This window comes from Blastococcus sp. CT_GayMR16, assembly GCF_004570875.1.
In the GTDB taxonomy this organism is placed as follows: domain Bacteria; phylum Actinomycetota; class Actinomycetes; order Mycobacteriales; family Geodermatophilaceae; genus Blastococcus_B.
In genome coordinates this window covers 167480-224650 of sequence record NZ_SPQK01000001.1, presented here as the reverse complement: position 1 = coordinate 224650, position 57171 = coordinate 167480, and the positions used below count along the sequence as shown (strand labels likewise).

Sequence of the window (57171 nt, the reverse complement as noted above, 5' to 3'; positions counted from 1 at the left end):
GTGGCGCACCGTCGTCCAGAGCCGGGACGACATCGTCGGCCTGGACTCCTCGGTGATCCTCCCGCGCCAGGTGTGGGTCGCCTCCGGCCACGTCGGCGTCTTCACCGACCCGCTGACGGAGTGCCAGAGCTGCCACAAGCGGTTCCGGGCCGACCACCTCGAGGAGGAGTTCGAGGCGCGCAAGGGCCGGGCTCCGGAGAACGGCCTCGCCGACATCAGCTGCCCGAACTGCGGCACGAAGGGCGCCTGGACCGAGCCGCGCGACTTCAACATGATGCTGAAGACCTATCTCGGCCCGGTCGAGGACGAGTCGGGGCTGCACTACCTGCGCCCTGAGACCGCCCAGGGCATCTTCGTGAACTTCGCGAACGTCATGGGTGCGGCCCGCAAGAAGCCGCCGTTCGGCATCGGGCAGATCGGCAAGTCGTTCCGCAACGAGATCACCCCGGGCAACTTCATCTTCCGCACCCGCGAGTTCGAGCAGATGGAGATGGAGTTCTTCGTCGAGCCGGGCACCGACGAGGAATGGCACCAGTACTGGATCGACCAGCGCACCGCCTGGTACACCGGCCTGGGCATCGATCCGGAGAACCTGCGGCACTTCGAGCACCCGAAGGAGAAGCTGTCGCACTACTCCAAGCGCACCGTCGACATCGAGTACCGCTTCGGCTTCCAGGGCTCGGAGTGGGGCGAGCTCGAGGGCATCGCCAACCGCACCGACTTCGACCTGAAGACGCACACCGAGCACTCGGGCACGGACCTGTCCTACTTCGACCAGGCGACGAACACCCGCTGGACGCCGTACGTCATCGAGCCCGCGGCCGGCCTCACCCGCTCGCTGATGGCGTTCCTGATCGAGGCCTACACCGAGGACGAGGCGCCCAACGCCAAGGGCGGGGTCGACACCCGCACGGTGCTCACGCTCGACCCGCGGCTGGCGCCGGTGAAGGCCGCCGTCCTGCCGCTGTCGCGCAACGCCGACCTCTCGCCGAAGGCAAAGGACCTCGCCGCGGTGCTGCGGAAGAACTGGAACGTCGACTTCGACGACGCCGGCGCCATCGGCCGCCGGTACCGCCGGCAGGACGAGATCGGGACGCCGTTCTGCATCACGGTCGACTTCGACACCCTCGAGGACCAGGCCGTGACGATCCGCGAGCGGGACTCGATGAGCCAAGAGCGCGTCGGCCTCGACGCGGTCGAGGCCTACCTCGCCGCCCGCCTCCCCGGCTGCTGATCGGCTTTTGGTACCAAAAGCCGATCAGGCCGGCTTCCGCCAGGTGAGCTGGTAGCGCCAGGACGGGGGACCTGCGTCGCCGCCTACTCTGGGTGGCATGACCAGCACGCTCGAGCCGACGACGGCGCTTCCGCCGTTGAAGCTTGGTCCGCTGGCGGTCGACCCCGCGGTGGTGCTCGCGCCGATGGCCGGCATCACCAACCCGGCCTTCCGCACCCTGTGCCGGGAGTTCGGCGCCGGTCTGTACGTCTGCGAGATGATCACCACCCGCGCCCTCGTCGAGGGCAGCGTGAAGACCCTCGGCATGGTCCGCGCGACCGCTGACGAGAAGGACGCCTTCTCCGTGCAGCTCTACGGCGTCCACCCGGCGACCGTCGGGCGGGCCGTGGAGATGCTGGTCGACGAGGGCGTCGCCGGCACCCGGCCCGCGCACATCGACCTGAACTTCGGCTGCCCGGTGCCCAAGGTGACCCGCAGGGGCGGGGGGTCGGCGCTGCCCTGGCGGCGGGTCCTGTTCCGGGACATCGTGCGCGCCGCGGTCCGCGCGGCCGGGGACGTGCCGGTCACCGTCAAGACCCGCATCGGCATCGACCGCGACCACGTCACCTACCTCGACGCCGGCCGGACGGCGCAGGACGAGGGTGCCGCCGCGATCACCCTGCACGGGCGCACGGCCGACCAGCTCTACAGCGGCACCGCCGACTGGTCGCCCATCGCCCGGCTGGTCGAGGCCGTCGACATCCCGGTCCTTGGCAACGGGGACATCTGGGAGGCCGACGACGCGCTGCGCATGGTCGCCGAGACCGGTTGCGCGGGCGTCGTCATCGGCCGCGGCTGCCTGGGCCGCCCGTGGCTGTTCGGCGACCTCGCCGCCGCCTTCGCCGGGAAGCCGACGCGGGCGCTGCCGACGCTGCGGGAGGTCGCCGCCATCATGTACCGGCACGCCGAGCTGCTGGGCGAGCAGCACGGCGAGCGCCACGGCTGCACCGACTTCCGCAAGCACGTGGCCTGGTACCTCAAGGGCTTCTCGGTGGGCTCCGACGTCCGCCGGGCACTGGCGATTGTGAGCGGCCTCGACGAGCTGGCCGGTCTGCTCGCGGGCATCCCCGACCAGCCTTACCCGGTCGCCGTCCTCGGTGCCCCCCGCGGCCGCACCAGCACCCCGCGCCCCGTGGCGCTGCCGGAGGGCTGGCTGGCCGACCGCGACGACCCGCGGCCACCCGTGGGAGCCGAGCTGGAGGTCAGCGGCGGATGACGCAGGGTCCCTTCCTCTACGACGACGACCCGGCACCGCTGCACACCGGTACGCCCCGGCGCAGCGGCAGGCTGCTGGTGATGATCTTCGGTGCCACCGCGCTGGTCGCCGTCCTCATGGTCGTGCTGCTGCCGCTCATCAAGGGGTCCGGTGAGGAGCAGTCGCGGGAGGTCGTCCAGGTGTTCCTCGCCGCGCTCGACCAGGACGACACCGAGACCGCGTACCAACTGCTGTGCGAGGACGAGCGCGCGCAGGTGGCCCCGGACGAGATCGCCGGTCGCTACGTCGCGGCAGCGGGCGGTGGCGAGGTCGGCGCCGTCGCGGAGGCGGAGGTCGACGGCGAGCCGGTACGCCAGGTGACCGTCGAGTGGGCCGACGGCACGAGCACCGGGTTCGTCGTCGTCAACTCCGACGGCCCGCACGTCTGCGGCCTGGCGGACTGACCCGCAGCTCGAATCGCGTCGAGCCGACCGCTGGGCCAAGATCATTCCCAGTCGCCGGCACCGTGGCCGACCGGTGGGTGCCGCACCCGGGCACGCCCCGGTACGGCACCATCTCGGCCATACGGGGTCCGGCTTGTCGAGCGCGGAGGTGTCAACGGTGACCAGCGGTCAGCCCACGAAGTGGATCTACGACTTCAGCGAGGGCAACAAGAACCAGAAGGACTTGCTCGGCGGCAAGGGCGCCAACCTGGCCGAGATGACCAACCTGGGCCTGCCCGTACCGCCCGGCTTCACGATCACCACCGACGCCTGCCGCTACTACCTGGAGCACGGCGGCACCCCGGAGGCGCTCGACGCCCAGGTCACCGAGCACCTGTCCGCGCTGGAGAAGGCGATGGGCAAGACCCTCGGCGACCCGGCCGACCCGCTGCTGGTCTCGGTGCGATCGGGTGCTGCGGCGTCCATGCCCGGGATGATGGAGACCGTCCTCAACGTCGGGCTCAACGACGAGTCGGTGCAGGGCCTGGCTCAGCAGTCGGGCAGCGAACGCTTCGCCTGGGACTCCTACCGCCGGCTGATCCAGATGTTCGGCAAGACGGTGCTCGACATCGACGGCGACCTGTTCGAGCACGCCCTCGACGAGGTGAAGGCCGAGCAGGGCACCGACCTCGACCTCGATCTGGACGCCGAGCACCTGAAGGACGTCGTCGGCCGCTTCAAGGCGATCGTCAAGGAGCAGACCGGCAGCGACTTCCCGCAGGATCCCCGCGAGCAGATGGACATGGCGATCAACGCCGTCTTCGACTCGTGGAACTCCGACCGCGCGATCATCTACCGCCGCCGCGAGCGCATCCCGAGCGACGCCGGCACCGCCGTCAACGTCTGCTCGATGGTGTTCGGCAACCTCGGGTTGGACTCCGGCACCGGCGTCGCCTTCACCCGGGACCCGGGCAGCGGCGCCCAGGGCGTCTACGGCGACTACCTGCAGAACGCCCAGGGCGAGGACGTCGTCGCCGGCATCCGCAACACCGTGCCGCTGGCCGATCTCGAGACCATCGACAAGGACGCCTACGACGAGCTCATGACGACGATGTCGACGCTGGAGTCGCACTACCGCGACCTGTGCGACATCGAGTTCACCGTCGAGCGCAACAAGCTGTGGATGCTGCAGACCCGCGTCGGGAAGCGCGGGGCGGCCGCCGCCTTCATCATCGCCACCCAGCTCGTCGACGAGGGCCTCATCGACATGGACGAGGCGGTCCGCCGGGTGACCGGGGACCAGCTGGCGCAGCTGATGTTCCCGCGGTTCGTCTCGGGCGGGGACGCCACGCAGCTGACCCAGGGCATGAACGCCTCACCGGGCGCTGCGGTCGGCAAGGCGGTGTTCTCCTCGGAGACCGCCGTCCAGTGGGCCGATCGCGGGGAGAAGGTCGTCCTGGTCCGCCGGGAGACCAACCCCGACGACCTCTCCGGGATGATCGCCGCCGAGGGCGTGCTCACCAGCCGCGGCGGGAAGACCTCGCACGCCGCCGTCGTCGCCCGGGGCATGGGCAAGACGTGTGTCTGCGGTGCCGAGGAGCTGCAGGTCGACACCAAGGGGAAGAAGTTCACCGCGCCCGGCGGCACCGTGGTGAACGAGGGCGACGTCATCTCCATCGACGGCTCGACCGGCCGGGTGTGGGTCGGCGAGGTGCCGGTGGAGCCGTCGTCCGTCGTCCGCTACTTCGAGGGCGAGATCGACCCCGAGGCCGACGACACCGACGACATCGTGCGCAGTGTGCACCGGATCCTGGCCCACGCCGACGAGAAGCGGCGCCTGGCGGTCCGGACCAATGCCGACACCCCGGAGGACTCCGCCCGCGCTCGGCGGTTCGGCGCCCAGGGCATCGGACTCTGCCGGACCGAGCACATGTTCCTCGGTGACCGGCGGAAGCTGGTCGAGAAGCTGATCCTGGCCGACGGCGCCGACGAGCGGCAGGCCGCGCTCGACGCCCTCGAGCCGCTGCAGAAGCAGGACTTCCTCGAGATCTTCGAGCAGATGGACGGGCTCCCGGTCACGGTGCGTCTGCTCGACCCGCCGCTGCACGAGTTCCTGCCCGACCTCACCGAGCTCTCGGTCCGCGTCGCCGTCGCGGAGGAGCGCGGCGAGCCCGACGAAGGCAGCCTGCGGCTGCTGGCCGCCGTCCAGGGCATGCACGAGTCGAACCCGATGCTGGGACTGCGCGGCGTGCGGCTCGGGCTCGTCGTCCCCGGGCTGTTCGCGATGCAGGTGCGGGCGATCGGTGAGGCCGCGTGCGAACGGCGCAAGGCCGGAGGAGATCCGCACCCGGAGATCATGATCCCGCTCGTCGGCGCGGTGCAGGAGCTCGAGGCCATCCGCGAGGAGTCCGAGCGCGTCCTGGCCGAGGTCTGCGAGGCCGAGGGCGTCGAGGTCGAGGCACTGATCGGCACGATGATCGAGGTGCCACGCGCCGCGCTGACGGCCGGGGAGATCGCCGCATACGCCGAGTTCTTCTCCTTCGGCACCAACGACCTCACGCAGATGACCTGGGGCTTCTCCCGGGACGACGTCGAGGCGGCGTTCTTCCACCAGTACCTCGACAAGGGCATCTTCGGTATCTCGCCGTTCGAGTCGCTGGACCGCGAGGGCGTCGGCCGGCTCGTGCAGATCGGCGCCGAGGCCGGCCGCTCGGCACGTGCCGACCTGAAGCTCGGTGTCTGCGGCGAGCACGGCGGTGACCCCGACTCGGTGCACTTCTTCCACGAGGTGGGCCTCGACTACGTGTCCTGCTCGCCGTTCCGCGTGCCGGTGGCCCGCCTCGAGGCCGGTCGCGCCGCGCTCGGTGGGGAGCGGGCCGGCTCCTGACGCGGCGGTGCCGGACGGGAGGTCCCGTCCGGCACTGGTCCGGCGTCAGCGGCGCGTACCGACCATCGCCCGGTCCGGCCGGGACGAACCGGCCGCTGCGGCACTGAGACCGAGCAGGGCGATGCCGATGTAGAGAGCGGTCTCGGCGTAGCCGGGGTGCCCCCAGCCCGGTGCCATCGCCTCGAGGACGAGGCTCAGGGCGATCACCGGGACGACGCCCACCATGAGGACGGCCGGCACCCGCACGTCCGGCCGGCGCAGGAGGAGTCCGCCCAGCACGGCGCCCAGGATGAACATCGCGAGGAACGTGACGCCGGCCGTGGCTCCGAGGATGTCGGAGTCGACCACGTTGACCAGCAGGTAGCCGGTCGCGAGGATCGCCAGGTCGACGGCCAGCAACCGGCGGATCCAGCGGACCGCACCGCTGCCCTCGTCGATCCGCTCAGCGTTGCAGACCAGCACGGCCGCCAGCAGCGCGAACGTTGCCACCATCACGAGGTTGATGGCGACGATCACCCAGGTCGTGCCGGCCTCGTCGTCCCACGGCGGGACCGCGTCACTGGTGGCACGGGCAACCGCGTCGCCGATGGACACGACCGACAGCACGACCGCGGCGCCCAGTGCCGTTCGCTCCAGCTGCATCATGAGTTGCTCCTCGGACCGGGCGCCGTCCTCGTGGCGGCGCGGTACCGCGAACGCTAGGAACGCTCCACCGGCCGGTGATCCGTCCGAACGGTCGTTCTCTTCCCGACCTGCGGAGGAGTTGTCTCCGACCTTTGGACGACGCCACGAATCCCCTCGGGTGGCTACGGTCGAACCGTGTCCCGCCCGGGCGTCCTGAGCATCCTTTTCACGGCGGTCGCCGTGAGCGCCGTCGGGGTGTGGGTGGCAGTGGACGAGTTGGCCGGCCCGCCTGAGTTCCTGTTCCTCACCGTGATCCTCCTGACCCTGGGGGCGGTGTGGCGGCTCGCCCTGCGGTCCGGCCGTCAGGCCGCTGGTGAGGCGGCCCGGGCCAGCCGCCTCGCGTCCATCCCGGAGGCGGAGGTGACCCGCACCGCCGTTGCCGTGGAGCGCGCCCGCCTGGCGGGAGACATCCAGGCCGTCGTCCGTTCGGCGGCCACCACCATGGGTGCAGCTGCCGAGGATGCCGTCCGGCACTGGGACGACGACCCGGCACCAGCCCTGCGCACGGTCCAGGACCTCGGGGCGCGCGCCGGACTGGAACTCCGCCGGCTGCTGGGCCTGCTGCGCGAGGCCGACGACGACGCCGCGGCACAGGCGATGGCGCCGGTCATTCCCGTAACGCGCATCTCCCGCAGGGACGTCGTCCTCGCCTGCGTGGCGACCGTGCTCGCCGTGGTCGAGACGGTCGCATCCCGGGGCGAGTTCGCGTCGGGCGAGTCGGGCGCCTTCTCCGTGCTCCTGTCCGCCTGCGCAGCCGCGACGGTGGTCCTCCGACGGGTCGCCCCGGACGTCGGTGCGGTCGCCTGCGGCCTGGTGTTCGCAGTGGGCATCTGGACGCAGCCCCTGAGCAGTGGATTCTGGTTGCTCTTCACCCCTGGGACCCTCACGTGGGCTGCCGTCGGCCGGGGGCCCCGCGGTCTGCTGGCGGTCGGCGTCCTCGCCGCGGGCATCGCCGTCGAGCTGGCCGTGCGGGATCCGGACAACCTCTTCCTCGCCATGCTGACCCTGGCGGCCGCGGCCGTAGGGAGCACGGTCGTGCGGATCGCCGAATTCTGGGGCCGGTCGGCGCGGACCAGGGCGGACCAGCGAGCGGCGGAACTCGACGCCGCCGCCGGCACGGCCATCCGGAGCGAGCGACTGGCAGTGGCGCGCGAGCTGCACGACCTGGTGTCGCACGCGGTGGGTGTCATGGTCATGCAGGCGGGGGCGGCGTTGACGACACGGAACAGCGATCCGGGCAATGCCCGGCGCGCGGTCGACGTCGTCCGGCGGACGGCCGCGGAAACCCTGGAGGAACTTGAGCGCCTGCTGGGCGTGCTGGACCACGGCGTTCTCGGCGCCCCTGCGGTCGGTCCCGACGGCCACGATGTCCCTGCCCTGATCGACCGGCTGCGCAGCGCCGGACTGGTCGTCCGGCTCGACCTCCAGGGCGATCTCACCGGGGAGGTGGGCGCGGTGGTCTACCGGGTGGTCCAGGAGGCGCTGACCAACGTGATCCGTCACGCGCCTGGGGCCGGGGCGACGGTCCGCGTCCACATGTCGCCCACCGGGGTCGGCGTGGAGGTCGTCGACGACGGTCCCGGGCCGGGGGCACATCCCCGCCGGGGTTACGGCCTGGTCGGCATCGACGAGCGGGTCCGCCGCCTCGGCGGCGAGTTCACCTCCGGGCCCGGCCCCGGCGGACGCGGCTTCCTGGTGCGCGCCTGGGTGCCGGTGCTGGTGGTGCGGCCGGCATGAGTCCGCTGGTGCGGATCGTGATCGCCGACGACCACGATCTGCTGCGCGACGGCGTGGGCGCGATCCTCGGGGCTGACCCCGGGATCGAGGTTGTCGGTGAGGCCTCGAGCGGGCCGTCCGCCGTCGCGGCGGTCCGCGCGCTGGCACCGGACCTCGTCCTCATGGACGTCGAGATGCCCGGCGGGAACGGCCTGACCGCCACCCGAGAGATCCTCGAGCGCTGCCCGGGCACCCGGGTACTCGTCCTCACGACGTTCGATCTCGACGAGTACGTCCTCGAGGCGCTGCGCCTGGGCGCCTCTGGGTTCCTGCTCAAGACGACCCCCGCCCGGGCACTGGTCGAATCGGTCCATGCCTGCGCGGCCGGCGAGATGCTGCTCGCTCCCACCGTCACCCGCCGGCTCGTCGAGAGCTACGTCCGGCAGCCGACCCCGCCCTCTGACGGGGGGCTCCCGCCGAGGCTGAGGGAACTCACCGAACGGGAACTGGAGGTCCTGCGGGCGCTGACGCGCGGGCTGTCCAACGCCGAGATCGCGCGCGAGCTGTACATGGCCGAGACCACGGTGAAGACGCACGTCACCCACATCCTGGCCAAGCTGGAGCTCCGCGACCGGGTGCAGGCGGTGATCGTCGCCTACGAGACCGGCCTCGTCCGGCTGGGCGAGCGCTGAGCGGGAGGGGTCAGGTGCCCTCGACCGCGGTGCACCCGATGGAGATCAGCAGGCCCAGGGGGAGCGGCACCTACATGGTCATCCGCGCGGGTGGCGCGGTGGGGAAGAACTCCTCGAACAGGGCGTTCATCTCCGGGAAGTCGGCCTGGTGGCGACCAGCACTGTCGTGCTGACGACGAGGTCGGGGCGGCTACCGGCGGCGTGGAGCACGGTCGCCAGATTGGTGAACTGCTGACGCGCCTGCGCGCCAAAGGAGTCGCCGGGCACGTCGCCGGTGACCGGATCGACCCCGGGCTGGCCGGATACGAAGACGAACCCACCGGCGCGGACGGCGTGCGAGTAGGGGCCGATGGGCGGCGGCAGACCCGGACCCGTGACGACCTGATGATCCATGTTCGGTCCTTCCAGGGAGCTGCTCGGGATTGTCGGCTGCACCTTCCTCCCCGGTCCTCCTCCGCTGGTGTGGGGGCCCACGGCCTCAGTTTCCCCAGGCGCCGCACGGCGTCAGGTCGACGTGGTACCCATGACGCGTGGGAGTGCGGCGGGAAAGCCTGATGGCGCGGGCGTTCGCGGCCGCAGTCCTCGCGTTCGTGCTCCTCGTCAGCTCGACGGCCCTGGCGATCTGGTGGACCGCGCGGCACGACTCACGCCCGGCGTCCGATGCGATCGTGGTGCTGGGCTCGGCGCAGTACAACGGCGTCCCGTCGTCGATCTTCGAGGCCCGGCTCGAGCACGCCATCTCCCTGTACGAGGACGGCGTCGCCCCCGTGATCGTGACCGTCGGCGGCAAGGCGACCGGCGACGAGTTCACCGAGGCCGAGGCCGGCCGCGACTACCTGTCGAACTCGGGCATCCCGGACGACGCCCTGCTCGCCGTTCCCGAGGGCGTGGACACCCTGCAGAGCATGCGCGTCGTGTCGGCCGCCTTCACCGAGCGCGGCTGGACCAGCGCTGTCCTGGTCACCGACCCGTGGCACGCGATGCGGGCGGAGCGCATGGCCGAGGATGCCGGTATGGAGGCGGAGAGCTCGCCGACTCGGCAAGGCCCCGCCGTCCAGACCCGCGGCACCCAGTTCCGTTACATCCTGCGGGAGACTGCTGCCTACCTGCTGTACCGCGCGACGGGCGAGAGCGTCGCCGGCGCACCGGGGATCGGCTGAGGGGAGGGGACCGGATGCTCGAACTGGGCAAGGCCGGCGGGGCCGGGTACCGCAAGGGCGAGCTGCCCGTCCTCCGCGACGGGTCGCCGGTCGCCGTCCTCCGCGCCGCCAACTGGAAGGAGGAGGCCACGGCGGTCGTCGGCGACCGCGAGTGGGTCTTCGCCAAGCGCAAGGGCGAGCTCACCGGGCGGTGGGCCGCCGAGCCCGAGGACGTCGCGCGGCTGCGCGCCCGGCAGGCGTCGTTCTGGAAGGGCACGTGGACCGTCGACCTCGAGGGTCGGCCCGTGGAGGTGCAGAACGCCTCGATGTGGAAGGGCACGCACCGCTACCTGACCGGCGGGCAACGGATCGCCGAGAGCGGCTCGACCGGCGGCTGGTCGCCGCGCCCGACCCTGGACGCCGACGGCTCGCTGCCGCTGCACCAGCAGGTGTTCCTGCTCTGGCTGGAACTCGTCCTCAGCCGCCGGAACACCGCAGCCGTCGGCGCGGCGACCGGCGCCGCGGTCATCGGGGGCAGCAGCTGATGCCCCCGCGGGGCCGGATCCGGGCGGCGGACATCGCGTTGGTGAGAGAGCACTCGAAGATCGACGAGATCGTCGGGGAGCACCTGCAGCTCAAGCGCGCGGGTGGGGGCAGCCTGAAAGGGCTCTGCCCATTCCATGACGAGAAGTCGCCGTCCTTCCAGGTGACGCCGTCGCGCGGGCTGTGGCATTGCTTCGGCTGCGGCATGGGCGGCGATGTCATTTCTTTCATCCAGCAGATCGACCACCTGTCGTTCTCGGAGTCGATCGAACTCCTCGCCGGCCGGGCCAACGTCGAACTGCACTACGAGGACGACAGCGGTCGGGCGACCGGCGCCCCCGACCGGGCCAACGTCGGCCAGCGGGCCCGCCTGGTCGCGGCCAACACCGCGGCCGCGGCGTTCTTCGCCGAGCAGCTGGGCACGCCCGAGGCGGCACCCGCCCGGCAGTTCCTCGCCGAGCGCGGCTTCGACCGCCAGGTCGCCATCGACTTCGGCTGCGGCTTCGCACCCAGCGGCTGGGACGCGCTGACCCGGCACCTCCGCGGGAAGGGCTTCACCCAGGCCGAGCTCGTCACCGGCGGCCTGGCGAAGGAGTCCTCGCGCGGCACGCTCATCGACCGCTTCCACCGGCGGCTGGTCTGGCCGATCCGCGACATCACCGGCGACGTCATCGGTTTCGGCGCCCGCAAGCTCATGGACGACGACCCGGGCCCGAAGTACCTCAACACCCCCGAGACGCCGCTCTACAAGAAGTCCACCGTGCTCTACGGGATCGAGCGGGCCAAGCGCGACATCGCCCGCAAGCACCAGGCCGTCGTCGTCGAGGGCTACACCGACGTCATGGCCTGCCACCTGGCCGGCGTCACCACCGCGGTCGCGTCGTGCGGCACGGCCTTCGGCGGCGAGCACATCAGCGTGCTGCGGCGGCTGCTCATGGACCAGGACGAGTTCCGCGGCGAGGTGGTCTACACGTTCGACGGCGACGCGGCGGGCCAGGCCGCGGCGATGAAGACCTTCGCCGAGGACCAGCGCTTCGTCGGCCAGACGTTCGTCGCGGTCGAGCCGAACGGGCACGATCCGTGCGAGCTCCGCCAGGAGCACGGGGACGCCGCCGTCCGCGATCTGGTCGCCCGACGGACGCCGCTGATCGAGTTCGTCCTGAAGACGACCCTGGCCGGCTACGACCTCGACACCGTCGAGGGCCGGGTGCATGCGCTGGAGAAGACCGCGCCGCTGCTGGCGCAGGTCAAGGACCACGCGCTGCGGCCCGCCTACGCGCGCCGGCTGGCCGGGCTGCTGGGCCTGCCCGACGAGAACGAGGTCATGGAGCGGCTCCGCCGGCTCACCGGTGACGGCGGGGAGCGATCCCGGCCGCGGCCCCGGGGCCCCCAGCGCACGCCGGACGACGCCGCGGTCGAGGTCGAGCGGGAGGCGGTGAAGGCGGCGCTGCAGGTGCCCGAGGTGGCCGGGCCCTCGTTCGACGCCGTCCCACCGGCCGCCTACACCGACCCCGAGTACGCGGCGGTGGCGGAGGCGGTGGCCGCTGCCGGGGGCGCAGCCGCGGCAACGGTCACCGGGCCGGCCTGGCTGGACGAGGTCGCGGCGCACTGCTCGCGGGAGTCGGCGCGGGCGATGCTGACCGCCCTGGCTGTCGAGCCCATGCGCTCGGTCGGTGAGGGGGACTCCACCTACGTCAACGCGGTGATGGCGCGGCTCCAGGAAATGGCGACCGTGCGCCGGGTCACTGCGCTCAAGGGCAAGCTGCAGCGGATGAACCCGGTCGAGGCCCCGGACGAGTACACGAAGGTGTTCGGCCAGCTCGTGGCGCTCGAGGCGCAGGCCCGGTCGCTGCGCGAGCGGGCGATGGGCGGGCTGACCCCGTGAGCCTCCTCGACAACGTGAAGCGGCGGTTCGCGCGGCCACCGGAGCCGGTGCGGGTCGCCGTCCTCGCCTCGACCGATCCCGACGAGCGGGTGCTGGCCTGGGGCAGCCTCGTCCGCGGCGAGGGCTGGCTGGTCGCCACCTCCCGCGGCCTGCGGATCGTGCCGCCCGAGGTGACGTCGGTCGTCGACGCAGAGGTACTGCCGTGGCACCAGATCGGCTCGGCCACCTGGCTGGCCACGGCCGACGGCGGAGGCCGGTTCGACGTGGTTCCGCTGGTCGAGGTCGAGCCCGGGGTGCAGGCGCGGCAGCCGAAGGTCCGGCACGCGCTGAGCGACGCCGGTGACCTGCCGGCGGTGGTCCGCCGTCGGGTGGACCAGACGGTGGTGGCCAGTCAGCGCTCGCCGCTGCCCGGCGGGGGAGGGGTCCTGCTCGTCGCCCGGCGGATCCCCGGCGAGCCCGTCCGGGAGTGGACCGTCGTGTTCGACGACGATGCGCAGCGCAGCGACCCCGGCGCACGGGAAGCCGCCCGGCAGAAGCTCGCCGACCTGGTCGCGGCCGACCAGCCGGACTGACCGGTCAGGTCAGCGGGGAGTTTCGCTGCCCATGCGGGTGCGCACGGAGGCCAGGACGTCGTCCGCGCGGGCCTGCGCCATGCCGGCGAGGCTCTGCAGCCGGGGGTCGTCCTTCGCCTGCGCGTAGGCGCGGCGGATCTGCTCGTAGCGCTCGCGGCCGGCCTTGGAGCCCAGCACGTAGCCGGCGCCGAAGCCGGCGAGGAAAGACAGCTTCGCCACGGGGAAACCTCCAGGACGGGGACCGGATCGGCGTTCACGCTACCGGTGGCGGTGACCGCGCGAGAGCCGGGCGAGCCGCTCCGGGAGGGCTCCCAGGCCTGATGTACCCTCGTCAGGCCAGCGGGTCGCGCACCCGCTCATCCCCCGTAGCTCAATTGGCAGAGCATGCGACTGTTAATCGCAGGGTTAGTGGTTCGAGTCCACTCGGGGGAGCAGAGTAAGGCCCCTGACCAGTGAAGACGCCGGTCAGGGGCCTTGCTGTTGTACCTGTCAGAGGTTCGAGGCACTCTTTAGGCACTCATTACTCGGTGCCGGAGGTGCCCCGTGGGCCGTCCCCCGCTGCCGCTGGGCACCAGCGGCAAGGTCCTGTTCGCCACGCTGCCAAACGGTCGGGTCAAGGCCCGGGTCAAGTTCCGTGACTACGACGGGCGAGTCCGGCTGGTTTCCAAGGTGGGCCTGTCGCGGGCAGCGGCCGAGCGGGCGCTGAAGGCCGAGCTGACCAGCCGCCAGGCGCCGGGCGGCGTAGGCACGATCACCTCCTCGACGCGGATGGTCATCTTGGCCGATGCCTGGATGGACGCCGACCACGGCTGGTCGACCGGCACGCAGCGCACCTACCGATCGGTCATCAACAAGCAGGTCAAGCCGGCCTTCGGTCGGCTGTGCATCCGCGAGGTGACCCCCGGCGTGGTCAGCCGCGCACTGGCCGCCATCGCCAAGAGCAGTGGACCGGGCGCGGCCAAGACGACGCGGGCGTGCCTCTCTGGAATGTTCGCGCTGGCGATCCAGGACGGCGCCGCTGCGGTCAACCCGGTTCGTGACTCCGCCGCCAAGATCAGCACCGTCAAGCGGGCGCCACGCGCTCTGACCGTGGACGAGACCTCGCGGCTCCTCGAGTTGTTCCGGAGCAGCGACCGCGCGGCTGAACTCGACCTGCCCGACCTGGTCGACTGGATGCTCGCCACTGGCTGCCGGATCGGTGAGGCGTTGGCCCTGCGGTACGGGACCAACGGTGACGGCAGACCGATCCTCGACCTCGGCGCCCGGACCTGGGAGGTGAACGCCACCGTGGTCCGCGTTCCCGGCACCGGGCTGGCGATTCAACCGCGGCCGAAGACCACGGCAGGATGGCGGGTGGTCGCCCTCCCTCACTTCGCCGTCCGGATGCTGGAGAACCGGCGGGGGAGGTTCAGACGGCAGTCGGACGCGGAGGTCGTCTTTCCCCCGCCGCTGAGTGGCGTCCTGCGAGATCCGTCGAACGTCTCGGGAGATCTTCGCCAGTTGCTCGACTCGTTTGAGTGCGAGACCTGCGCCGGCACCGGCTACCAGCTCAATAGGGACGGCGCCTTCAAGACGGAAGTGGCCGGGCGACGGATCCGTTGCGAGGAGGGACCCTGGTCGTGGGTCACCTCGCACACCTTCCGCAAGACCGTCGCCACACGTCTCGACGAGGCCGGGCTCAGCCCGCGGCAGGTGGCCGACCAGCTAGGCCATGCCAACCCGTCGATGACGCTCGACGTCTACTTCGGTCGCCAGGTGGTCAGCGCCGAAGCGGCGCGGGTGCTGGACCGCTGACCTGCGCGGCGTCGGCGCGAAATCCTGGCACGGCACCAGAGCACGGCATCCCGCTCGCCGTTCAGCCCGCTCGTTCGGCCCGTCCCGCTTCCGACTGTTCGAGCAGCCACGCGGTCACATCGGCGCGCCTGTAGACCACGCGACGCCCTAGCCGGAAGCTGTGCGGGCCGGTGCCGAGGTGCCGCCAGTACCTCAGCGTGGACACGGGCGAGCGCATGATCTGGGCAACCTCGGCTGTGGTGAGCAGGTCATCAGGGCTGTCCATGGCGAACCTCTCGGTCATTCGTGACGCGGCCTGAGCAGGCCCGGCACCGCAACGTAGGGCCAGGTATCGACAGCTAGGCTGCGCCTGCAGCACACGACCCAGCCCCTGTAGTTGGCCCGTATTGCCATCGTCGTCGCAGGAGGCGCTTCCCTGTGCGCCGGCGGGGTGCGCAGCGGCGAGTGCTGCCGGATCCTGCCCATCGTGCAGCCGCACCCGGGGCGACCCTCCAAGACAAATTGCCTCCCTGGCCGGGCGCCGGGCACCCGGCTACGGTGCGCCGGTGATCATGACCTTGCCGACTGGTCTGTCCGCTGCGCTCGGCTCCGGCGTCCGAATCACCGCTGACGAGGTCAGCGAGACCTTCGCCCCCGCCTCCAGCGCGCTGGCGGCCGAGCTGGAGACCGCGCTCGGCCGTGCCGGCTTCTACAGCGGCCAGGCAGACGGGTACCCGCCGCCAACCACCCGGCTCGACGCGCCACCCCCGCAGCAGCCGCCCGCGATCACACCGATCCGTGACCTGTGGCTGGCATCGTTCACGCCGGGCTGGCGCGGGTACCGGAGCGACGTCCACGCCGACGTGCACTTCCCCTGGGCGAACCCGGAGTTGGCCGCCGCGGAAGGCAACGACTGGCTGTCCACCGAGGATACCGCGGTCAATCGCGCCGCCATCGAGGAAATCCGCCCGGGCGACCTCGTCATCGTCCAGCGCAGCGACCCCCGCGGCGACAAGGGCCTGCGGCTGCCCGACTGGGGCGCCACCAGCCTGCTCGTCGGCGCCGCGATCGCCGGCCCGGCGGAGGCATGGACCGACGCGAAGGGGCGCCGCCAGCGACGGGTGCACCTCATTCCGGCCACCCGGTTCACCGATCTCGTGCCGCGCACCACCGCCAAGAGCTTCGGCCGCGTCACCGGCGGGGTGTTCGAGAAGCGCCCGCAGCGACAAAACGGCACCGGCGGTCGAGGCCGCACCCTCTCCGCCGTCCCCGGCGCCGGTGCGGTCGACCTGCTCGCCGTCTGCGGCATCCACCCCGACGCCCTCACCGAATCCGACCTGCCCACCCTGATCGCCCGGCTGCGCGCAACCAAGACCGGCAGCAAGGAACTGCTGGAGTACCGCTACGACCACGTGCTGCAGAACAACCGCCGCCGCGCCAACGAGCAGCGCGCCGTCGCCGCCTGTCGCGCCGAGCTCGCCGCGCGGCAGCTGATCGAACGGGACGACTTGCAACTGTGCGGCGGCGAAGGCTGCGACCTGCTGGCGGTCGACGTTGCCGGCGCTGAGGTGCGCATCGAGATCAAGGGCTACACCAGCAAGCGGCTCGCTGATGTGCACCTGCAGCCGTCCCAGGCCCAGGCGGCGCGTGACGTCGCGGCGCGCCGAACAAACGACTGGTGGCTGTACGCGCTGCTGGACGCCGAGAGCGCCCGACCGAAGAGCGCCTGGCATTCCGCCGCCGACGTCGCCACGCTGCTGGCTACCGGCGGCATCCAGGAGCGCGGTGCCCACAGCCGGCTGCGAGCCGCCGGGCAACTCTGAGGTTCGCGCGCCTGAAGTCCCAAAGACGGCGCCGTCCGTCCGGGGAAGGTCGGACGGTGCGTGAGCACGTTCAAGCGCGCAATTCGTAGGCGACTCCCAGCGCGGGACTTGTGCAGCAGCGCGCTCGCGGACCCCATGGCCACCATGCCGCACGGCAGGCCCCCCTGCGAGTCACACCGCACGCGTGAACTGGCGAAGGCCGCCGGACAGCGCGTGGTGGATGTGGACGCGGACTCACTGTCCACAGGACTGCTCGAGAAGCGTTCCGGCGTCATTACGTCGGTGCAGCTTTACGTTATGAGCGAGCCCACGGAAACGGAACGTCGGATCTGTCGATTTCCCGGCTGCCAACGGCCGGCTGCGGCATCGCAGGCAGGGGCCGGCCGGCCGCCGGAGTACTGCGACAACAGCGGACACAACCGGACCGCCGCCTGGCACGCCCGCCGCCGGCTGCGCACAGAGCAGTCCGGGCACGCGGCCGGGGTCGAGCAGCGGCCGGTGGACGCCGCGCGGCAGCGGGCCAGCGAGTTGCACGGTCAGGTCGCCGGCATGGTCGAGCACCTGGGTCAGCAACTGCAGGGGTTGCTCGAGGAGCTGCGGACCGTGGCCGATCCGGAAGCCGCCGAGCTACAGATCGAAGCCGTGACGAGTCAGGCGGCCGAGCAGGTGGCGACGGCCGAGGCTCGCGCCAGTCGGGCTGAGCAAGCGCAACGCCGTGCCGAGGCCGAGCGCGCCGAGGCCGACGCCGCTGCTGAGGAGGCATCTTCGCTGAGCGAGCAGCTTCGTGCCGGGCTGGACGAGTCTGGCCAGCGGCTGGCGGAGGCAAACGCAGAGCGGGACAGGGTGATCGCCGAACTGGCTGGCGCGCGCGCGATCGTCGAGGCGGAGCGGGAGCAGTCCTCAGCGAGGCTGGTCGATCTCGCCGAGAAACTGACCGTCACCGAAGCGCGGCTGGTCGAGGCACACGCCGACCGGGATGCCGCGACGCAACGAGCCGAAGCCGCCCTCGTCGCGCAGTCCGAGGCCGAGGAACGATCCCGCAATGCTGTCGAGCGGATCGACGCCGAGTCGCAGCGCGCCGCCCGGGCGGAGGACGCGGTCGAGCCGCTACGCCGGGACCTGGTTCAAGCCGAACGGCGAGCGACGGACCTCCGTGAGGAGGTCGGCGATCTGCGCGGGAAGCTGGCGACGATGACCGCCCAGCGCGACGCCTCCGTTCACGACGCCGAGCGCGAGAAGGCCCACGGCCAGCAGCGGGTCGACGATCTGCGTGCCCGTCACGAGGAGGAGAACCGCCGACTCCGGGCGGAGTCCGTCGAGCTGCGCGGTGATCTCAGCGCCGCGCGCGAGGATGCCAGCGTGCAGCGCAGCAGGGCCGATCGAGCCGAAGCCAGACTCGACAGCGCCGCCATCGCACACAAGACCCGGCGTCCCCAGTCGCCCCCAGGGCGTGGACGGCGCCAAGGCGAGAGCACGAACCCGGGACCCGACGAGACCGGCGCCTGATGTCGAGGAGGCGGGGCGGGGGGCACCGAACCGGCTTATGGGACCGTCGCCCTGCCGGCGTGCCGCAGATCTTGCTTCGGGAAATCGAGCGCCAGGCTTCCGGATGGTGTCAGAGAGCGGCCGCGAGCAAGAAGCCCACCGCGAGGGCAGGGCCGTAGGGGATCGCGCTCCGACGGTCCCCACCACGCATCAAGGTCACTACGGCCTGCGTCACGGTGATCAACGTGAACGCGGCGAGGGCCAACAGGAGGCCGCGAGCCGTGGCGTGCCCCAGGCCCAGTCCGCCGAGCGTCGCTAGGCGGACGTCACCGAAGCCTGCGCCCGCGAAGCGCCAGCACAGGAGCATCACCAGCCCGGACGCCACCGCAGCGACCCCGCTGAGCGCCAGTCCCGGCCAGTCGCCGTGCACGGCCAGTGCGACCGTCAGCAGAGCGCAGGTCAGGACGCCGGCCTGCCGGACGAGTGCGGTCGGGACGCGCTGGGTGACCGCGTCGCAGCAAGCCGCCGCGACGAGCGCGCATCCCCAGACCAGCAGGGCCGGCGGGAGCCACCATATTCCGGTCCGATGTGTCGCCGCCATCGCGGCCGCCCCGGCCGCGATCCCGCCGAGAGCACTCGCCAGGCTCACACCTCTGCTCATGGCGTCCGGTCGCGCCAACTGCGCGAGCCCACGTGCGGCCAGCACGCGTGTGGCCATGGCCCCGGCGACGGCGGCCGCAACCGCGGCACCCAGCCACAGACTGATCATGCGCCGCCAGATGCCTCCTCGGCCGGACCGCGAACGACTGCTCCCGCGTGCTGACACCTCACCCGCCGGGGCGTGGGGGAGTGGGCTGCGAGTGTGCGACGCCGAAGCCTGACGGGGCCCTGCGATACACCCATCTGGGGGACGGGAGGCGGAACGATCGTGACTCTGGGTCACTCGAACGGGTGGCATGGTGCTGGACGTCACACCGTGTTCCCGTGGAACAGGAAGTCTCGATACACGAACGGGCGAACCGGAAGCGGAGGTGCTCACGCGTGCGGGTGACGCGGGCGGCGGTCACGGCAGCGGTGGCTGCCGTGCTCACGGTCTCGGGGTGCTCGTCGTCCGGCGACGGTTCCTCGGCTGCGCCGACCTCCACGACGTCGGGGCCATCCTCGAGCGCGGCACCATCCACGACCGATCCGTCCAGCGACGCGGAAGCACAGGCGGTCGCCTTCGTCCCGACCTACCTCGGGACGATTGACGACCTCTATTTGGACCCGTCGCGACCTCTCGACGACCTCTACGAGGTGGCGGTCGCGCCGGAGGCCACCGCCCAGGCCACGGCTATCGGGACGTTCCGTTCCCAGGGATTTCAGCAGATCGGGCGGTCCCAGCTGGTGACGGCGACCGCAGACAGCGTCGACCTCACGACCGATCCAGCGGCCTCGCCATCACCAACGCTCCCGACTGTCGTGGTCACCGCATGTGTCGACGTGAGCCAGGTGCAGGCGACCGATGCTTCCGGGACCTCGGTCATCCCCGCCGACCGCCCGAGATACCTCGTCGCACGGTTGACGGTGGTCAACCCGGACTACCCGGGCGCCTCCTCGTGGCGGGTCAGCGAGGCTCCGAACAGGCAGGCGCAGTCATGCGACGGGTGACGGTCGCGCTTCTCGGGGTGCTGCTTGGCCTCTGTGGCCAGAGCGGGGTCCCGGCTGCGGCTGACCCGGTCGCCTGCCAGCAGTACAACTCGCACGGCATCTGCGTGGTGGAGGCCGAGTCCGCCCAGCAGCCGGCAACTCGGCCGGTCGCGGCGGGCTCCAGTAGCGATGGCCGGAGTGGCGAGGCCGCCTGCACGCTGGACGCCACCGGCGCCGCCATCCCGTGCCGAGAAGGCCCGTCATGGTGGGTGCAGAGCCTGCAGTGCTACGCGCAGCCGATACCCGTGCAGCCTCCCAAGGACTCGCCCATCTGGGGCGGCCACACCGACGGCGCCATCTACCTGTGCACCTTCTACACGAACGGTGGGTCCTTCCCCGGCACGAACGGATTCTCGTTCTGGTCTGGGACCGCGCCGGCTGGCCCGGCAGCAGTCGACCCCGCGGTGCTCGCTGAGCAGGCGCTGCGGACGCTGACGATCCCCGCGCCGACGACCGGCCGCTACCCGGGCGGGACCATGCGGGACGGCCGGCCCTTCACGGTGGTCAACGCCTACACGTGGTTCTGGACCGACTCCGATTCGTTCCGGGCGCTGACCGCACGGGCGGACGCCGGCGGTGTCTGGGCGCAGGTGACCGTGACGCCGACCGCCTTGAGATTCACACCCGGCGACGGCGCGGACGCTGTCTCCTGTCCCGGCCCCGGGGTGGCCTGGCAGCCAGGCGACGGCGTGTGGGCGCCCTCCCCGGCGGGCTGCCACTACCGGTATCCGCACTCGTCGATCCGCCAGCCCGATGAGCAGGCGACGGCCACGTACGGCATCAGTTGGTCGGTCGCCTGGACGTCGTCGACAGGAGCGAGCGGCACCCTGCCGGACCTGACGACGTCGTCGAACGCGACGTTCGCGGTTGCGGAGGTGCAAGCGGTGGTGACTAGGTGACCGCGCGCGTCGATGGTGCGCCGATGCCGGCCGGGCCGCCGGTGGCTTCCGCGCCCCACACCGCTCCGACGCCGCCGGCACCCCCACTGCGCAGTGCTGCGTCGAGACGGCGCTCGAGCCGCAGGGCACTGATCCTCAGCGTGCTCGTCGTGCTGCTGGGTGGCCTTCTCGCCTTCGCCGCCGGCCGAATGCTGACCTCGCACGCCGAGGTGCTCGCCGTCGCCCGGGACGTGCAGGTGGGCTCGACGATCACAGCCGATGACCTGACGGTCGCGAACGTTCCCATGGACCCCAACCTCTCGCCCATCCCGGCGGCGGAGCAGTCCCAGGTCGTCGGAATGGTGGCGCAGGTCCCGTTGACCGGCGGCGAGATGCTGACCCGCGCCCAGGTCGGCGCAGGCACCGGACTCGCGGCCGGGGAGATGCTGGTCGCCCTGCCGTTGAAGGAAGGGCAGTTCCCCGCTCGAGGGCTGGCCCCGGGACAGCAGGTGCTGATCGTCCCGACTCCCGGCACCACTGGCTCCACTGGCGAGACCGGCGCTTCAGGCGCGACGCCCGATCGGCCGACCGAGGCGAGCGTCGCCGAGGTCGGGCCGGTGAACCCGACCACCCAGGTCACGGTCGTCGACGTGCGGGTCCGCGACGCCGACGGGCCGGCCGTCGCCAGGCTCGCCTCCACCGGCAGCCTGGCGCTGATCCTGCTGCCGACCGGGCGGTGACCGGGTGCTCACCGTCGTGGCCTCAGGCAAGGCAGCTCCCGGCGTGACCACGTCCACGTGGGCGCTCGCCTTGTGCTGGCCACGACCGCTATTGCTCGCCGACTGTGATCAGGCCGGCGGGGACATGGCGCCGGGACTGCTGGCCGGACGGGTCGGCGGCGACCGCGGTCTGCTGTCCTGGTCGACAGCAGCACGTGGGGGGTTGCCGGCGACGGCGGCCGCCGCCCTGCTCGCCGAGCACGCCGTCCAGGTGCCGGAGCACCCGCCGCTGGCGCTGATCCCCGGCTTCGCGACGGCCACCCAGGGCACGTCGTTCACCTCCGAGACCTGGCAGCGGCTCGCACTCGCGCTGCAAGAGTCGATGTCCGCGATCGGCCGGGACGCCTTGGTGGACGCCGGGCGCCTGGTCACCGATCGCGGCTGCTGGCCGGTGCTGCGAGCCGCCGACCAGGTGCTCCTCCCGGTGCGGCCCAGCGTGCGGTCGGTGCACGCGGCGCAGGACGCCGTGCAGCGGGTGCGTCAGGAGCTCGGTGACCTGGCGAGGGTGGCCGCGCTGGTGATCGGGAACGGGCCGTACCCGGCGGGCGAGGTGGCCAAGGCGCTGCAGCTGCCGCTCGCCGGCTCCCTGCCCTACGACCGGACCGCAGCGGCGGTTCTCTCCGACGGCGCGATGTCGAGCATGAAGACGCTGCGGCGGTCGGCGCTCATGCGGGCAGCGTCGGGCCTGGCCGCCGAACTGGCGGACACCGCCGAGGCGGTCGCCGGATGAGCCCCCACGACGCCCCCCAGCCGTGGGTTCCCTCCTCGGACCTGGGGCTTCCGCAGGCCCGGACGCGCCCACAGCGGCTGCCCTTGCCGAGCGCCGAGTCAGCGGTGGAGGCGCAGTCGGCCGACGCCCCGCCGTCCGAGGCCGCGGAGCTCACCGAGGCCGAATACCGCGTCGTCGGGGAGCTGCGCGACCGGGTGTCGACCCGGCTGACGGCGGAGGACAAGAATTACGCAGCCGGACCGCGACGGGAACTGACCAAGAAGCTCATCCGCGACGAGTACGACCAGTGGCTGCTGCACGAGGCCAACCGCGGCCGCGCTGCCCCGACGGTGACCACCGAAGAGACGATCTTCTCCGCCGTGCTGGCGGAGCTCGACGGGCTGGGGCGGTTGGCTCCGCTGTTGGCTCGTGACGACGTCGAGGACATCCACTTCGAGGGCTGTGACCCGACCATGCTGCGCACGGTGGACGGCCAGCTGGTGGCCGGCCCGCCGATCGCCTCCAGCGACGAGGAACTTGAGCAGCTGCTTCGGTCGATCGGGTCACGCTCGGACGGCGGGCAGACCAGCCGCGAGTTCTCCTCGGCCAGCCCGATCCTCAACGTGCGGCTGAAGGGCGTCACCGAGCTCGGAGCCCGCCTGCAGGCCGCGATGGACGTGCTGCCCCGCCCGGCCGGGGTCATCCGCGTCCACCGGTTCTCCGACCCGAGCCTGAACGACCTGCACCGGCTGAACATGGTCGACTCGCCCGTGCGGGCGTTTCTGCACGCGGCTATCGAGGCCGGCGTATCGCCGCTGGTGACCGGAGCGCCGGGCGTCGGCAAGACCACGCTGCTGCGTGCGCTGGGCAACGCCATCCCGTGGAACAACGTCGTCATCACCGTCGAGGACGAGCGGGAACTCGGTCTGCACCTGCCGCGGTGGGATCCCGACCAGCAGCGACTGGTAAAGCGGCACGCCGTCTGCCGGCCCTTCGAGTCCCGGCTGCCCAACGCCGAGGGTCGAGGCGGATTCGACATGGGAGACGCCCTGCACCTGGCGCTGCGGGCCTCCCCGACCTGGGTGCTGGTCGGCGAGGTGCGCGGCGCCTACGTCACCTCCCTGCTGGAGGCCGCGACCAGCGGCATCGCGTCGGTGATGTGCACGATCCACTCACCGTCGGCCGACGGCGTCTTCGACAAGGTCCTGATCAACGCGCTCAAGGCGCACCCGCCCCCGTCACCGGAGCTGGTCCTGCGGTCGCTGGCTGCTCTCGGTCTGGTCGTCCACGTGCACCGCGACCGGGGCTACTCCCGGTTCGTGTCGGGCATCTACGAACTCGGCGCGGTCGGCGACTCCGGGCGGCCCGACCTCAAGCCCATCTTCGCGCCTCGCCCCGAGGACGGCCGCGCTCAGGCGACCGGGGCGGGGATGCTCAGCGACTCGCTCGCCGCACGGCTGACCGCCATCGGCTTCGACCTCAACTGGCTGCACCCGGACGCCTCGGACTGGCCCACCGGCCTTCGCCGTCAGGAGCGAGCGTCGTGACCGCTGGGCTGCTCCTGCTCACGCTGGCCGGGTTGGTGATCTCAGCCGGTCTCGTCGCCGCCGTCGCAGCCGCCCGAGGGGTCGCCCTGTGGCCCGGAGGCCCGCGGTCAGCGCGCCGCCGTCACCGGCAGCTCTTCTCGCCCCTCTACCTCGGCGCGCTGGGCACCGCGGTACTGGTGCTACTGATCACCGGCTGGCCGGTCGCCGCGCTGGCCGCGGCCGGCGGCGTCGTGTTCGTCCCCAAGGTGCTCGGCGGCGGCAAGGCGTCCAGGCAGCTGATCGCGACCTCCGAGGCGCTGGCTGACTGGACCCGGCGGCTGGCCGACCTGATCAGCTCCGGCGCCGCCGGGTCGACCCGGGACGCGCTGCGCCGCTCGCTGACCTCGGCGCCGGAGCCGATCACTCCGGCGGTCACCAACCTGGTGACCCGGATGGGGCCGCAGGGGGTGGAGCCGGCGCTGCGGCAGTTCGCCCGGGAGGTCGACGACCCCGCCGCCGACAAGATCGCCATGGTGCTCATCCTGCGGGAGCGCAACGGCGGACCAGGCCTGGCCGAGGTGCTCACCGCCCTGGCCGCGGACCTCGACGACCGCTCGCGGATGGTCCGTGAGATCGAGGCCGAGCGCGCCAAGCCGCGGGCGAACATGCGCACCATTGTCGTCGTCACCCTGGTCCTGGTCGTCGGGATGACCCTGTTCGCCCGGACCTTCCTGTCCGGCTACTCGACACCGCTCGGGCAGGTCGCGTTACTCGTGGACGTCGCGATCTTCGGGACGGCGCTGCGGTGGATGCGGCGCCTGTCCGACCCGCCACGGCCGCCGCGTGTGCTGACAGACCCCGGCCTGGCCACGGTGGACCGGTGACCGGACTGCAGATGGCCACTCTCGCTGGCATGGTCGTGGGACTCGGTCTCGTCCTCGCCGTCCGCGCGGTGCGTCCCGCGCCGCCGTCGCTGGCCGCGGCGCTCGAGCAGCTCTCGGCCGGCCCCACGGCCGGAACCCTTCCGCCGCCAGGAACGCCGCCGAGCTCGGCGGGGGACCGGAGGACCTGGCTGCCGCCCGCTGTGGTCCGTCCGGTCGAGGGACGTCTGGGGGTCTCCGACGCCGATCTGGCGATCCTCGGCCAGACGCGCAGGGAGCTCGCCGCCCGCAAGGTGGCCCTGGCCCTCGCCGGATTGCTCACCCCTGCGGTGCTCGGCCTGCTGTGCGTGTTGCTCGACGTCCCGGTGCCGTTCGTGGTGCCCACCGCCGTCGGACTGGCGCTCGCAAGTGTCGGCTGGCTCCTCCCGTCGGCCGAGGCCCGGGAGGCGGCGGGGAAGGCGCGGACAGAGTTCCGCAGCAACCTGGAGTCCTTCCTCACCCTGGTAGCCGGCGAGCGCCGGGCACGCGGCTCGGTGGAGCAGGCCCTCGAGGAAGCTGCGGAGATCTCCGGTAGCGCGCCGTTCGTCCGCATGCGCCGCGCGATTCGGCGGGCGGCGCTGTCCGGTCGCAAGCCATGGAGCGACCTGCGCGACCTCGGCGACGAACTCGCGGTTCCGGAGCTGCGCAACCTCGCCGACATCGCGGCGGTGGCCGCCGACGGGGCGTCGGTCTACAACACCCTGCTGGCGAGCGCCCGCACGCTCCGGCACGCCGAGCTGTCCGACGCCCGCAGCCGGGCCAACGAGGTCAGCGAGCGCATGTCGCGCCCGCTGGCGCTGCTGGTCACCGGACTGACGCTGTTCGTCCTCGTCCCGTTCCTGATCCGCATGTTCGCCGTCAGCGCCTGAGCACATTCCCAACCAGGAGGTACTCCGTGTTCCGATCGACGATCCGTCGCCGAGGCCCCCGGGCGGTCACGGCCACCCGGGCGGCGCTGTACGCCGCGGTTCTGTCCGCTCTCGCGTGGTTGCGCGCCGAGAAGGTCGGCGACGACCGCGGCTCGGATTCCTCCGAGAAGGCCTTCATGGTCATCCTCGCCATCACTCTCGGTGGCGCGGTCACCGTCGCCGCGGTGGCCTTCGTGGCCAGCAAGACGTCGTTGTTCCAGTAGAGGAAGCCAGCCGCACCATGCCAGGAGCCCGTGTTCGGAGACGCACGGCGGTGCCGCCGTGCGGTCCGGCCGCGCGCCCGGGCATGCCGAGCCGCCGTGGCGAGAGCGACCGGGGCTCATCGAGCGTCGAGTTCGCGATCCTGTTTCCGATCATCGTCATCCTGCTGTTCGCCGGCCCCCAGCTCGCCCTCTGGTACTTCGCCCGCGAAGCCGCCGACGCCGCGGCGCACGCAGGAGCACGGGCAGCCAGCGTCAGCGGCGCGGCCGGGGGAGCGGGACAGGAAGCGGCCGACCAGTACCTTGCCCGACTCGGCACCGGCGCGATCACTCGCTACTCGGTGGCTGAGCAGGACGCGGCCACCACGGTCACGGTCCACGTCACGGCCGAGGTGCCCAACGTGATCCCGCTACCCGGCTTCGCCCCGACCGTCGACGTCACGGTGACGCGCGGCAAAGAGCGCTTCACCACGCCGGACTCGCCATGAGCCGCACGAAGCGCGCCGCCGCTCGGGCTGGCCAGCAGTGGAGAGACGACCGCGGCTCCGAGTCGGTCGAGCTGGCCATTCTGCTGCCGGTCGGAATTCTGGTCCTGGCGATGTTGGTGATCGGAGCTCGGATCGCGCTGGCCGGCGACCGCGTCAGCGGCGTCGCCGGCATCGCCGCTCGGGACGCCTCTCTCGCCCGCTCAGCGGCCGCCGCCCAGCAGGCGGCCACCGCCAGTGCCACCGAGGCGCTGGCCGACCGGAACCTGCATTGCGCCGACGTCCAGGTGAGCGTCGACACGTCCGGGTTCGACAGCGCACCGGGCGTTCCGGCGTCGGTCACCGTGGCCGTGGCCTGCACGGTCGACCTGTCCGACATCGGCGTGACCGGGCTGCCCGGCTCGCGAACCCTGCGCGACACCGCCACCAGCCCCCTCGACCCGGCCCGGGACCTGTCGTGACCCACCCGGTGCGCACCCGCTTCGGGCTCCGCGAGGACGAGCGCGGGTCGGTGGCCGTCCTCTTCTGCTTCATCGTCCTCATCGCCGGCGTCCTGGTGACCGGCGTCGTGGACGCCGCTACGGCGATCCAGGCGGCTAACCGCGCCGACACGTACTCCGCCGAGGCGGCCCGGGCGGCCAGCATCGCGGTCGGTCCGGTCCCCACCGGCGGGAGCGCGGACGCCGAGCTGGCCGTGACCGCGGCCCGCGGCTACCTGGAGCAGGCCGGTGCGGTCGGAACGGTGAGCGTCCTCGGCCCCGGCGTGGTGGAGGTCAGTGTGACCGTTACCACCTCAACTCCGGTGCTCGGGATCGCGGTCAGCCAGACCCGCGTGCACACCGCCCAGCTGCTGGTCGGGGTCACCTCCGGTGAGGGCCTGTCGTGACCGGCCACGCCGCCCGCCTGCTCAAGGCCGTGGGCGCCCTCGTGGCGCTGCTCGCCGTCGTCGTCGGTGTACCGGTGCTGATGGCGGTGCTGCAGATGGTTCCGGACAGCCTGCCGTCGCTGGACGAGGTCGGCGCCGTCCTGACGTCCCGCGACAACGGGCAGCTCACCGGGCTCGTCCTCGCCGCCGGCGTGTGGGTGTGCTGGGCACTGTTCGCCGCCGCGACAGTGGCGGAGATCGTGGCGTTCGCCCGTGCACGGCCGGTTCCAGCCCTCCCCGGGCTGGGACTCTTCCAGCGGCCGGCCGCAGCCCTGGTTACCGCCGTCGCCGTCGGCTTCACCGTCGCTCCACTGGCCGCCGGCGGCCCCGCATCCACTGCAACGGCGCCGCCGCTGCCGGTCGCGGCCACATCTACCGCCGTCCCGGCCTCGGTGCAGTACGCCAGCGCGCTGGTCGCAGCGCAGACAGCGGTCGCGCACTCGATGCCGGACGAGCAGGCGCCTCCGGCCACGACCACGACTTACCAGGTGCAGCGCCGGGACACCCTGTGGGCACTGGCCGAGCGGCATCTCGGGGACCCGCTGCGGTATCCAGAGATTGCCAGGCTCAACCCGACCACGGTCGGTCCGGACAACGAGATCTTCGCGGGCACAGTGCTGGTCCTGCCGCCCGACGCGGTCGGCCTGCCGCCGATGGGCTCAGCCCCCAACGCCGCGACGACCGTCGAGGACGTCACGGTGGAACCCGGTGACACCCTGTGGGACCTCACAGAGGAGATCACCGGCAATGGGCACAACTGGCACCAAGCCTGGGAGCTTAACCGGGGACGCAAGCAACCCGGAGGCGCCACTTTCACCGACCCGTCGCTGATCCGACCGGGCTGGACGCTGAGCATCCCGGACCCGGCCAGTCCCGCGACGCCCGCGCCCAGCGCACCGGCGCCCCCTGCAGGCGAGCCGGCACCGCCCACGACCGAGCCGACCCCGCCATCCCCGAGCACCGTCCCTCCACTAGACCCGACCACGCCAGGCACCCATGCGCCGCCTCCAGCCGCTCCCGGCCCGGCCCCCAACGCCCCGACCTCGTCTCCCACGGCTGCACCGACCAGCGTCGAGCCGTCGGCCGCGAGGCCTGACGAGACCTCGACGGGTAGCACATCGGAGCTGCCGATGATCGCCTTCGCCGCCGGCGGTGGGCTGCTGCTAGCCGGGGTCTCGCTGACCGCGCTGCTGCGTTACCGCCGCAGGCAGTTCCGGCAGCGACGTCCTGGCCGCTCGATCGGCAGCACACCTCCAGAGCTGCTGCACGTCGAACGAGCACTGCAGGAGGCTGGCAGCGTCGGCGGTGCCGACGTCACCTGGCTGGACCAGGCGCTGCGCGCCCTGGTGCAGGCCCTGGCGAGCGTCGACGCTGCTCGCCTGCCCGACGTGGTGGCGGCCTGCATGACCGACGACGTCCTGACCTTGGTACTCACCGAGCCGGCCACGGAGGCCCCGGAGCCGTGGACGGTGGACGCGGCCGGCACCCGCTGGTCGATTCGACGCGGCGACCGACTGGCCTATGACGAGCAGCAGCGGGCCTACTTCTTCGCACCGTTCCCCATGCTCGCGTCGGTGGGCTACACGGCCGAGGGCGAGCACTGGCTGCTCGACCTGGAACGGGTTGCGACCCTGTCCCTGTCCGGGGACGCCGAACGCTGCCTGAACCTGGCCCGGTTCCTGGCTGCCGAGCTGGCGCACAACACGTGGTCGGAGATGCTGCAGGTGACCGTGGTCGGCTTCGGCAAGGAGTTGGCCCAGATCAACCCCGACCGGCTGAAGTACACCGACGACGTCGAGAAGGCGATCGCGGCGCTCGACGGCCAGTTCGAATCGGTCACCGAGGCCATGCATATCGCCGACGTCGACGTGCTGTCCGGCCGGTTGCGCGACGTGGCCGGCGACGCGTGGGCGCCGCACGTGCTGCTCATTGCCCCGGATGTCGCCAAGGACAGCGCCGGGCTGGTACGGCTGATGACCGCCATGAAGCAGCAGCGCGGACGCGGCGCGGCCGCGCTGGTGCTCATCGACGACCCGGACCACGCGGACGCCGCCTCCTGGCAGCTGACTGTCGACGAGGCCGGCACGCTCAACATCCCAGTCCTGGGAGTCGAGCTGATCGCGCAGCAGATCCCGGCCGGGGAGGCCGCGCAGCTGGCCCGGGTGCTCGCGCTGGCTACCGTCACCGACGACCGCCCGATCCCACCCTCTCGCGGCGACGAGCCCTGGGACGAGCACGCCGACGCCTGCGGGGGCCTCCGCGTCGACCCGTCCCGCGCTGGCCGGCGGCAGCCACCAGCGCCGGCCGAGGCGGACGACGTGCCGGTGACCCACCAGAGATGCGCCGCAGCTAAGCTCAGCAACTCGGTGCTACCGCTGTCCGCGCTGACCTACCTGGACCGGGCTGCGACCACCGAGCAGGACCTGCAGGCACTTGCTCCGGCCACCGACGAAGACATTCGCGACCAGGTCGAGGTCGCCGACCCGGCCCTAGACGCCGACCTCGCCGACTGGGCCGACCCGTCCTGCCCGCGGCCGAAGTTGACCCTGCTGGGCCCAGTCGAAGTGCGGGCGCAAGGCACGCTGCCCGAGCGCAACCCGCGGCGGCAGTTCTACACCGAGATCGTCGCCTACCTGGCCACCCGGCCAGGTGGCGTGACCAGCGAGCGCTACGCCACCGCGATCTGGCCCAACGAGCCCGATGTCGTCGGCAAGACAAAGGTGAGGCAGTCGATCTCGATCGTGCGCGCCTGGCTGGGCACCAACCCGGCGACCGGCTCGGACCACCTACCGTCCGGGGTCACCGCCGGCGGGGTCGGCCGGTACCGCATCGACGACGTCCTCATCGACGCAGAGCTGTTCCGCCGACTGCGAGTCCGCGGGCTGGCCCGCGGTGTCGATGGGATGGCCGACCTGCAGGCCGCCCTCGACCTGGTCACCGGGCGACCGTTCGACCTGCCCCCGTCTCGGCAGGGTGCGCCCGGCGGCTACAGCTGGCTGGTCGAGGAGAGCTCCCGTCTGGACCACGAGTACGCCGCCATGATCGTCGACGTCGCGCACATCGTCGCGACGCACCACCTCGCCGCCGGCGAGCCCGAGCTTGCCGAGGCCGCCGCTCACGTGGCGCTGAAAGCCGGCAGCTACGAGGACGTCCCACTGCTCGACCTGGTCGCCGCCTGCGACGCCCAGGACAACCGGGCCGAGGCCGACGCCTACATCGCCCGCATTCTGGCCAACCACGACGCCGAGGTGGAGGAAGACCTGCCACCCAGAACCGCCGAGATCCTCTTCCGCCGACAGTGGATCAACAGGGCCAGCTGACCAACGACGTAGGTGGTCGGAGGTGCGGACCGCTACGGATGGACCGGCGAACACCTGCACAACTTCGAGTAGCCGTACGGCGGGGCGGATGGCGGATCAAGTTCCTGCGCGCGAGGGACGGCCAGAGCCGTTCGGCAGCGCCAGCGCCAGCTGAACTGTCCCAACCCCGCGGTACCAGAGCACGTGTCCCGCATAGTCCCCCTTCACCGGGCAATCTTTCGGGCGGTTCTTACGGGAGACCGACTCCGGCGCACTAGATCTGACCTGCGGCGTTCCCGATTGGGGTTTCTCGTACGGAAGGCTCCTCCGCAGGCAATCAGAGACTTTGCTGCCTTCGGTCCCGAGTGACTCGCACCGCGCAGCCAGCCGACCCCGACACCTACGTGAAGCGGTGGCGATCGCCAGAATCCGAGGCCGGGTGCGTGAGACGACTGTTGGTGTCGTTCGATCAGGAACTGTCGGCGCGCCCGCCTACGGTGACTGTCTGTTGGAGCCCGGACGTTCGAGGTGGCTCCCATGAAGCGGGAGCACCCAATGGCTGACTACGTAGGCGCGCACTGGATCCGTGCCGCGCTGCAGGTCAACCCGTACGCGTACAAGGGGCCGAACGAGCCGTCCAAGAAGTACGCCTCCGAGGATGACTACAACCAGGCGCTGCTCGACCGGTGCGAGGCGATGGGCATCCGCATGATTGCCATCACCGACCACTGGTCCGTCGACACCGCTGCAGGCCTGATCGCCGCCGCCGAAGCACGGGGCGTCGTCGCGCTGCCCGGCTTCGAAGCGAACACATCGGAGGGCGTGCACCTGCTCGTTATCTTCGAAGTGGGCACCCCGTTCGCCGAGATCAACGCGGCCATCGGCATCTGTGGCGGAACACCTGGCAGCAGCGGAACCGGCACTTGCGGCTACGGCGACGTCGTAGACAAGGTGACCGAGCGCGGCGCCCTCGTGATCCCGGCGCACGTCAATGTCTCACCGAGCGGCCTCTTGGCTCGTGAGAGCGGCCAGCCCCTTGAGCGGATGATCCAACACCCGTTGGTCAACGCGCTTGGCATCACGCCGAGCGTGGCCGACGCCAAGGACCAGGCTTCCGTGCTGAGAAACCGCAAGCCGTTCGAGCGGCAGCACCCGCTCGCCGTGATCTACGCCGATGACGTCATGGCGCCGGACGACCTGGCGAAGCCAGGCGCGTCGTCGTGGTTCAAGGTCAGTACCGAGCGCCTCGAGAGCCTCATGCTGGCTGTGCGTACGCCGACGACACGTGTGTCCGTGGCTGATCCGACAGGCACCCCGCGTGCACTGATTCGAGAACTGTCATGGACGGGCGGATTCCTCGACGAGGTCGCGATCCCGCTGTCGGAGGAGCTCACGGCGTTCATCGGGGGACCGGGCACCGGCAAGTCGACGGCTATCGAAAGCCTGCGATACGCGCTCGGCATCGAGCCGATCGGAGCGGGCGCGCTCGCCGACCACCGCGCGATCGTTAAGGATGTCCTCAAGACGGGCACGATCGTGAAGGTCACCGTCGAGACGGCCAAGCCCACGCCGCACACCTACACGATCGAGCGCCTCGTCAACGATGTCCCGATCGTTCGGGACGCCAGCGGCTCGCCCACCAACCTGAAGCCCGAGGACATAGTCCCGCGCGTTGAAATCTTCGGCCAGCACGAGCTTGCAGAGCTCGCGAACGACCCCGCGCGGGTTGCCATAATGCTGCAGCGATTCACCGGCTCCGACGGTCCTGATCGGGAACACCACGACACGTTGGCCCAGCTCGCCGAGAACCGGGCGCATCTGCAAAAGCAGGAGGCGGCGAAGGAGACGCTCGAAGGCGAGCTTGCCGATATCCCACGTCTAGAAGAACAGATCAAGCAGTACGACACGACCGACGTACCGGGGAAGTTGGCCGCGCAGCAGCGGCTGGAGCTAGATCAGGCCGTTCTCAAAGAAGCGGCCGCTCGCATCGGCGAGACGCGGACCGCGCTTGCCGACCTGACCGACCCGCAGCTCAGCACCAACCTAACTGCCGCCTACGAGAGCGTCGAAGACTCGCCGCAGAACGAACTGCTCAAGCGGGCGACCGCCGCCACGTCAGAACTGGCCACGAAGCTCGCCGACATTGCCGCCCAGGTCCGCGCGGCGCTCGATGCTGCTGAGCAGACCGTGGATTCCGCTCGGGCCGACTGGACGACCGCAGTCAGAGAGCAGCGCGAGGAGTACAACAACGTGCTGCGCGCCCTGCATGAGGAGGGACTACAGCCCGACAGGTACGTCGACACGAAGCGAGCGCTGGAGGCGCTGAAGGCGAAGCTGCCGCGCCGCAAGAAGCTGGACCAGGACACCGCCAGCCTCAAGAAGGTTCGTGGCGACCTTCTCGGCAAGCTCCGTGACCGTGAGAAAGAACAGACGGAGAAGCTCCACGAAGCCATCCGTGCCGCGAACAGCGCGACTAACGGGGTCGTTGTGGTGCAGCCCGTTCCCGACCCTGACCGGACGCACATCAAGCAACTGGTGATCGACAGCCTTACAGGCGCCAAGAACACCATCACGGCCGCGATTGACGCCGAGACATTCTCGACGCGCGCCTTCGTAGAAGCCGCGCGGAAGGGGACAGATGGCCTCGCCGCCTACGGCATCAGGGGGGCCCAGGCTGCCAACTTGCTGGCTGCCGGTGAGCCGCTGCTTAGGGAGATGGAGGAGCTCAGCGTCCGGCTTGCGGTCGACGTCAAGCTCGATGTCGGTTTCGGTACCGGCTCGAAGGAACTCAAGAGCATGGGTCAGCTGTCGAAGGGTCAAAAGGCGACGGCGCTCTTGCTCTTGCTGTTAAGTGGATCCGACGCACCGCTGGTGATCGACCAGCCTGAGGATGACCTCGATAACCGCTTCGTCTTCAATGGCATCGTGGCGAACCTCCGGAAGCTCAAGGGCCGTCGCCAGGTCATCGTCAGCACGCACAACGCCAACGTCCCCGTTCTCGGCGACGCAGAGTTGATCGTGACGCTCGAAGGCGATGGGCAGCATGGCAAGCCGGCTGCGGATGGCATCGGCTCGCTCGACGACAGGAAGATCCGGGCGCATGCCGAGAACATCCTCGAAGGTGGCCCCGACGCCTTCAACGCCCGCCAGCACCTATACGGCTTCTGACATAACGCCGGTCCGGGCGGATGCAGAACTGGCGCCGCCCTCTGGCCTTTCCGATGCGTCATACCGCCGCGAGTGACCGTCGAGGGTGAGCACCAGCCCCACCGCCGTGCCCCGGGCCCACCGCCCCACGCACGGTGGCCGTTAGGGGATCCTGACGTTATAATTCAGGGCGTCTGGGGCTTCCTGCGCTATCGGCTGCGCCGTTGACCGCTCTCCTTGCGGCGCGCGATGACTCTAGACGCCGAAGCCCTCGCGCATAACGCAGCGGCTTGGCCTCACGGAAGACGACGGGGCATGCCTGTGAGTGCGCGCCTCGCAACGTGCGGCACTGTGGCTTCACGCCGAAAATGGCGCCACCCCTGCCATCAGCGGCCAGCCAAGGTACTGCCGGCGCACAGGGTCACCAAGTCTCAAGGACTCCGGTAACGGTCGGGGCGTTGCGCGCGAGCGTCGTGCGCCAGTCCAGCACCTGATTCTGCTGAAGTTGGCCGACGATCACGATTGGCGCTAGGCGGCGCTCGCTCGCCACGCTTTCAACCCACCCCGCGCCGATACGCGCCGGCGGTGTCGGGAGCGGTGTAGGCAAGAGCCATCCGCCTGCTCGCCTGTCGGCCTCGTTCTCCGTGTCGTCGGTCTCGTCATGGTCGTCTAGCGTCTCCACTAACACCTCGGACGAGACATGGCCGAGAATGACGTGGGCCACCTCGTGCAATAGCGTCCACAACACTTTGTCCAAGCGCTTACCTCGCCCTGAGAGCGCAATGGTCGGGGTCTTATCGAGCATGAACGCGCAGCCGTCAATCTTTGCCCCTGGTAGTGCCTCGACGTAAACGAGGACGACGCCGGTTTCCGCGAAGCTTTCGGGCAAGCCACGGAAGCCGACGGGGTTACTGAGCAGTGTGGGCAGTTGCGCTGCCAGTCTCTCGAGCTTGAATTTCGAGAACGGCTTCACGTCTGTGCGTTTGCGAGCCGCGCGCCTAACACATGCCACCCAGGCGACTTGCACAGGCGAGACGGGCTCGTCGTGGTTACTCCGTCGGGCGGCGATGTGAAAGGCGGGGTCGTCGTTGATGCTGTCCAGCTCTAAGAGTTCGGCCACCTCTTCTTCAAGTTCGTCTAGATCTTCTCCAGCTAATACACCGCGTTTGCGCAGCGTCGCGACTGGCACCAATCGGTTAAGGCGCGCGCGGCGTCGCACTTCTGACAGCTCCTGCTGCGTCCTGGTGTTCTTCGCCTGCTCGCTCAGCAAGTATTCGTCCTGAAAACTGAGCCAGAACTCCGGCGTCTGACCCAGGGCTGCACCGATCTGTGCCGCTGACTCGCGAGTCACTTCCTTCTTGCCGTTCACAATCTCGGAGACGAATTGCACCGGTCGTCCGAGCACGGCAGCGAATTCCGCCTGGGTCCACCCGTGGGCCTCGATCTCCTCAGCGAGGAATTGGCCGAGTGGCACCGGGTCGGGCACGCGATCGCTCATCGTCCTGAGTCCGTTCTGGTGGGCGCGATATCCAGCATCGCTGTAATGGGACTGCTGTCTGCCTTGAAGGCGAGGGTGAGGGTGCGGTCGTAGCTCAGTTCGGTCCTGACCCGTCCGGGATCGTCGGGATCGGTGCGCAGGCGCAGGGAGCGCAGCGACAGCACGTCGCTGGGAATCCGCCCGGCTCGGATGCATTGAACGACGAGGCGCAGGCGGCTGACCTCGGCATGGCTCCAGTCCGGCGGCCGCACACCTGGCGGCGTCGCGGCATCACGCGCTCCGCGATCGAGGTACTCGATCTCCATCGGCCCTTCACTCTTCGGGTGACGCGGCACAACGTATCGGGGAGTCCGGCCGCCGACGCCGCTTCGCCCCCGACACGCCGGTCGTCATCATGTCATCACCCTAAGGGTGATGCACTGCTACCGTCTCAATCACGTTGCTTGGGGAGCCAGGCACGGACCAAGGGAGTGAGCGCGTGATGACCGAAGTCGAGCTGTCGGCCAAGAACCCGACCAAGGACAAGGACTACGAGATCGCGATCAACGGGTCGCGCTTCGAGGTCGACGCCGAGACGGTCACGTACGAGCAGGTGGTCGACCTGGGATTCCCCAACGTGGACCCCAACGTCATCTACTCGGTGGCCTATCGCAAGGCCAAGGGCGGGCACGGGGGTAGCGGCACCCTGGTGCCCGGAACCTCGGTTGCCGTGAAGAAGAAGGGGACGAGCTTCGATGTCACTGCCACGACTCGTTCGTGACAGCCCGGATCTGTCGCGGCTCGTCAACGAGGGGTACGCCGTCCGCATCTGCGCCGGCCACCTGGCCATCGACGACATCCCGTTCGTGACCGCCGCGGGCACCGTCGTCCGCGGCAGTCTCGTCTGCCCCCTGGACATCCAGGGCGACACCACTACTCCGCCACAGACCCACGTGATGTGGTTCACCGAGATCCCGCACAGCAAGGAGGGGATGGAGCTCCAGGCTCTGATCCACCAGCGCGGACCGATGCAGCTCGCCGACGGCCTGGTGGCGGCGTGCAGTTCCTCGATGAAGGCGGACAGCCGCGGCTACACCAACTACTACGACAAGGTGGTCGCATACGCCGGGCTGATCGTCGGCCACGCCCAGGCCATCGACCCCACGGCGATCCCCACCACGTTCAAGCCGGTCGTGTCGGACGAGACCGACAGCGTGTTCAAGTACCTGGACACGAACTCCAGCCGCGCCGGCATCACCGCCCTGGCGGAGAAGATCTCGCTGCCCAAGGTCGCGATCGTCGGTCTTGGAGGCACCGGCGCGTACCTGCTCGATCTGCTCGCCAAGACGCCGATCCGTGAGCTGCACATCCACGACGGCGACGTCTTCTCCACTCACAACTCCTACCGGTCACCGGGCGCGGCCAGCATCGAGGAACTCAACGCCGCCCCGCTCAAGGTGGACTACCACGCAGCCCGGTACGGGCGACTGCGGTGGGGCGTCGTGCCGCACCCGCAGTACGTGACAGCGGACAACGTCGACGAGCTGCTCGAGATGAGCTTCGTGTTCCTCGCCATGGACGCGAACGAGGACAAGAAGGTCATCATCGACGCGCTGACCAACGCGGGTGTGCCGTTCATCGACACCGGGCTGGGTGTGCGGCACGACGCCAGTGGCCTGGCCGGGCTTCTCCGCGTCACTACCAGCCTGCCCGAGCAGCAGGGCCACATCCGGGACCACCAGCTGATCTCCTACGAGCTCGGCGATGGCGACGAGTACGAATCGAACATCCAAGTGGCCGAGCTCAACGCGCTCACCGCCATCCTGGCCGTCATCGCGTTCAAGAAGCGTTACGGGTTCTACAGCGACAGCCAAAGTGAACTGCACTCTCTGTATCGAATCGACACCAACGAAATCATCAACCAGTACGGCAACGACGAAGCCGAGGATGACGGCCCGACGGAGGCGGATACGACCGGTGAGGAGTGAAGAACTCGAACCCGTCTTCGTCGAATATGTGCCGACAGACCTGGACGACGGAATCCTGTACGTCTCGATGGAGTACGCGACCGCCTCCCACCGATGCGCGTGCGGCTGTGGCGTCAGGGTCGTGACGCCGTTGGGCCCTGCAGACTGGATCCTGACCTTCGACGGGCGGGTGACCCTGTCTCCGTCGGTGGGCAACGGACAGTTCGAGTGCGGGTCGCACTACCTGATCCGGCAAAACTGCGTCGTCTGGCGCCGACCCATGACGCGAGGTGCTGCACTAGCGACACACAAGCTCGACACCGCGCAGCGCGCACAGACCCACAGCGACGTTCCCCGTGCCGGCGTGCTGACGAAGCTGAGCCGCTGGCTGCGCGGGTTCCTGGGGCGCTCATGACGCCGGCGGTCACGAGGTCTACGAGGGCCTTGCCCCGAGCACGGCAGTGACGTGGTTTGACTGGAAGAAAACCTCGGAGGGCACGCGAAACCGGCAGAGATGTGCTGCAAGATGCGCCGAACGGCGCTAAAAGGACTGGAGGTGGAGTAGGCGTTGAGATCGCGGATAGCTGGCGCATGGACGGGCTGGGATGGCAGCACCGTCGTTACGCTCGAGAATGGGTCGGTATGGCAGCAGGCGGAGTACTACTACCGCTATCAGTACAAGCATCGCCCTTTGGCAATAATTAGCGGAGGCAGGATGCAGGTCGACGGCATGGCCAAAGCCGTCAGGGTGCATCGTCTTCGGTAAGCGCAGCTGGTGGACAAGCGCTCCGGCCGCGCGACGCTCGGCGCCCGGACGTCGCCGCCGTGGCCGATGACAGCCGAGTCTCAAGGTCGAGGAGCTTCTGGCGACCAAATCGAGTCGGGTAGGCAGCGCGGACGTCCACCGACCTGCGGGCGGAGGGCGAGGGTCAGCGAACCGCCGATTGAGGATCGGTGATCCTGACGTCACCGTCCCTTGGGGATCGGCTTCAAGGACAGCCGCAGACGTGGGCTCCGCGGCAGATGAGCGTGTTGGTCGGTGAGTCGCGTCCTGCCATGTCCGGCTTGGCTGAGAAAGCAAAGCTCGCGACGGGCCGTCCGAATGACAGGACGGCCCGTCGCGCCGTAGATCGGCAACGGCTTCACGGGCGATCGGGGACCGGCCGGGACAGCGGGGGTCCAGTCGCAAGCGCTGTGACGACGCGGTCGAAGCGGATGAATTCCTGCTCTAGACGGACCCGGTCGCCGAACACGTTGTCTCGCAGCAGCCGGTACAGCTCGGCTTCAGCAGCGGTCAGTCCGGGCAGCTGCTCGCTGCGCGTCGGTGTCGTCTCGACGACCCAGTGCTCCTGATGGGCGTGCAACGTCGCCAGGTCCATCAGGACCGGCTCGACGTGCGGCGCGACCTGCCGGACACGGCCCAGGATTGCCAGTCCGTGCGTGTCGACGTCACCCCAGTAGCGAACGCGGACCTTGTGCAGCCAGGGCAGAGCCGCCAGCACCGAACTGGCCTCGTTACCTGAGCCCCACAGTACGAGCTGCGCGGGATGGTGAGGTGCGGTCTCAGCGCTCAGCTTGTTCTCAGTCACGAGCAGCGTGTCGATCCCGACCGCTGGCGGGTCGAGCGCCTGCAGCGCGGTCAGCGGCCAGAACGCCACCGCGGTCGACGGGCCCGCCTGGTCGCGGTCGGTCGAACGGGGCAGCCCGAGAACCTCCCACCGGCCGGCGAGCAGCACGTGCCGGTCCGGGGCGGTGAAGCCGAACCGGCCGGTGAACGTGCCAGCGTCCGGGTCGATCGCCGTGTCCGGCAGCCGGGCGTCAAGCAGCCTGGACAGAAGCGCCTCGTGCTGGGCGACGAGCTTGGTGTGCACCCCGCCGACCGGAACCTGGCGGATGTGCACGCCCGGGCGCGGATGCTTGGCCACCCAGTCGACGATCGCCAGCAGCAGCGGCCAGTCGGCGGCGGCCGCGACCACGGAGTGCGGACGCGCCAGCGCGACCTCGTTCGCGGACGGGCTTCCCTCAGCCTGCTGCAGGCATCGGGCGAACGTGTCGGCCTGCGTCGCGGCCGCCCGACCGAGGACGCCGAGCGCTATTGGCGGTGTGTCGAGCCAGGCGTACACCGGGACGGTCTGCCGGCCAAGCGCGCCGGCGCTCATCGTGCGGGTCTCCAGCCGCCAGCCTTGCGTCGACGCAGCGGTTCGCAGCCCCCGCGCCCACGTGCTCACCTCGAAGAGGTGCTGGGCGACGTCAGCGGACTTCGGTCCGCTCAGCCGCACCCGGCGCGGGAAGTGGGTGCGCTCCTGCGGGCTCTGGTGCAGCTCGCGCAGCACATGGCCGGCGTCCCATGCGGTTTGGGCGGCTGCCTTGACCGCCGCAGCGGTCCCCCAGCTCGCTGTTATGGGCTTGCTCATTCCGGCTGCTGCGGCAAGCCAGCGTCGGAGATCTCCCGCAGGACATGCGGAGTGAGGATCACGTCGACCGCCCGGCCGCGGTCAGGGCGCGCATCGGAGCCGGAGCTGGCGGCGATGCCGCTGCCATCGTCGACGGCGGCCGGCTGCGCAAGCGGTCCGTAGGCGTGCGCGGCCCTCCGGGTCCGGTACTCCTCCACCGTCATCGTGATCATCTCTGAGCGGCGGCCGACCGCGTGCGCGAAGCCGACCGCGGACACGTATGGCTCGATTGTCCAGATCTTCTGCAGCGGCGTGATGACGAGCATCTGCAGGCCGAGCCGGGTGAACAGGTCCATGCCGAACCGCCCGGCGTCGTCGGAACCCTTGGTGAACGCCTCGTCGATCATCACGAAGCGGAAGGCGTCCACGCGACCGTCGGCCAAGCCGTACTGGTAGGCCAGGCTCGCTGCCAGGATGGTGTAGGCGAGCTTCTCCTTCTGTCCGCCGGACTTGCCGTCAGAGTCGGTGTAGTACTCGACCTGGATGTCGTCCTCGCGCGTCCGTTCGGAGGCAGCGAAGGTGAACCACTGCCGCACGTCGGTGACCCGCGCGGCCCATGCCCTGTCCGCGACTACCGACTCGGGTCGGCCGACGAAGCGGTCGAGGAGGTCACGCACCCGCAGGAAACGAGCCTCCGAGTAGACGCTCTCCTCATCGTCGTCGACCGCACCTTCGGTGATCGAGCGCAGATCGGCCCGGAAGTCTAGGACCTGAGGGCTGGTGGTCGGCTTGGCTTCGAGGACGATGTAGGTGTCGGGGCCGAAGTTCGTCCGTGCCAGCGCCGCGTTAATCGTCTCGAGACGCCCCGCGATCTTCTTCGACTCATTGACCAGCCCGCGGTGGAACGCGGCGATCTCGTTGATTGCCTGCTTCTCCAGGTGGGTGCGGAAGTCGGCCTCAAAGCGCGGCAGGTCGTCGGTCTTGAGCCGGCGCTGCAGCTCCATCAGCTCGTTGCGTACTTCAGTGCTCCGTGTGTCGATCTCCTCGCACAGCTGGGGCCAGCCTGCTGCGAACCTCTGCTGCTCGGCGACCAGGTACTGCCCGGCACGCGCGCGGTTCTGCGTCGCCAGGGCACGTACGCGCTCCAGCCCTGCCAGGATCGCGTTCTGCCAGTGCCCGCAGTCATCGACCTCCTCCGGCTCGTCGCCGGCCTCGGCGAGCGCGGCGGCCAACAGCTCGGTGGGGGTGCGCTCGAGCTCCACGTCGACCACGTCGAGCTTGTCGAGTTGGCGGCGGCACTCCTCCATCCGCCCGCTTACCTGGCCGCTGCGCAGGGTCAGCTCGGTGCGCCGATCGTCGGCCTCCTTCAGCCGGGCCTGTACCTGCGTGAGCTCGGCCATGATCTTGGCGATCGTCGGGTCGTTGACGAGCGTGTCGTAGTGCTGCTTGGACTGCTTGACCCGCTCGTGTGCGCCGGCGAGGTCCACGCTGGCCGGGTCGGTGCAGGTCTGCCACAGCAGGGTGACCGCGTCGGTGCGGTCCTTTAGCGCGAAGCCGGCCTTCTTGACCAGGTCCCACTCGGCGACGGCGTCGGCCACCTGCTCACGCAACTGCTCGACCTGCTGGGCAAGGGCGGCGCGTCGGGCGCGGTTGTCCCAGCCGAGCACGTAGCGGCTGCGGTCGTCGAGCTTGTGCCGGTCGTCCTTCTCGTGCCGGCTGCCGCCCTTGATCTGCCCGGCTCGGGTCACTGCTGTCTCGTGCGTAGCCAGTGCGGTGGCGTCGTCGACGCACACGTGCCGGAACCGGCGGGCGACCTCGGCGGCCAACCAGTCGCTGACGACGGTGCCCGTCCTGATCTCGATCTTGGCAGCCATCGAGTCGCCGCGGGCGATGACCGGTTCGAGCCGGCCGCGGACGGCTTGGTAGACGAGGCGGCTGCGGAGGTGGTGGCTGTCGACCCAAGCTGCGACGGCTCGATAGTGCTGGTCGGGCACCAGCAGCGACAACGCCAGCGGCCGCAGCAGTCTTTCGGCGGCGGGCTCCCAGTCGGCCCTGTGATCTACGGCGACGCTGAGCAGCTCACCGGCGTACGGCAGCGCGCCGGCCGGCAAGCCCAGCTCTGTGCACATCAGGTCGCGCAGCCGCACGGCGTCGGTGGGGATGTTGGTGTCTCGGGTGCCGGCGTCGCGCAGCTCATCTTCGGTCGCCTTGAGTTGGCCCGCCAGCTCGTTGACCAGCGTTCGCGCGGCGAAGAACGCATCGTCCTGCGCGGCCTGCTCCTCTGTGGTGCGCTGGCGGGCGCGGTCCAGCGCGCCGCGGAAGGCGGGGAACTCCTCCGGCCCGGCGGGTGGGCGGACTTCAGCCGCAGCCGCCCACTCGAGCACTTTCGCGTGGCTGGCGGCGACCTGCTCGGCCTGTTTGCGGGCCTCGACGAGCCCGAGCCGGGCCGCTTCGACCTTGCCGCCGTCGGCCTCGTTGAGCGCGACGTTGAGCGCGACCTCACGCTCGCGGTCGAGGGCGATGTCCTGCCCGATGCGGTCGATCTGCGAGGCCAGCGCAGGCAGATCGGCCTCGGCCTCGCTGATCGCGGACTGCAGCAGCGTGGCGCGCAGCCGGTCGACGTGTGCCGGGACGGCTCGGGCGGCTTGCTCGGTCGCGCTGATCCGGGCGCCACTGTCGTCGTAGCGGCGGCTGTACCGCTCGACCTCGTCGAGGACCTCAAGCTGCTTGCGTACGTCTACGACGAGGTCGTGGGCGCGGGTCAGGTCGCCGTAGTGGCTGAGCATCGTGTCGATGACCCGGCCGACGTCGGGAGCGTCGAGCATGTGCGAGCGGACAAAATCAGTCAGGTTGCCGACCTGCTTCATCGATACGGTGGTGGCGAACAGCGCCAGACCGGCGGGGCTGAGCCCGAGCTTGCGGCAGAGCGCGCCCTGGTAACGCTCGAAGCTGTCAAACAGCTCGATGCCGCTGGCACGCAGCGACGCTTTGAGGACCTTGATGTCGGCGTGGCCGAGCAGGCCGGTCTCGATCTCGACAGCCCGGTCGGCGACCAAGTACATGCGCTGCGGCGCGGAGGTGCGGTCGTTGAAGGTCAGGACGAGCCCGCCGCTGATCGGCCCGGTCGGGCTGGCGAACGTGGCGACGATCGCCGAGAGCGTGCCGGCGCGGGTGCGCAGGTACTGCGCCCGGGAGCTGCTGGTGCTCTCGTCCTCGATCTTGCCGTACTGGCCGAGGGCATAGGAAGTCAGCGAGCGCTCGTCACGGTCGGCGCCAGCGGCGGCGTTGAACACGATCCGATTGGCCGGGGCAAGCAGCGCGGTCATGGCATCGACGAGGGTGGACTTGCCGCTGCCGACGTCCCCGGTCAGCAGGCCGTTGCCGCCCTGCAGACCGAGCGTGTAGACCTTGCTGTGGTAGGTGCCCCAGTTGTAGACCTGCAGCGTGTCGAGCCGGACGCCGTCGGCAACGGGCGCCTGCAGAGTCGGTGGAGTCTCCGGTGCAACGTCCTGCTCCGACTTCGGCACCGCAGGATGCCGGGGCAGGTCGGTGTCGGTCGCGGACGTGTTCGGCCTAGCGTTCGGTGCTGCAAGGTCATCCGGGGTGAGCAGCGTTAGCGGCGGCGGCGTGTCCTGCTCGTCAAGGCCGGTTGCGGTCGTCACGCGCTCTCCTGGGTGCTGCTGCCTGTAGCAGGGGGGTCGAACAGGGTCTGTTCAACGGTGGACGGACCAGCTTGGTCGGTGCCGGCAGATGGCGGTGCCTGTTCCGGCACATTCAGTCGCCCGGTCGGCGCGACCGGTTCGGTAGGCACGTCGGCAGGCATCCTTGAGGGGATGTCCGCGGGACCGTCGGCGCGGGTCTCAGCGCGCGGCTCGTCTGCGTCGGGGAGGTCGACGGGCTCGTCCAGGACGGCGTCGGGGTCGTCACCAGTCAGCAGCCGGTCGCGGTACTCAGCGAGCCACTCGGCCGTGACGACGGACTTCAGGATCCGCCGGATCTCGTAGGTCGGCTGCGGGCCCTTGAGCTTGCGCAGGTACCCGAGGTTTTCGGCCCGGCCGATGTCGGCGACGATCCGGTCCTCGAGCGTGCCGTCCGGGTAGTACAGCCGCAACTGCTCGACCAAGTCGGCCTGCGTGACGATCGCTCGTGGGGTGTCGGACTCAGCGTCGGCCGCGGCCAGGCGCTCGCGCAGCACGACCAGCAGCACGGTGACGTGGTGGCTGAGCACGTGCTTGCGCATCAGTGGCGGGATGGCCTCATCGGCGTCGTCGCTGCGGCGCAGGAAGGCGTACCGCTCGACGTTATCGAGCACCAGACGAAGGCCGAGCACCGCGACGTACTCGCGCACGGCCGCCTCGTTGTCCAGCAGCGCCGACCAAACACGGCTGCTCTCGTCTTCGTACACCGGGCCGAGTAGCAGCTTCGCGGCGGCGGTCGAGACGCCGAGCTCGGCGGCGCGAGTGCTCATGCGGTTCCCCTTGCGCTGCCCGTGGCTGCGGTCGCCGCGGAGGTGAAGATGACCAGCGGGAGTTCGGCGATGCGGTGCACGCCGGCGTCGTCGGCCCAGCCGATCCGCTGCGTGTCGGTGGTGGCGGTGCCGCCCTCGCTGGCGCTGATCTGCAGGTAGCCGACCAGCTCGGCCAGTCCGAGAGTCAGAGGGTGCGCGGCGACGATGTCGCCGAGGCTCGTGACCCCGCCCTGCTCGGCGACGGTCGCGCGGACGCAGTTGCGGAGCCGCTCGGTGTCGACGTGCTGCACCGACATGAGCGCGGTCAGGTCGACCGGGGCTGTCTCGGCGTCGAGCTCGGGCGCGTCCAGCGTCGCCGGGGTGTACGGGGTCCGGAGCGGCCGTTCGACCGGCATGCTGATGTCGGCGCGCAGGTCGGGCAGCTCGAACTTGACCTTGCGGTTGTCGTTGTCGCGGAGCTCGAGCGCGGCGGCGAGCGCCTGCCGCAGCAGGGTGTGGATGCGCCGCGACTCGGCCCACTCCGCGTCGTCGAGGAAGCGGCGCAGCTGCCCAGAGAGTGCGCGGACGGTGTCCATCGTGGCGGTCGCGGCGTCGAACAGGTCAGTGCGCAGGACGCGCTCGACCTGGCCGGTGCGGCCACGCAGGGCATTGAGCTCCCCGACAGCCTTGAGCAGCTGCTCGAGCTCGTCCTGTTGGGAGGTGGACAGCATGAGCTCCCAGAAGGCCGTCCAGCTTCGGCCCTGATCGGAGTCACCGATCTGCGCAGTCGAGCCGAACACCGCTTCGAGGAACTTCCCGCGTGGCCCGTCCCAGGTCACCGCCTGCGCGCGGACCTGCCGGTCCAGGGTCCGGAAGTTGTCCTCGACGGCGCGCAGATCAGCCAGCAGCTCCTGACCGGTCGCGACGATCTGCTGATAGCGCTCGCGGACGGCGGTGGCGTCCATGCGGGTGTCCTCACCAGACAGGATCTTGGCGAGCTGGTCGTCGACGTCGGCGCGCTGCCGACGCAGCGCGTCGATGCGTTCCTGCGGGTCCTCGCTGGAGCCGACGGCGATCTGCCGGAGCAGGTCGCGGATCGTCAGCAGCCGGCTGCTAGTGCCCACGAACTCGCGGGGTCCGAGCTCGCGACAGAGCCCGACGGCGACCTCCACCGCGGCTGTCGGGGCGTAGTGCAGCTCGTCGGAGCCGGTGGGGTACGAACCGCGCAACCAGCCGACCGACGGGTCAGCCCACTCCTTGAGGTACGCCTCGGCCGAGCGCGGGTACGGGTGCGCCTCGTCGCGGATGGCGGTGAGGTAGTCCTCCAGGGCTGCGCTTACCTCGGTTGCCTGCAGCTCGCGGCGGTTCGGCTCGAGGAAGCAGGCGATGAGGAAGCCTAGGACCAGGGGTGCGTGATCGGCCTGCAGCAGGCGCCACGCCGGGTGCCGGCGACGGCTGACGATCTCCTCGTAGGACAACCCCGTCACCGCCCGGCCTCCCATCTCCTCGACGTTTTCGGCGTTGCCGCTGTAGCGCGGCCGCCGTCCAACGCGCACCCGTCGCCCAAGCAACCACATCCCAACGACAAGATGCGGACCCTCGAGCTGATCGGCGACGAGTTGGCGGAATCGCTGAGCCGGTGAGACGGCAGCTGAGTGCGGCACCGGGCACACCCTGGACCGTGCTCGGTGCCGGTGGCCCATCGGCTTTCAGAGCACGCGGGCGCCAGGTGCTGCAAGCCGATCAGGCCGCCTTCGTCGTCGCACCCCGGTACGTCACCCCTCGTTGCTCGCTCCGTCACCCCCTCGTCGCGGGACGCCGAGTGTCCCCAGACGCAATAGCGGGACAGCGCTGGCCGCGCGATGACGTGACCGCCGTCTGTCACCCCTGTCGAGGGGTGACGGCTCGTTGAACGTCTCTGCGGAGCGTCGACGGCATCACACCGATGCCGGAGGACCCGCACATGTTCCAAGACGCCACCATCGTCGGCAGCTGGCCGGCGCTCGCCGCACGCCTGGACGACGAGGCCATCCTCGTCCGCTGGGCAGCCACCGAGCCAGACCTGGCCGGGCTATGCAGCGTCCATGACGTGCTGGCCGTCTGGACCGAGGGCGGCGCGGAGGATCGCCGTGACGTCGTGCTCGCCGCGCTCGTCCGGCTGGCCGCTGTAGACGGTGGCCGCGACGACGACGCGCTGCTGCTGACGCTTCACTTGCTCAGCGGGCTGGTGCGGACGATGGCCAGGGAGCTTGCAGACCTGAACCCCGACATCCTCGCCGTGGTCGTCGGCGAGCTCGCCTGCCAGATCCGCCGCTACCCATGGCGACGCCGACCTCGGGCGATCGCGGCGAACCTGCGCGCCGAGACCCGGCGTGCGGTGCTCGCCGAGCTGCGCCCCGGCAGCCGCTACCACCCCGACTGGGTGGAGGTCCTGACCGCCACGGGCGACATCACTCGGATTGCATCTGCCAACGCCCGCCAGGAGGGGGAGGACCTCGACGTCGTCGACCTGCTGCAGTGGGCGGTGCGCTCAGGGGTCGACGCCGAGGACGTCGCACTGCTCATCGCCACTGAGTGCAGCCGCGACCGTCAACGCCGGCGTGCCGACCAGAAGGTCGCCGCCGGACACGGCATCACGACGCGCACGCTGTACCGCCGGCGGAACCGCACCCTGACCGCCTTGCGCCGCGTGGCTCCCCAGTACCTGGCGGCCGTGGCGTGAGCCCCCTGCTCCAGGACGTCGATGAAGCGGGTGCCGTGACGGGCGATGTGGCCAACAACGGCGACGTCGACCCCGACGAGCGACTGCTGTCGGTTGCGGAGATCCAGCAGGCCTTCCGCGAGCTGCGTGCCCGTCGTCCGCGACCTGCCGCGAGCAGGCCAGCCACGCTGACGCGTCTCCACGAGCCCTCCGTGTCCGAGGACCCTGTACCGGCGGGTGCACCAGTTCTATCCCCGCGCCGAACAAGGCCAGACGGGGACAGCACGGCGCCCCCTGTTCGAGACGACGCGCACCGCGAGCGGTGGGCTGGCAGCGGCGACAGGGCGCTGCAGCGAGACGCGAGCAGGGGTGACAGCGAACCCGCAGCTGTCCCGCGCAGGGGTGACATCGACGCGCTGGCGGCCGACTGGATCACGGTCGTAGCGTCACACGCGGGTGCCGGCGCCTCCACGGTGGCCCTGGCCATCAGCGACGCCGCTGCGGCCACCTACCGGCGGGTGCACCTGGTGGAGACTGCGCATCCCCACCGGTCGGGGCTGATGGCCGCGGCGTCGGCGGAGCTGGGCACCGACGCCGCCGGCGCCTGGCGACGCGGCTCCCGCGACCGCGTCACGATCGATCGCCGCGTCGCGGACGTGGAGCCGGGGGGCTGGCCGGTCCTCCCGATCAGCGAGGAATCGGCGGTCACCGTCCTCGATCTCGGGCTGGCTGCTTCGGAAGACCTGGCCCGACTGGCCGCCGACCGCACGCGCACAGTCGTCGTCTGCCGGCCGACCGTGCCCGGGGTGCGGCTGACCGAGCACGTGCTGAGCCAGCTGGCCGAGCAGCCGGCGGTGGTCGCCGTCGTGGGACCGGCGCGCTGGCCCGTGGCGGTGACGGCCAACCTCGGTCCGCAGCTTCGCGAGTTGCGGTCGCGGGGCCGGGTGCTCCGAGTTCCGGTCGACCGACGACTGCAGATTGCCGGTCTGACTGGTGACCGGTTGCCCAAGGCGGTGACGGATGCGGGCCGGTCGCTGGTCGAACTGTTGATGCCGGCCGTGTCGCAACCTCGTCATCAGCGCCGGGCGGCATCGTCCCAGCCGGGCGTGGCGGGGGAGGCCCGGTGACGGCCCCGCGTAGAACCGCACCCGAGATGGTACGAGCGGCCTCGACCGTCGCGTTCGTCGCCGTGGCCCTGGTCATGCTGGCCGCGTGGCCTGCTACCGCGGCGCCGGTGGAGCTGACCGCGGCGGTCTGCCCGGAGGCCCCGCCGGGAGTGCAGCCCTTCGCCGATCAGGTGACGGCGTGGGTGAAGTGGGGCGTGCTGGCGCTGATCGGGATCGCCGCCGTCGTGTCGCTGGGCTCGGTCCTGGTGGGCCGGATGTTCTCCCATCCGCATGCCTCCCGGTATGGGGCGATGGGCGTCGCGGTGGTCGTGATGGTGGCCATCACCTACACGGTCATCCTGGTCATCCTCGGATCGATCACCGGCAGTGGGTGCACCTGATGCGCCGCCGTCCCGACGTGCGGCGGAGCGGTACGCCGGAGTGGAGCCCGGCCCGTCTCCTTGCGGCGCTCGTAGTCAGCGCGGTGGTGGCGCTGGCGGTGCTGGCCGGCCTGGTCTTGGCAGTTGTCGGAGGGCTTATCGAGGAGCCGGATGAGAGGGATGCCGCACGACAGGCTGCGGCTTCCCCCTCGGGCATGTCGCGGCACGATGCGCTGGCCGCCGCGCCGATGCCGACCGCCGACCCGGATGACGCGCTGCCCGGCGCGGTGTCGAGTCAGGCTGCGGGCGTTCTCGAGTTGCCGCGCGCTACCGGCGTGGGCCCGGCGGACGTGCCCACCGGCTTTTCGCGAACGCCCGAGGGTTCGCTGGCGCAGCTGGCGGCGATCGACGTGACGGCGATGCAGAGCGGCTCGATGGACGGCGTGCGGCGGGTGATCACCGAGTGGGCCGCGCCGGGCGGGCCGACCCCGGAGACGTGGTCCGGGGTGGACGGCATGGCGAGTTTGTTGTCTGCAGCGGGGCTCTCGGCGGCCGGGTCGCCGCAGCTGGCGATCGTCGTCCGCCCGGTGATGGGGCTGATCAAGGGCACGGTGGGCGACGAGTTCGCAGTGGTGTGCGTCAACTTCGAGTTCACCGTCACCGTGGAGCAGACCTCCCGGATCGCGATCGCCGACTGCCAGCGCATGGCCTGGGTGGGGGACCGGTGGGTAATCGGTCCGGGAGCGGAGCCGGCGCCGGCGCCCTCGGTCTGGCCGGGCACCGAGGCGGCGATCGCGGCCGGCTGGCGGGATCTGCGCCATGTATAGGCCGCAGCTCGCCCAGTGCGGCCGGTTGCCGCGCCCGCGGATGCTGATCGTCGCCCTGATGCTGGCGGTGATGGGCTGGCTGGCAACCGCGGTTCCGGCCTCGGCCGACTCGACGGTCGTGGCGTTCCCCTCAGCTCCGGCGGCGGACGACGGCTCGCTGCCGTGCCTGCCGATCAACCCGTTCTGCGTGATCGGCGAGGCAGCCGGCGCGGTGGTCGCCGACGTGTGGGTCAGCGCCATGTTGTCGCTGTGGGAGGCCGGGCTGTGGCTGCTGGGACTGGCCTTCTCGGTGATCGACGCCCTGGCCACCCCGGACCTGTCCGCCGGAGGGCCGCTGGCCGCCGTGTATCCGGTGACCTTCGGCATCGGCGCGACCGTGGCTGCGCTGATGGCCATGGTGCAACTGAGCGTCGCAGCGGTGCGCCGGGACGGACAGACCCTGGGCCGGCTGCTGATCGGGCTGCTGCAGTTCGGACTGGTCTGGGCCGGCTACATCGGCGTGGCGGCGCTGCTGGTCACCGGCGTCTCCGGACTGACCACCGCCCTGCTGCGCAGCCTGCTCGACATCGACACCATGGCCGCCTTCGAGCCCTCGATCAGCGTGAGCCGCGACCTGGTGGATGGCACGGTCGCCACCGTGCTGGGGGTCAGCTCGATCTTCCTGCTGGTGCCGGCCAGCGTGGGCTACCTGCTGCTGATGCTGGTTCGCGAGGCGGCGCTCATCGTGCTGGCCGCGACCTCAGCGATCTCGGCCGGCGGACTTCTCGCGCAGACGTCGAGCAGCTGGTTCTGGCGGAGCCTCCGCTGGTTTCTCGCCGCGCTGCTGGTTGCCCCGGTCGCCGTGCTCGTCCTCGGCGTCGGAGTGACCATCACCGAGGGCATCATCACCGGAGCCGAGGAAACGAGCACCGAGGCCGCGATCGGCATGGCGGTGGTTGGCTGCTTATTGATCCTGCTGGGAGCCATCTGTCCGCTGGCGCTGTTCCGGCTGCTGGCCTTCGTCGACCCCGGCACGTCGAGTGGGGCGGCGTTGCGCTCGTCGCTGGCCGCCTCCGGCGGAGTCATGGGGGCGCTGCAGAAGGCTGGTGGCGGGCGAGCGGCCATGGCCACCGCGGCGGCGGGTGCCGCATCCGGCGGGGTGGCGGCCTCAGGGGCGGCTGTCCGAATGGCCGGGGACCGGGCGCAGGGGGAGTCGACCGCGGACGCGGCCACCAGCGGCCGGTTCGCCGGAGCGCTGCGCGCGCTGAGCGTCGGCACCTCACAGGCGGGGCGGCTGGCGGCCGGCGTGGCGGGCTCGGCGTCGGACGTACTGTCGGGCGCCGGAGTCGGGCACACCCACCCCTACTACGGGCAGCCGCTGCCCGCCCGGGTACCGGCGCGCGGCAACGGCTCCGCCGGAGGGACGGCGACCGGAGGCGGGCACGGCCGAGGGCGCCGTCCCGACGACGGCGGACCCCAGCAGCCTGCCCCGGCGAGGACGACCGAGATCGGGCACGCCCAGGACCCTGGAGGCGGGCCTTCTGCGGCCTGGCCCGCCGAGCGCCTCGACGGCATGGCGCCTGGCCGGCCTGGTGAGAGCGGCGACCCGATCGGTCCCAACCAGGACGACACCCGATGAACGCCGTCCGATACGGGGACTACTCCCGCGACGTCTCAGGCTGGTTCCTCGGGATGACCGGCGCCCAACTGGCCCTCGTCACCCTCGCGGGCGTACCGGCGCTATTGGCCCTGAACGCGCAGGCCTGGGCGCTGCTCGCCATCTGGCTGCCGGTGTGGGCGCTACTAGCCGCCGTGCTGTTGGTCCCCCTCCGGGGTCGCGCCGCGGGCCGCTGGTTCGCCGACCTGTGCCTGCACGCGATCGGAGGAGCGATGGGCTGGACGGTGTTCGGCGCACGAGCCGCCTCAGGGACGGCCGAGGACCTGTCCGAGGCGGACCTGCCAGGGGTGCTCGCCGGCATCCGCACTCATGACGGACCGCCCTACGGGCCGCTGTTCACCCGCCCCGTGATCGTGCAGAACTCCGCGGCGCGCACTTGGGCGGCCGTGGCGCGGATCGACCACCCCGGCATCGGCCTCGCTGAGCCGGCCGAGCGGGACAGGATGGGCGCCGGCTTGGCCGAGCTGTGCGAGATCGCCGCGCGCACCGAACTGATCGACGTCCTCGCCCTGCAGGTGCGCACCGTTCCCGACGACGGTGCCGAGCGCGCCGCTTGGGAACGAGCCCACACCCGTTCCGACGCCGCGCCCCTGGCCGCCCGGGTGAACGCACTGTTGGGCGCCACCCTCACCCCGGCGGCGGTGCGCACCGAGGCCTTCGTGACCGTCGTCGTCGGCGAGGGCCGGATGGGTCGGGCTGCGAAGGAGTCCGGCGGTGGGGTGGACGGCCGCGCGCGCGTGCTGCACGGGGTGATGGCCGAGGTCGAGAGTGCCTTACGTGGCCCGGTCGGCTGCACCGCCGTCACCTGGCTGGACTCGGCTGCACTCGCTGCCGCGGTGCGCACCGGCTTCGCCCCCGGCGACCGTGGCCAACTAATCGCCGCCGGGCTGGCCGCCGCCAACGGCGCCCAGCTGGCGACCGGGGTGCCGATGGGCGCCGCCGGACCAACCCACGCCCGCGCAGAGATGCGGCACTACGTGCACGACGCGTGGGCGTCGGTCACCGACACGATCCTGCTGCCCGACTCCGGGGCGGTGCTCGGCGCACTGGCCCCGGTGCTGGTCCCGACGACCGCGGGGGAGCGGCGCTGCCTGACGGTGTTCCTCGCCCCGCTGCCGCTGGACCGGGCCACCCGGCTGGTCGGCCGGGAAGAGATGAGCGCGACCACCGGCAACGAGCTGCGCGCCCGCATGGGCTTCCGGCAGCGGGCCCGGCAGCGACGGGACACCGAGCGGATCGGTGCCGCCGACGAGAAGCTGGCCGCCGGCCGCGCGCTCGTCCGCCCCGCCGTCGCCGTCTGCGTCACCGTCCCTGCCACCTGGCCGGTGGACGAGCACGGCCGCCGGCTCGCCGCCTCCATCCGTGCCGCTGGCTTTGTGCCGTTGCGGCTGGACCTGGCGCAGGACTCCGGCTTCGCCGCCGCCGCCATTCCCCTCGGCGTCGGGCTGCCCGACCGCAGGGGACGACGATGAACCGCCGCAGCTCCCGCCGGGGCCGGGACGTCGCCGTCCTGCTCGACGACTTCGGCCACAGGCTCCCTGGCGTCCCCGCCGTCGAGACGGCGGAACGGGAGCGCGGCCCGTTCACCGCGCTGGTGCCCCGCCGCGGACCGCGCGGCCGCGGCCGGGGTCGCGCAGTGGCGCTTGCGCCGCTGTCGGTATGGCGGATGACGTCGGAGCAGACGCCCGTGGTGTGGCCGCTGATCGCCACCAGCGGTCTGCCGCCCACCGGTGCGCAGATGGGCATCGACCTGCTGTCGGGCGGGGCGTTCTACTGCGATCCGGTCGGCTGGGTCACCGACGATGCCATCCCGGTCACCAACCCGAACGTCGTGGTCTTCGGCAAGCCTGGCCGCGGCAAGTCCGCCACCGTCAAGGCTTTCGCGCTGCGCATGCTCGCCTACGGCTATCGCACGCTGATCCTGGGCGACACCAAGGACGAGTACGAACCGCTGTGCCGCGCGCTGGGCGTGGAGCCGTTCGTCATCGGCCACGGACTGTCCGCCCGGGTCAATCCGCTGGCCTTCGGCCCGCTCGGCCACGGCTGGGACCGGCTCGCCGCCGCCGAGGCCCGCCGCCGCGAGGCAATCATGTTCGCCCGCTGGCTCGTGTTGATCCGTGGCCTGGTCGGTTCCCAGAACGTGCCCTTCGGCCCGGTGGAGGAGACCGCGGTCGGCGAGGCGCTGCGACTGCTCACCGGCTACCGCAGCGGAGCTACCCGGCTGACCGAGCCCACCATCCCACAGCTGTGGCGAGTCCTGGACGAACCCACCGACGAGCTCGTCACCTGCTGCCGGTACGCCGACCGGCGGCACTTCCTCGACGCCACCCGCACCCTCCGCGACGCTGTGGGGGCCCTGGTCAAGGGCTCGTTGGCCGGGCTGTTCGACGACCACACCACCATCGCCGTCGACTGGCGGGCGCCCATCCAATCCCTGTCGCTGTCCCGCCTCGAGCCGCTTGGTGACCAGGCCGTCGGCATCGCGCTGACCTGCCTGAACTCGTGGGGCCAGGCCATGCGGGAGATCGCCGAGTTGGGTGACCTGCGGATCGTCATCCGCGACGAGACCTGGCGGCAGATGCGGCTCGGTGTCGACGCGATGAAGAGCCTGGACGCCAACCTGCGGCTGTCCCGCCGCGACGCTGACGTGCAGATCCTGCTCGCGCACAAGCCCTCGGACATGCTCACCGCCGGCGACGCCTCCTCCCAGGCGGTGGCCATCGCCCGGGACCTGCTGCACCTGTGCGACGTCAAGGTCCTGCACGGCCAGGACCAAGCCGTCGCCGAGGAGCTCGCCACCATGCTCGGGCTGACCCCGATCGCCCAACGGGTGGTCACGGGCTGGGCGATCGCCGGTAAGGGCCGCGCCCTGTGGCTGGTGGGCGACCGGGCGTTCAAGGTGCAGACGGTCCTCACCGAGCCCGAGCTGGCCCTGACCGACACCAACGAGGCCCTCACCGCGATCCCCCTGGAGCTCAAGGACCCCGAGATGGGACGTCCGGCATGACCGGGACGGCCGAGGGATTGGCTCGGGCGTACGCGAAGCGATGGCTGTGGAAGGCCGCCGCTTCCGTCGCCGTCCCAGTGTTCGGGGTACTCACCCTGCTGCTGATCCCTCTCGCGGTTCTCGCCGCTCCGGAGGCGTCGACGTCGCTGGCGTCGTCGGGCTGCTCGATCGGCGGCACCGGCACCACTGTCGCCGGCATCGGACTGGACGCCGTCCAGATGGGTCACGCGCAGACCATCGTCACCGTCGCCGCAGCACAAGGGCTCGACCCCTACGCGGCCACCGTGGCGCTGGCCACCGCCTACCAGGAGTCCCGGATCCGGATGCTGGCCAACGACGGCAGCAGCCCGAAGCTGACCGCGGAGCAGGCCGCGGTGACCGCGACCAGCCTGACCTACCCCTACGACGGGCTCGGCTCCGACTACGACAGCGTCAACACCTTCCAGCAGCGCTGGATCGCCGGATGGGGCACCGTCGCTCAGCTGATGGACCCGGTCTACGCCGCCGAGGCCTTCTACCGCCGACTGGTCGAGGTCCCGAACTGGCAGACGATCCCGCTCACTGACGCAGCCCAAGCCGTGCAGATCTCGGCAGCCGGATCCGCCTACGCCCCCTGGGAGCCGCTCGCCCGCGAGCTGACCGCCATGCTGTGGCCGGCCGCCCAGGCCGACGCGAGCGGTGCGGCGGCCGGCGTCTGCCCGGGGCTACCGGTCCCAGCCGGGTCGTGGATACGGCCTACCGCCGGCACCGTCACCTCCGGCTACGGGTCCCGCTGGGGCGCCCTGCACGCCGGTGTCGACATCGCCGGCCCCCGGAACACCCCTGTCTACGCCGCCGCCGACGGCAGCGTGGTCATCGCGGCGTGCACCAGCGCCTACTGCGACCGCGACGGAAGCCTGAGCCTGGCCGGCTACGGCAACCTCGTCGAACTCGACCACGGCGGCGAGGTGACCACCCGCTACGCGCACCTGTCGGCCTACACCGTTACCACCGGCCAGCGCGTAGGCGCCGGGTCGCTGCTCGGTTTCCAGGGGTCTACCGGCAACAGCACCGGCGTCCACCTGCACTTCGAGGTCCGCCTGGACGGCGCATCCGTCGACCCCGTGCCCTGGCTGGCCGACCAGGGCGTCAACCTGCACGCCAGTGCCACCGCCGGGTGACCGGCAGAGAGGGGAGCCAGGACGTGGGCATCCACCACCGGCCCAGGGCCGGCGCGTGACCGCGCCGTTCCGGCGTCGCGATCCGCAGCCGATCGCCCGGGGATGGGAACTGGCCGTCGCCGCGGCCGGTGGCGCCCTGATCGCTGTCGCGCTGGCGGCCCTGGTCGGTCTCGGGCTCGCCTCGGCGTTGTGGGGCGGTGGCTGGGTGTGGCCGCAGGGCACCGAGACGATCACCGACGTCCTCGGCGGGCTACTGAACGGCGATCCCGGCCGCGGCCTGTCACCGGATCAGCTGGGTCGGGTCGCCGGGCCCGTACCGGTGTATGCGTGTGTTGCCGCGGCCGAGCTCGTCCTGCTTACCGCCGCGGTCATCACCGCAGTCCTGCTCGCCCGCCACCGGCGTCCCGGCGACGCCCGCGGCGGCATGGCCACCCACAGGGAGGCCGAGCAAGCCCTCGGGTTGCGCCAGCTCCGCGCCGGGCGAGCGGTCATCCGCCCGGACCGCTACCCGTCCAAAGGCTGCCGAGGACGCCTCCATCGCCTCATTCCACAGGCGGCGACGCGATCCGCGGTCGTATCCACAGATCCGTCCACAGCACCGCTTCCCGATCGACCTCCCCACCACCGTCGATCCAGGCATCACCCGTCCGCCCTTTGAAGGAGAACCTCGATGAGCTCGACCGACGACGGCCTGAACTGCGATCTGCTGGCCGCCCGGGCCGAGGCGGCGGCACTGTTCGCCGCCGCTTCCCGCAACGACCAGGCGGGGCCGACAGCGCAGCTGCACTGCCTCGCCGCCGCCACCGCCCTGCGTGCGCCCAGTGGCCCAGTGCCCGCGACGGCCGACGCCACCGACCCTGACCGGCTCGTCGAGCAGGCGCTGCGCATCCTCGGCAACCTGCCCGCTGACGACTTCGCGCACCCCGACGTCCTCGCCGCTGCACAGCACGGCCACCGAGCGCTACGTGCGCCACGCTGATGGCCACCTCGCTCGGGCAGCTGCTCGACGCCCTCGCCGACACAGCGCGGACCACGGACGACAGCGCGGCCGCGCGCGCCGATGCAGGCACTGCGTTGGGCCACCTGGGTCGGGCGTTGGCTCACCTGCGCCGCGACGGCGTATCCCCTTTCGCCGGCGATCGCCGCGAACAGCAGGTCGCCGCCCTGGCTGCCGCCTGTACAGAGATCGGCGTTCGCGCGCCAGCCACCGAGTCGGCGTTGACCCGGTTGGCGGCCGCCGCGGCCGACACCGTCGGGGTCCTGTACGACCACACCACCGTGACCAGCCGGTGGGCCGCCGCCACCGCCGTGGCCGAGACGGTGACGCCGCTGGCCGAGGTGGTCGCCCACCGCCTACCTGCCGGTCCGGCGAAGCAGTGGCACGCCGAGGTCGAGCGTCAGGCGGCCCTGGTCCAGCAGACAGCCGCGCTGCAACCGCCGACCCGCGCCGACGTCGCCATCCTCGACCGCCCCGTTCCAGGCCCCGCGGTCAATGCGTCCGTCGACCCCGCACGCGTGGTCCCCGACGCCATCGGCGTCCTTCTTCAGGCCACCGCCCGAGCCAGTGATCCGCCGTCGGTCACCGAGGTTCTGGCCTACACGATCGCCGCCCAGACACTCAGCTCCGCTGCGGAGCGCCTCGGCTCGGCCGACGCACCACCCACAGGTCGGACGACGGCGGCCGACGCCTGGCGCGCCGTCCGAGCAGCTCTGCGTCCCTACGACGACGGTAGCCGCCGCTTCCACGAGCACACACCATCCGGCGTGACCGCAGCGGGTCGGCTCCATGCCGTCCTCCGCTCTGCCGAGTCTGACCCGGCCACCTGGACGGCGTCCCTGCGCGCATCGGTCACGTCCGCGGCCCAGCACCTGCCCACTCTTGCCACGCAGCTGCTTTACCGCACCGTCCGATCGTGGGCCGACACCGGATCCCTGATCGCCTACGCCCGCGACGTACCGCCGCGGGACGAGCGGGTGGCCGCCTACCTGCGTGGATATCAGCCTGGCGGGCTGGTTCGCGTCAACGCCACCGACCTGCAACCGGTTGCCGGCGCTCTGCACAACGCCCTACTGCTCTCCCTCGCCGTCGCCGACCGGGCAGCCGGTCCGGACGCCCGCACGACGGCCGGCTTCCCGCGCCGGGCCTGGGCCGCGAATCGGGCGCTGCTGGACGACCCGCAGACACCGGTCGCGCTCGGCGTGGCCATTCAGCAGGCCCACCAGCAGCTGCAGGCGGCGCGTGCCCAGCGGCCCGGGCCCAGCCGGGCGCGCTGAAAGGGGCATCGGATGCTCAAATCAGGGTTCGATCCGACCGACGTCGGCTGGCGGCTGGGCCGCTCCGTCCAGCCGCACGGGGTGGAACTGTGGTGCCGGTACGACCGCACTACCGGCGTCTACGGCGAGCAGGGGTCCGGCAAGACCCTCGACCTGCTGGCTCCCGCCCTACTGGCCCA

General features: G+C 71.0%; 52 protein-coding genes and 1 tRNA gene (2 of these 53 only partly in view). 42 read left to right on the top strand and 11 right to left on the bottom strand.

Features of this window, described 5'->3' with window-relative positions; all coding sequences use genetic code 11:
• The 4 genes from E4P38_RS01090 to ppdK all read left to right on the top strand — a co-directional run.
• Positions 1–1234: the 3' portion of a glycine--tRNA ligase gene (locus E4P38_RS01090; protein WP_245160714.1), read on the top strand. The gene continues 191 nt to the left of window position 1, outside the view; only the last 1234 of its 1425 coding nucleotides appear in the window; its start codon lies off the left edge, out of view; it ends in the stop codon at positions 1232–1234.
• Positions 1235–1331: 97 nt separating this feature from the next.
• Entirely contained in the window at positions 1332–2489 is a 1158-nt protein-coding gene (dusB, locus tag E4P38_RS01085; RefSeq protein WP_135129865.1) for a tRNA dihydrouridine synthase DusB, read from the top strand.
• Complete coding sequence (locus E4P38_RS01080; protein ID WP_135129864.1) at positions 2486–2932, top strand: hypothetical protein; 447 nt, start codon at positions 2486–2488, stop codon at positions 2930–2932. The genes dusB and E4P38_RS01080 overlap by 4 nt, the downstream gene beginning before the upstream one ends.
• Positions 2933–3089: 157 nt before the next feature.
• Positions 3090–5798 (top strand): pyruvate, phosphate dikinase, encoded by a 2709-nt coding sequence (ppdK, locus tag E4P38_RS01075; protein WP_135129863.1) that lies wholly within the window; start codon positions 3090–3092, stop codon positions 5796–5798.
• Between the two features lie 45 nt (positions 5799–5843).
• Here the strand turns inward: ppdK and E4P38_RS01070 are convergent, their stop codons facing one another.
• Positions 5844–6443 (bottom strand): hypothetical protein, encoded by a 600-nt coding sequence (locus tag E4P38_RS01070; protein WP_135129862.1) that lies wholly within the window; start codon positions 6441–6443, stop codon positions 5844–5846.
• Between the two features lie 174 nt (positions 6444–6617).
• Here E4P38_RS01070 and E4P38_RS01065 point away from each other — a divergent pair, with 174 nt between their 5' ends.
• Both E4P38_RS01065 and E4P38_RS01060 read left to right on the top strand, forming a co-directional pair.
• Positions 6618–8219: a histidine kinase gene (locus E4P38_RS01065; protein ID WP_135129861.1), complete on the top strand. Its 1602-nt coding sequence runs from the start codon at positions 6618–6620 to the stop codon at positions 8217–8219.
• Positions 8216–8890, top strand: coding sequence for a response regulator transcription factor (locus tag E4P38_RS01060; protein WP_135129860.1), 675 nt, complete (start codon positions 8216–8218; stop codon positions 8888–8890). The genes E4P38_RS01065 and E4P38_RS01060 overlap by 4 nt, the downstream gene beginning before the upstream one ends.
• Positions 8891–9016: 126 nt before the next feature.
• Here the strand turns inward: E4P38_RS01060 and E4P38_RS01055 are convergent, their stop codons facing one another.
• Positions 9017–9283: a RidA family protein gene (locus tag E4P38_RS01055; RefSeq protein WP_209308863.1), complete on the bottom strand. Its 267-nt coding sequence runs from the start codon at positions 9281–9283 to the stop codon at positions 9017–9019.
• Between the two features lie 137 nt (positions 9284–9420).
• On the opposite strand from E4P38_RS01055, the gene E4P38_RS01050 reads away from it, so the two are divergent.
• Genes E4P38_RS01050 through E4P38_RS01035 form a run of 4 tightly spaced genes read left to right on the top strand, consistent with a single transcriptional unit; the run spans position 9421 to position 13029 of the window.
• Positions 9421–10050: a YdcF family protein gene (locus E4P38_RS01050; protein ID WP_245160713.1), complete on the top strand. Its 630-nt coding sequence runs from the start codon at positions 9421–9423 to the stop codon at positions 10048–10050.
• Between the two features lie 14 nt (positions 10051–10064).
• Positions 10065–10574 carry a hypothetical protein gene (locus E4P38_RS01045; protein ID WP_135129858.1) on the top strand — a complete coding sequence of 170 codons (510 nt, stop codon included), beginning with the start codon at positions 10065–10067 and terminating at the stop codon, positions 10572–10574.
• 41 nt (positions 10575–10615) lie between these two features.
• Positions 10616–12457 carry a DNA primase gene (gene dnaG / locus E4P38_RS01040; protein ID WP_245160712.1) on the top strand — a complete coding sequence of 614 codons (1842 nt, stop codon included), beginning with the start codon at positions 10616–10618 and terminating at the stop codon, positions 12455–12457.
• Positions 12454–13029, top strand: a complete 576-nt coding sequence (locus E4P38_RS01035) for a hypothetical protein (protein WP_135129856.1) — start codon at positions 12454–12456, stop codon at positions 13027–13029. The genes dnaG and E4P38_RS01035 overlap by 4 nt, the downstream gene beginning before the upstream one ends.
• 9 nt (positions 13030–13038) lie before the next feature.
• On the opposite strand, the gene E4P38_RS01030 is transcribed toward E4P38_RS01035, so the two are convergent.
• Positions 13039–13248 carry a hypothetical protein gene (locus E4P38_RS01030; protein WP_135129855.1) on the bottom strand — a complete coding sequence of 70 codons (210 nt, stop codon included), beginning with the start codon at positions 13246–13248 and terminating at the stop codon, positions 13039–13041.
• A 140-nt stretch (positions 13249–13388) separates the two neighbouring features.
• On the opposite strand from E4P38_RS01030, the gene E4P38_RS01025 reads away from it, so the two are divergent.
• A tRNA-Asn gene (locus E4P38_RS01025) sits at positions 13389–13461 on the top strand.
• A gap of 111 nt (positions 13462–13572) precedes the next feature.
• A complete protein-coding gene (locus E4P38_RS01020; RefSeq protein WP_135129854.1) occupies positions 13573–14823 on the top strand; it encodes a tyrosine-type recombinase/integrase in 1251 nt (416 codons plus the stop codon).
• Positions 14824–14884: 61 nt separating this feature from the next.
• On the opposite strand, the gene E4P38_RS01015 is transcribed toward E4P38_RS01020, so the two are convergent.
• Positions 14885–15088 (bottom strand): helix-turn-helix domain-containing protein, encoded by a 204-nt coding sequence (locus E4P38_RS01015; RefSeq protein ID WP_245160711.1) that lies wholly within the window; start codon positions 15086–15088, stop codon positions 14885–14887.
• A gap of 286 nt (positions 15089–15374) precedes the next feature.
• Between E4P38_RS01015 and E4P38_RS01010 the strand changes: the two genes are divergently transcribed.
• Positions 15375–16625, top strand: a complete 1251-nt coding sequence (locus tag E4P38_RS01010) for a hypothetical protein (protein ID WP_135129852.1) — start codon at positions 15375–15377, stop codon at positions 16623–16625.
• A gap of 60 nt (positions 16626–16685) precedes the next feature.
• Positions 16686–18131, top strand: coding sequence for a hypothetical protein (locus tag E4P38_RS01005; protein ID WP_209308862.1), 1446 nt, complete (start codon positions 16686–16688; stop codon positions 18129–18131).
• A gap of 109 nt (positions 18132–18240) precedes the next feature.
• Here E4P38_RS01005 and E4P38_RS01000 read toward each other — a convergent pair whose 3' ends face one another.
• Positions 18241–18879: a peptidase gene (locus E4P38_RS01000; RefSeq protein ID WP_135129850.1), complete on the bottom strand. Its 639-nt coding sequence runs from the start codon at positions 18877–18879 to the stop codon at positions 18241–18243.
• A 305-nt stretch (positions 18880–19184) separates the two neighbouring features.
• On the opposite strand from E4P38_RS01000, the gene E4P38_RS00995 reads away from it, so the two are divergent.
• The 13 genes from E4P38_RS00995 to E4P38_RS00935 all read left to right on the top strand — a co-directional run bounded on the left by E4P38_RS00995 (position 19185) and on the right by E4P38_RS00935 (position 33617).
• Positions 19185–19760 (top strand): hypothetical protein, encoded by a 576-nt coding sequence (locus tag E4P38_RS00995; RefSeq protein WP_135129849.1) that lies wholly within the window; start codon positions 19185–19187, stop codon positions 19758–19760.
• Between the two features lie 284 nt (positions 19761–20044).
• Positions 20045–20698: a hypothetical protein gene (locus E4P38_RS00990; protein WP_245160710.1), complete on the top strand. Its 654-nt coding sequence runs from the start codon at positions 20045–20047 to the stop codon at positions 20696–20698.
• A 140-nt stretch (positions 20699–20838) separates the two neighbouring features.
• Entirely contained in the window at positions 20839–21417 is a 579-nt protein-coding gene (locus tag E4P38_RS00985; protein WP_245160709.1) for an SAF domain-containing protein, read from the top strand.
• A 43-nt stretch (positions 21418–21460) separates the two neighbouring features.
• Positions 21461–22186 carry a hypothetical protein gene (locus E4P38_RS00980; RefSeq protein ID WP_245160708.1) on the top strand — a complete coding sequence of 242 codons (726 nt, stop codon included), beginning with the start codon at positions 21461–21463 and terminating at the stop codon, positions 22184–22186.
• A 104-nt stretch (positions 22187–22290) separates the two neighbouring features.
• Positions 22291–23712 carry a CpaF/VirB11 family protein gene (locus tag E4P38_RS00975; RefSeq protein ID WP_245160707.1) on the top strand — a complete coding sequence of 474 codons (1422 nt, stop codon included), beginning with the start codon at positions 22291–22293 and terminating at the stop codon, positions 23710–23712.
• Positions 23709–24575, top strand: coding sequence for a type II secretion system F family protein (locus E4P38_RS00970; RefSeq protein ID WP_135129845.1), 867 nt, complete (start codon positions 23709–23711; stop codon positions 24573–24575). The genes E4P38_RS00975 and E4P38_RS00970 overlap by 4 nt, the downstream gene beginning before the upstream one ends.
• A complete protein-coding gene (locus E4P38_RS00965; protein WP_135129844.1) occupies positions 24572–25480 on the top strand; it encodes a type II secretion system F family protein in 909 nt (302 codons plus the stop codon). The genes E4P38_RS00970 and E4P38_RS00965 overlap by 4 nt, the downstream gene beginning before the upstream one ends.
• Positions 25481–25506: 26 nt before the next feature.
• Complete coding sequence (locus E4P38_RS00960) at positions 25507–25743, top strand: hypothetical protein (protein WP_135129843.1); 237 nt, start codon at positions 25507–25509, stop codon at positions 25741–25743.
• Positions 25744–25826: 83 nt separating this feature from the next.
• A complete protein-coding gene (locus E4P38_RS00955) occupies positions 25827–26228 on the top strand; it encodes a TadE family protein (RefSeq protein WP_245160706.1) in 402 nt (133 codons plus the stop codon).
• Positions 26225–26686, top strand: a complete 462-nt coding sequence (locus E4P38_RS00950) for a pilus assembly protein TadE (protein WP_135129841.1) — start codon at positions 26225–26227, stop codon at positions 26684–26686. The genes E4P38_RS00955 and E4P38_RS00950 overlap by 4 nt, the downstream gene beginning before the upstream one ends.
• Positions 26683–27111: a hypothetical protein gene (locus tag E4P38_RS00945; RefSeq protein ID WP_245160705.1), complete on the top strand. Its 429-nt coding sequence runs from the start codon at positions 26683–26685 to the stop codon at positions 27109–27111. Before E4P38_RS00950 ends, E4P38_RS00945 begins: the two co-directional genes overlap by 4 nt.
• Positions 27108–30470, top strand: coding sequence for a LysM peptidoglycan-binding domain-containing protein (locus tag E4P38_RS23710; RefSeq protein WP_135129840.1), 3363 nt, complete (start codon positions 27108–27110; stop codon positions 30468–30470). Before E4P38_RS00945 ends, E4P38_RS23710 begins: the two co-directional genes overlap by 4 nt.
• Before the next feature lie 516 nt (positions 30471–30986).
• Positions 30987–33617: a TrlF family AAA-like ATPase gene (locus E4P38_RS00935; RefSeq protein WP_209308861.1), complete on the top strand. Its 2631-nt coding sequence runs from the start codon at positions 30987–30989 to the stop codon at positions 33615–33617.
• A gap of 400 nt (positions 33618–34017) precedes the next feature.
• Here E4P38_RS00935 and E4P38_RS00930 read toward each other — a convergent pair whose 3' ends face one another.
• Both E4P38_RS00930 and E4P38_RS00925 read right to left on the bottom strand, forming a co-directional pair.
• Positions 34018–35094: a helix-turn-helix domain-containing protein gene (locus tag E4P38_RS00930; RefSeq protein WP_135129839.1), complete on the bottom strand. Its 1077-nt coding sequence runs from the start codon at positions 35092–35094 to the stop codon at positions 34018–34020.
• On the bottom strand, positions 35091–35399 hold the full coding sequence (locus E4P38_RS00925; protein ID WP_135129838.1) for a hypothetical protein: 309 nt from the start codon (positions 35397–35399) through the stop codon (positions 35091–35093). Before E4P38_RS00925 ends, E4P38_RS00930 begins: the two co-directional genes overlap by 4 nt.
• A 176-nt stretch (positions 35400–35575) precedes the next feature.
• On the opposite strand from E4P38_RS00925, the gene E4P38_RS00920 reads away from it, so the two are divergent.
• From E4P38_RS00920 to E4P38_RS00910, 3 genes are read left to right on the top strand one after another with little or no spacing between them, the layout of a single operon-like run.
• On the top strand, positions 35576–35854 hold the full coding sequence (locus tag E4P38_RS00920; protein ID WP_135129837.1) for a multiubiquitin domain-containing protein: 279 nt from the start codon (positions 35576–35578) through the stop codon (positions 35852–35854).
• The gene (locus E4P38_RS00915) at positions 35829–37061 is read left to right on the top strand and encodes a ThiF family adenylyltransferase (RefSeq protein WP_135129836.1); all 1233 of its coding nucleotides are present in this window, start codon (positions 35829–35831) and stop codon (positions 37059–37061) included. Before E4P38_RS00920 ends, E4P38_RS00915 begins: the two co-directional genes overlap by 26 nt.
• On the top strand, positions 37051–37455 hold the full coding sequence (locus E4P38_RS00910; RefSeq protein WP_135129835.1) for a DUF6527 family protein: 405 nt from the start codon (positions 37051–37053) through the stop codon (positions 37453–37455). Before E4P38_RS00915 ends, E4P38_RS00910 begins: the two co-directional genes overlap by 11 nt.
• Before the next feature lie 727 nt (positions 37456–38182).
• Here the strand turns inward: E4P38_RS00910 and E4P38_RS00905 are convergent.
• The 4 genes from E4P38_RS00905 to E4P38_RS00890 all read right to left on the bottom strand — a co-directional run bounded on the left by E4P38_RS00905 (position 38183) and on the right by E4P38_RS00890 (position 45367).
• Complete coding sequence (locus tag E4P38_RS00905) at positions 38183–39454, bottom strand: Wadjet anti-phage system protein JetD domain-containing protein (RefSeq protein WP_135129834.1); 1272 nt, start codon at positions 39452–39454, stop codon at positions 38183–38185.
• Positions 39451–42960, bottom strand: a complete 3510-nt coding sequence (locus E4P38_RS00900; RefSeq protein ID WP_167760384.1) for an SbcC/MukB-like Walker B domain-containing protein — start codon at positions 42958–42960, stop codon at positions 39451–39453. Before E4P38_RS00900 ends, E4P38_RS00905 begins: the two co-directional genes overlap by 4 nt.
• Positions 42961–43091: 131 nt before the next feature.
• Positions 43092–43901, bottom strand: a complete 810-nt coding sequence (locus E4P38_RS00895) for a DUF4194 domain-containing protein (RefSeq protein ID WP_135129832.1) — start codon at positions 43899–43901, stop codon at positions 43092–43094.
• The gene (locus E4P38_RS00890) at positions 43898–45367 is read right to left on the bottom strand and encodes a DUF3375 domain-containing protein (RefSeq protein ID WP_167760383.1); all 1470 of its coding nucleotides are present in this window, start codon (positions 45365–45367) and stop codon (positions 43898–43900) included. The genes E4P38_RS00895 and E4P38_RS00890 overlap by 4 nt, the downstream gene beginning before the upstream one ends.
• A gap of 476 nt (positions 45368–45843) precedes the next feature.
• Here E4P38_RS00890 and E4P38_RS00885 point away from each other — a divergent pair, with 476 nt between their 5' ends.
• The 12 genes from E4P38_RS00885 to E4P38_RS00830 form a co-directional block, all read left to right on the top strand.
• Complete coding sequence (locus E4P38_RS00885; RefSeq protein WP_135129830.1) at positions 45844–46602, top strand: hypothetical protein; 759 nt, start codon at positions 45844–45846, stop codon at positions 46600–46602.
• Positions 46603–47054: 452 nt separating this feature from the next.
• Positions 47055–47708, top strand: coding sequence for a hypothetical protein (locus E4P38_RS00880; protein ID WP_209308860.1), 654 nt, complete (start codon positions 47055–47057; stop codon positions 47706–47708).
• Positions 47709–47734: 26 nt separating this feature from the next.
• The gene (locus E4P38_RS00875; RefSeq protein WP_135129829.1) at positions 47735–48088 is read left to right on the top strand and encodes a hypothetical protein; all 354 of its coding nucleotides are present in this window, start codon (positions 47735–47737) and stop codon (positions 48086–48088) included.
• Positions 48088–48894: a hypothetical protein gene (locus E4P38_RS00870; protein WP_135129828.1), complete on the top strand. Its 807-nt coding sequence runs from the start codon at positions 48088–48090 to the stop codon at positions 48892–48894. The genes E4P38_RS00875 and E4P38_RS00870 overlap by 1 nt, the downstream gene beginning before the upstream one ends.
• Positions 48887–50512, top strand: coding sequence for a hypothetical protein (locus E4P38_RS00865; protein WP_135129827.1), 1626 nt, complete (start codon positions 48887–48889; stop codon positions 50510–50512). Before E4P38_RS00870 ends, E4P38_RS00865 begins: the two co-directional genes overlap by 8 nt.
• The gene (locus E4P38_RS00860) at positions 50509–52023 is read left to right on the top strand and encodes an SCO6880 family protein (protein WP_135129826.1); all 1515 of its coding nucleotides are present in this window, start codon (positions 50509–50511) and stop codon (positions 52021–52023) included. The genes E4P38_RS00865 and E4P38_RS00860 overlap by 4 nt, the downstream gene beginning before the upstream one ends.
• Positions 52020–53558, top strand: a complete 1539-nt coding sequence (locus tag E4P38_RS00855) for an ATP-binding protein (RefSeq protein ID WP_135129825.1) — start codon at positions 52020–52022, stop codon at positions 53556–53558. The genes E4P38_RS00860 and E4P38_RS00855 overlap by 4 nt, the downstream gene beginning before the upstream one ends.
• Positions 53555–54718 carry a M23 family metallopeptidase gene (locus E4P38_RS00850; protein WP_135129824.1) on the top strand — a complete coding sequence of 388 codons (1164 nt, stop codon included), beginning with the start codon at positions 53555–53557 and terminating at the stop codon, positions 54716–54718. The genes E4P38_RS00855 and E4P38_RS00850 overlap by 4 nt, the downstream gene beginning before the upstream one ends.
• Positions 54719–54773: 55 nt before the next feature.
• Positions 54774–55376, top strand: coding sequence for a conjugal transfer protein (locus E4P38_RS00845; RefSeq protein WP_209308859.1), 603 nt, complete (start codon positions 54774–54776; stop codon positions 55374–55376).
• Positions 55377–55388: 12 nt separating this feature from the next.
• Positions 55389–55697, top strand: a complete 309-nt coding sequence (locus E4P38_RS00840; protein WP_135129823.1) for a hypothetical protein — start codon at positions 55389–55391, stop codon at positions 55695–55697.
• Positions 55697–56992, top strand: a complete 1296-nt coding sequence (locus E4P38_RS00835) for a hypothetical protein (protein ID WP_135129822.1) — start codon at positions 55697–55699, stop codon at positions 56990–56992. The genes E4P38_RS00840 and E4P38_RS00835 overlap by 1 nt, the downstream gene beginning before the upstream one ends.
• A 12-nt stretch (positions 56993–57004) precedes the next feature.
• On the top strand, positions 57005–57171 hold the start of the coding sequence (locus E4P38_RS00830) for a TraG/TraD/VirD4 family protein (RefSeq protein ID WP_135129821.1). The gene runs 1354 nt beyond the window's last position; only the first 167 of its 1521 coding nucleotides appear in the window; its start codon is at positions 57005–57007; its stop codon lies beyond the right edge, outside the window.

Excerpts from the sequence above, each read along its gene's own strand:
- E4P38_RS00955 (WP_245160706.1), top strand. The coding sequence starts at position 25,827 with ATGCCGAGCCGCCGTGGCGAGAGCGACCGGGGCTCATCGAGCGTCGAG.
- E4P38_RS00920 (WP_135129837.1), top strand. The coding sequence starts at position 35,576 with ATGACCGAAGTCGAGCTGTCGGCCAAGAACCCGACCAAGGACAAGGAC.
- E4P38_RS01060 (WP_135129860.1), top strand. The coding sequence starts at position 8,216 with ATGAGTCCGCTGGTGCGGATCGTGATCGCCGACGACCACGATCTGCTG.
- E4P38_RS00875 (WP_135129829.1), top strand. The coding sequence starts at position 47,735 with ATGGTACGAGCGGCCTCGACCGTCGCGTTCGTCGCCGTGGCCCTGGTC.
- E4P38_RS00915 (WP_135129836.1), top strand. The coding sequence starts at position 35,829 with ATGTCACTGCCACGACTCGTTCGTGACAGCCCGGATCTGTCGCGGCTC.
- E4P38_RS01000 (WP_135129850.1), bottom strand. The coding sequence starts at position 18,879 with ATGATCAGTCTGTGGCTGGGTGCCGCGGTTGCGGCCGCCGTCGCCGGG.
- E4P38_RS01015 (WP_245160711.1), bottom strand. The coding sequence starts at position 15,088 with ATGGACAGCCCTGATGACCTGCTCACCACAGCCGAGGTTGCCCAGATC.
- E4P38_RS00855 (WP_135129825.1), top strand. The coding sequence starts at position 52,020 with ATGAACCGCCGCAGCTCCCGCCGGGGCCGGGACGTCGCCGTCCTGCTC.
- E4P38_RS00935 (WP_209308861.1), top strand. The coding sequence starts at position 30,987 with ATGAAGCGGGAGCACCCAATGGCTGACTACGTAGGCGCGCACTGGATC.
- E4P38_RS00835 (WP_135129822.1), top strand. The coding sequence starts at position 55,697 with ATGGCCACCTCGCTCGGGCAGCTGCTCGACGCCCTCGCCGACACAGCG.
- E4P38_RS00905 (WP_135129834.1), bottom strand. The coding sequence starts at position 39,454 with ATGAGCAAGCCCATAACAGCGAGCTGGGGGACCGCTGCGGCGGTCAAG.
- E4P38_RS00860 (WP_135129826.1), top strand. The coding sequence starts at position 50,509 with ATGAACGCCGTCCGATACGGGGACTACTCCCGCGACGTCTCAGGCTGG.
- dusB (WP_135129865.1), top strand. The coding sequence starts at position 1,332 with ATGACCAGCACGCTCGAGCCGACGACGGCGCTTCCGCCGTTGAAGCTT.
- E4P38_RS00850 (WP_135129824.1), top strand. The coding sequence starts at position 53,555 with ATGACCGGGACGGCCGAGGGATTGGCTCGGGCGTACGCGAAGCGATGG.
- E4P38_RS00895 (WP_135129832.1), bottom strand. The coding sequence starts at position 43,901 with ATGAGCACTCGCGCCGCCGAGCTCGGCGTCTCGACCGCCGCCGCGAAG.
- E4P38_RS00930 (WP_135129839.1), bottom strand. The coding sequence starts at position 35,094 with ATGAGCGATCGCGTGCCCGACCCGGTGCCACTCGGCCAATTCCTCGCT.
- E4P38_RS01070 (WP_135129862.1), bottom strand. The coding sequence starts at position 6,443 with ATGATGCAGCTGGAGCGAACGGCACTGGGCGCCGCGGTCGTGCTGTCG.
- E4P38_RS00950 (WP_135129841.1), top strand. The coding sequence starts at position 26,225 with ATGAGCCGCACGAAGCGCGCCGCCGCTCGGGCTGGCCAGCAGTGGAGA.
- E4P38_RS00925 (WP_135129838.1), bottom strand. The coding sequence starts at position 35,399 with ATGGAGATCGAGTACCTCGATCGCGGAGCGCGTGATGCCGCGACGCCG.
- E4P38_RS01080 (WP_135129864.1), top strand. The coding sequence starts at position 2,486 with ATGACGCAGGGTCCCTTCCTCTACGACGACGACCCGGCACCGCTGCAC.
- E4P38_RS01055 (WP_209308863.1), bottom strand. The coding sequence starts at position 9,283 with ATGGATCATCAGGTCGTCACGGGTCCGGGTCTGCCGCCGCCCATCGGC.
- E4P38_RS01010 (WP_135129852.1), top strand. The coding sequence starts at position 15,375 with ATGACCTTGCCGACTGGTCTGTCCGCTGCGCTCGGCTCCGGCGTCCGA.
- E4P38_RS00840 (WP_135129823.1), top strand. The coding sequence starts at position 55,389 with ATGAGCTCGACCGACGACGGCCTGAACTGCGATCTGCTGGCCGCCCGG.
- E4P38_RS00870 (WP_135129828.1), top strand. The coding sequence starts at position 48,088 with ATGCGCCGCCGTCCCGACGTGCGGCGGAGCGGTACGCCGGAGTGGAGC.
- E4P38_RS00865 (WP_135129827.1), top strand. The coding sequence starts at position 48,887 with ATGTATAGGCCGCAGCTCGCCCAGTGCGGCCGGTTGCCGCGCCCGCGG.
- E4P38_RS01045 (WP_135129858.1), top strand. The coding sequence starts at position 10,065 with ATGCTCGAACTGGGCAAGGCCGGCGGGGCCGGGTACCGCAAGGGCGAG.
- E4P38_RS00885 (WP_135129830.1), top strand. The coding sequence starts at position 45,844 with ATGTTCCAAGACGCCACCATCGTCGGCAGCTGGCCGGCGCTCGCCGCA.